Source organism: Pollutimonas subterranea (assembly GCF_002849655.1).
Lineage (GTDB): Bacteria > Pseudomonadota > Gammaproteobacteria > Burkholderiales > Burkholderiaceae_B > Pollutimonas > Pollutimonas subterranea.
Genome location: NZ_PDNW01000023.1, coordinates 1 through 54,912 on the forward strand (window position 1 = coordinate 1; position 54,912 = coordinate 54,912).

Here is a 54,912-nt window from a genome sequence, read left to right on the forward strand (position 1 = left end):
GTAGGGGAAATTGCGTCCGCAGCGCTGAAAATCTCCTCCAACGCCGCCCCCAAGCAGACCGGCGCAGCACTCGGTCAGATCAAGGCGCAAAAATCACTCCCGCAAGCCTCATGGTGAAAAGTCCGGGCTAGAGGCACTAAGTCAAAGCGCTGACGGCTACACGCTTAATGAGCTGTGCCAGGCACTGGGACGCAACGTGAATGAGTTGTTCCGCATGGTGGTCACATTGCAGCGGCGGGGATTCATCCAGGCCGATCAGAACGATCGCTATACGTTGACGTTGAAGATGTTTCAGCTGGCGCATCGCCAGCAGCCAATAAAGTCACTGGTGGGCGCATCGCTGCCGTTGCTGCACGAACTGGCCGAGCGTGCGCGGCAATCCTGCCACTTGTCCATCTTTCAGAACGGGCGTGTCGTTGTCATTGCCCAAGTCGATAGTCCGGAGCGCTGGTCCTTCGGCTTGAAAATCGGCGTGGTGATGGGACTGACCGATACGTCATCGGGCCATGTTTTGCTGGCCTACCAGGACGAGATAGAGCGCACCCGCATGCTCAGCAGCCATATCAGGGTGGAAGGTGAACTGAATATGGATCCGGGTCAGCTATTTGCCCTGCTCAAGGAGGTGCGCGTCAAGGGCTACGCCTCGATGCCCAGCATCCAGATAGACGGCATCACGAACATTGCATTTCCTGTACGCAGCATAGGAGGACGCGTGGTGGCTGCCATTAACGTCCCCCATATCGCCAGGATCGACGGCACACCCCGCCCCGATATCGAGCAGATCAAGGAAATCATGGGTAATGTCTGCACGCGGCTCTCCGCGCGCATCGGTTTCGATCCTTACTGGGTAGAGCCGGCTTAGTCGCGCCCATTGCTGTCATTGACCGCCTGATGCTTGCGCTGCACGTTATAGGGCGTCAGCACAGCATGGCACACTAGATCCAGGGTCGGCCGCACGTCACCGGCCTTGTCCTGATACACCTTGGGCGTGAGGCTGCCCGACATTGCTACCGAATCGCCATCATCCAGAGCCAGAAGCGCGGCCTGCACCTTCTCGTCGAAAGCGATTACGTTGCATAACAGGGTATCGCCATTGCCCGCCATCACCTTGACCTTCGCGGTCGTGTAGCTGTCGCCTGTTTTTCCTGTGCCTTGCTTGGGCGCGCCGTAAAGCCTGCCTGCCGTGAGTGCGTCGATCATTTATGTTGCTTCCATCATCAATAGCTGGCCAAATTCGGCTGGGTCGGTCGTCAGACTGCTATTAGAATGCATTTGCGGCTCGCTTGCATGCCGACATGGACCGTTCAGCACTCCAACACCCGCCAACGAGAGGTATGCCGGAATGAAGCCAGGCTTGACCATATGGGCCTTATCAGGAGGAGCCGCCGTATCCGTGGGCTTCGCACGTTTCGGTTATGCCCTTATCCTGCCTGCGATGCAGGCCGACCTGGAACTGAATTACGCACAGGCTGGCTGGCTGAATACCGCCAATTCCCTGGGCTATTTGCTGGGCGCCTTGCTGACCATTCTGTTTGTCGCCAGACTGGGCAACCGCATCCTTTTTGCGGGCGGTTTGGTTCTGACCACCGTTACCCTACTGGGTACCGGCATGACGCAAGATTTTCAATGGCTAACGCTGTTTCGATTTCTCGCGGGATTCGGTGCAGCGGGCGCTTTCATCTGCGGCGGCGTGCTGTCGGGCGTGCTCGGGACGCGTGCCATTGTCATATTCTTCAGTGGCGGAGGCTTGGGAATGCTGCTTACCGGCGCAGTGCTTCCCTGGCTATTCTACGAAACAGGGGCCAGCGCCTGGCCTTGGGCATGGCTGGTCATCGGCGCCGTGTGTGTTCCTTTATCGATTGCAGCCGTTACGGCTTGCGCCACAATTCAGGAGCCATCCTCACCGACCACATCGACACGCTGGCCATGGCGGCATTGCGCCGCTGAATTTATCGCTTATTTCTTTTTTGGGCTGGGCTACATTGCCTACATGACGTTCATTGTTGCCTGGGTCAAACATCACACGGCGGACCCGTCACGCCTGGCCGGCACCACGTCAATAATGTGGATACTCCTGGGTGCGATGACCCTGGTAGCCCCTATTGTCTGGCGCAGTGTATTCAACGGACGTCGCGACGGCATACCCATGGCCTTGGCCCTGCTCGTACTGGCGTCAGGTGCAGCGCTGCCTTTGCTCTTGTCCAATCTGATCGGAACGTGGCTTTCTGCATTGCTGGTAGGCGCCAGCGTGTTCATGGTGCCCTCGGCGGTCACGGGATTCGTGAAGACAAATTTGCCACCACGCGCCTGGGGCAATGCGCTGGCGGTCGCCACAAGCCTTTTCGCCCTCGGGCAGACTATCGGACCGGTTGCCTGCGGCTGGATCAGCGACCTGACCGGCTCGCTATCGAGCGGCCTCGCCGCTTCGGCCGGAATGCTGTTTTTGGCGGCGCTGCTGGCCCTATGCCAGAAACCCTTGCCGCCATTGAGCTGACATTTCCGACTACACCTGCTCCACAAGTTGAAATTCAACATCGCTTCCAGAGTTGCAACGCCCGTTCAGGGACCATCGGTGCCATTCTGTTGCGACGGCACGCTGATCGAAGACGAGCACATACCCCAGACAATTGACTTCCTCCGACTCAACCGCGGTGGTAATCTCGGTGATAAAAGCGAGCCTGCCACCATTGGTTCGGTATATGCCGATTCCGTTAACGATCTGCGGAGCATTCAAGGAAACACCCTCCTTTTCTAGGGGGCCAGTGTGAACAAAAGGGATCTGCGTCTGCCTGGGAACATGGTAGAGATGCTGAATAAAACGCCGAATACCGTCAATGGGCCGAATAGCTTCCCCACTTATTTCAATCCTCTTGAAATCCCCGGGTTTGCACTTATATCGCAAACAGGCGGGTAGCAAGCTCTCCCGTTTCCACAGTCTGTCATTAGCCGAGCGCCGAGCAGATTCCGAGGCGTGCGGCCCGTTACAAGGAGGCTACGTCCATGAGAAGTTCTTATTTGCAAACCGACCTCTTGAGCGAGTTCGACCGCCTACAGCAACAGGTGGCTTCGCTTTTTGGCGGCTTTCCTTCAAGCATACGTTCGGACCGCTATGGGTCATTCCCCAAGCTCAACGTAGGCACGACTGACGACGCCATCGAGATCGTCGCTTTCGTACCCGGCGTAAAGTCTGATCAGATCGATGTCTCGATTGATAAAGGTCTATTGACCATCAGTGGCGAGCGCCAGGCCTTGTTCGCCAACGAAGAGAGCGATGACGCCCGGCGCTATGCGCAGGAACGCTATGCCGGTTCGTTTCGCCGCACCATCGAGCTGCCCGCGAACGCCAATCCCGAGCAGGTCACGGCGCGCTGCTCGAATGGGTGCCTGATGGTGACCGTCGCCAAACATGAGGCGTCCAAACCGCGCGCTATTACTGTTCAATAAACACGGAGGAAAGATCATGAACGACATCAGCAGCAATGCTTTGCAGCGCAGTCAAGCTCAGGTTGCCCCTCGCCAGGGCGGCCAAGCGGCTCGGCCCCTGACACTCACACCGGCCGTCGATGTAGAGGAAAACAGCCACGGTATTACGCTGTGGCTGGACATGCCGGCTGTACCAAAAGAAAAGCTGGAGATCGAGGTCCACGACGACAATTTGCGCATCCAGGGTGAAGCTGTCGTTCCGACACCTGAGAACCTGCAGCTCAAGTACGCGGAAGTCAGGGAGTCGCGCTTTGCCCGCAGCTTTACTCTGGCCCCCGACCTGGATACGTCGCGGATCGACGCCAATCTACAGGATGGCGTGCTGAGAGTGACGATACCGCGGCGTGAAGAAGCGCGGCCCCGGCGTATCGAAGTACAGGCCGGCTAAGCGTCAAGCGCCGGCGGAAGCCTTGGGGCTCCCAGGCGGACTGCACCCCAAAAGTTGGACACCCATCCAGCCTTTGGGGTGTTTTTTATGAGCCACCTGGATGGCGTTGGGCATGCCATATGCATGCGCCGGTTGAATGCATGCCAGGGCCAATTGCTGATACAGGGAAATAAAATGACTCGATCCGACCGTAAAACCGACCAAGACAACAGCCAACAAGACGCCAAGGGCGAAAAAGCGACTCAGTTTGATGGAAACCCGAATCCGCAGGGCGCTCCATCGTCGCCCTTGAAACCCAAGGACGACACTCCTTTTTTTCTTGAAAAAACCAGCGGACCGGAAAAAGAGAAAAAGTAAAGCGCCATCCGACGCCTTTACCTCACAGTAGCAAGTGGGGCGCGCCGCGCCCCACTTGCTACCGCCCATGAGTATCCGCCATCTGACGTTATTTTTGTGCGTCTCTTGCCGCAGCTTGAATCTTGTCGCCCGCCTTCTCGATCTGGGCGCCGGCATTACTAATGGACTGGTCGACCGCTTTCCCGGCTTTCTCGGCCGGACCTTCTTCGGGTTGGCAGCCTGCCAACCCGAATGACAACATGCCTGCCAAAATTACCGCGCTACTCTTGCGTTTGATCATTCGTATCTCTTTTAACTCGTTTATGAATTCGTTATGGCTAACTTTCGTGGCATCGCCGCAAAGGTGGACGAGCCCTCGAACAGCTACATTCCAATCGACTTTTTAATCTGAACGTTCTGGGCGGCGATAAGCTGTTCGAACTCCTCAGTTGAATCTGAGCCCAGTTCCAGCAGCATGATGAAACTGTCTTTCCCCATTGCCTTGGTCACACCGGCGATCGCCCGATATTTGGCAATCTCGCGCAGTTCACTGACGCTTTTCCCGGCGGCCTGTGCGTCCTGCTCAGTAATGGCATCCACCTCACGCATCAAATCAGGATTGCGTTCAAAAAACCGCTGCTTGCCACGAGCCACTGCTGTTTTGATCTTGTTGGATTCATCGTTCATTGTTCTAGTCCTGTCTATGGTGCCACGACGCTTGATGCTATTCGGCGACGTTGCGATCGCGCCTCATCGTACACGCTACGGAGCGACAGATAGATCTGCCGTGTCTTAGCAGTTGCCCTTCTTGGCCTGCCCCGGCGGACAGAAGCCACCCCGGTCGCCTCCATGCGGGTCAACAACAACTGATCCAGACGGCGTATAGACAGCGCACGCGGACAGAATGGAAACCGTAAAGGCAAGCAAGGCAATCAACTTCATAGGTATCTCAAAAAGTGGGTTCGACTGGGATTCTAGTCACTTCTGCAAAGCCGGACCTTACAAAACGTAACTTGGTGACGGACCCATTGCCCACGTCAGGCACACCAGTTGCTAGACACAGATTGTCAGAAGCTTGGCCGCTCGACGCTGAGCATTTTGAAACGCAACCTTTAAAAGTGAGAGCAACACCTATGACCATCGCAAATACAATATCAAAGCACCTTCTTATTTCCGCTTTTGTATTGGGGGCAGGCATGAGTTCATCTGCATGGGCCCAATCGACATCCGCAGCCGATGCCAAAGCCCAATATAAGGCGGACATGCAAAAGTGCGAAACCATGAAAGGCAATGACCAGGATGTCTGCGAGAAAGCGGCCGAAGCCCGCCGGGACTCCGCTAAAGCCGATCAAAAGGCCAATAAAGAATCCGCAGAAGCACAACATGATGCGGCAAAGACGAAGCGAGACTCGGCTTATGACGTTGCGAAAGAAAAATGCGACGCCATGTCCGGCGATGCAAAGGACCAATGTATTGCACAAGCCAAAACCCAGCATGGCAAGTAACCTTACAGAGCGTTGAACCACTAGCCATCATGCCCTCTTCGGAGGGCATTTCTGTGCCCGGTGCCGCAGGCACATTGCTTGCCCTACAAAAGCGTGGAGGCCGTTCAGCCGAACTGGCCAGGTGATGCTTATGAAGGAACAACATGACACAGGAACAGAAACCAGTTACCCCTTTGCAAAGAGATCAGAAACAAGCAACGGACAGCACCCAGGATGAACTAAATCCGAGTTCGGAATTGGGATTAAAGTCGCCGGTGAAGGAATCGGAACGCTCCGGCGAAAGCAAGACAAATCCGGCTGGAGTACCTACCTCACCTAATAGGGATGACACTCCAAGGCCGCTAGGAAAAGAATCTCGCAACGACCAATAACGTATCCGCAAAGCCATGCCGAGCGTCCAGGCTGCGGGACTACATCGGGGACATGGATCAAATGATCCTTGTCCCCGTAGAACTATCGCAACCTATAAAGACGAGCTTGTCACGTTTCTCAACGCGCAAATTCTGAACGATTTCCAATATATCAACCGCTAGCACGAGTGCTTTCTTTTGATTAGCCATGCCGGTGCTTTTGCCTTGGCTCCGCCGCTGGCAAGTCGCTAACTGAAGGCTGGACAGGCGCAGTGTTTAATTCTTGGCCTCCTCCGCTCAACCAAAGCGCACGGCGCACGGCTTGGGATTTTAATGATGGAGCGATGTCAAGTGCTGGTGGTGCCATAACGTTCTCCTTCGAAGCCCATTATTGAGACTCCACCGTACCAACGGCAGGCTGGCACTGCAATCGCGTTTGCTCGTAATTACAATTGATATACTTTTTCACTTCAACGGGCGTAAGCCATCATCGGGGCGCTCGCCTCTCAAGCCCACCTATTCCGGGGGACACTATTCCATGGATGGTACAGTCTCGGGTGGACGACGCGTTTCGGCATCCTGCGTAACCGACGGTCCAGCGGGCTATGTAAAAGTGACCAGGCTTCTATTCTGTTTGATTCTTGCCTCGACCTCCGGCAGCGCGGCCGGACAGATCTGTACGATCTCTTCGGTACTTGATGGAGACAGCCTACGCGTGCACTGCTCTCAGCAGGAAGAGATGACCCAAGTCAGGCTTGCGCAGATCGATGCGCCCGAACTTCGCCAGGAACATGGCAAAGCGTCTCGCAGTTTTTTGAGGTTCATTTGCCCAGTGGGCATGAAGGTCCGAATCGAAAGTCGCGGACAGGGTCAGCATAAGCACACATTAGGTACCGTAATTTGCAATGAGATCAACGCGAATATCGCAATGGTAATGGCCGGCCATGCCTGGGCTTATAGCCGCTACTCACCCGCAACGAAAATGCACAAGTTACAAGACAAGGCGCGAGCAAACCATACGGGGCTGTGGCGCCGCCCAGATCCCGTCGCGCCGTGGGAGTTCAGGAAGATGGGTCGATAAGGCGCAGACGCAACTGGCGGATGGGCGCACTCCTACGGACAAGGGCGGCGCGTGCCGCCTCAAGGCAACGAGTCGATGTATTCCTTCGTCCAACGGACCCCCTCTTCAATTGCTGCATCAACAGATTTAGAGCGGTCGAAACCGCCTCGATTGATGGTATCGCCGTCGATCTTCAAGCCAAAGCCATGGCCCCCACCCGCCAGATCCGTCGAAATGATTTCTACGGTGTGCCCCTTGTATTCAAACGTGTTCTTGCTCATTGCTGCTCCGTTTCTGTCTCGACTACGACAACACTCAATAAGCCGCTACATCTAGGCCTGCACCTTGTCCTGTGCGGCCTCGAGCTCCGTCAAATCATTGATGCCAGTCATAGTCACTTCTGCGAAACATAAGGTGAGCATCTGACGTGCCCAAATGAAGTCCATCTCGAAAAACCGGGTCGGCCATGGACTTTATGGCTCGGGCACATGGCTTGCTTCATGTCTTTGAGCACCGGAAATCCGGTTCGATGAACGCGAGTAAGGAGTACTGATATGGATAGCGATCGTATTAAAGGCGCGGGAAAAGAAATTAAGGGTAATGTGAAGGAAGCCTTCGGTGAGGTTACCGGCGACCGAAGCACGGAACTCGAGGGCAAAGCCGATCAGGCTGCCGGAAAGATTCAACGTAAGTACGGTGAAGCCAAAGACGATGTGCGGGACGCGCTTGACGAGGCGGACGACGCCAATAACCTCAACGATCCAGCAGCCCGACCACGGCCGTAGCAGTCAGGACAAGCCCTCTTCGGAGGGCTTTATCTCGACCTTCCCAAGGAGGATGGCATGGACACGCCAACGCCCGGTTTAGCGAGAGAAGACATTCGCAAGTATTTACACAGAATCTGCGAAGAGGCTAAGGACTTGATGCAGGCCTATGACCCGCAGTTGGTGCTAGATTGGACAGATGCCAACTTGGCCGACGGCGCCGCCTTCCAGGCAGATATCCGCATTCAGAAAGACGGCGCCCATACGGGCAGCGTAGCTATGACGCTCGAGAAGAACGACATACTGCAACTAGGCGGACTCTTTGGCACACTCGCGAGCAAGAATAGTATTGCCGACTATTCGCTCGATGTAAAAATCAAGGACGTCGTCTCGCATGGCACTGATGCCGCAACCGTGAAAGCCACATGGCATGAGCACATCGTGTTCCAACCTCCCTCTGAGGCAGGCCAGGATAAGAAAATCCGGGTTATTGTCGACATGGAAGCCGACTGCTGTCATTTGCTCTTACGCGAGGACGGCCGCCTTAGCATTGGCTTGACGCTTTGCTCTGGTGAAGCCCGCGTGTTGAATTCCGATTAACGCAAGATCCACACGCCCTTGCAGATCTGCGCCTCCATGCAATATCTGCGTTCTAAGACCTGGTCAATTCCGTGCAACTCGCCGTAATCGCGCCGCGGATGTAGATGGGGATGCGGACTCGGCGAATCCGACTGCGTGTGGAAACGTAAAAAGTCTGGCGTCGCGGCTGCATCTCCATGGTATGTTGTGGAGTCCCAAGACAACACCTTACCGATGGACGCGGCATGGAAGACGACTACGCATTTGCTCTACAAATACTCGATCAACTAAACGGTGTCGAGGAATTCGACGCCGCGTACTACCAACAGCGCTCAGATAGAATCGGCGATATTGCGGATCGGCAAGGGTTGGAACCTGAAAAGGTCTTCGCTGTTTTGGTAGACGCTATCCGCATAGACATCAAAGAGCATCCCAACCAGGAACGTTTGCACTATCTCCTCAGTAAGGACACGTAGCTCGCTCCGGCGCATAAACGCAAAAACCCGCAATGGCGGGTTTCGGTTCCAAAAGGCAGTGGCCATGTCAGGGATCCCCCACCAACAAAAAGGCCAACTCCGAAGAATTGGCCTAAGTGCTTGATATTACTGGTGGGCTGTGGGCGGCTCGAACGCCCGACCTACGGATTAAGAGTCCGCTGCTCTACCAACTGAGCTAACAGCCCGTGTCCTGCAAAGAAAAAGATTCTACCGCGAAAATTGGCGGCGTGCCAGCATAGGACTAGATTTTTTTCGCCAAATCGGCAGCCAGGCCAATATAAGACCGCGGCGTGAGGGCAAGCAGGCGCTGCTTGGGTTCTTCGGGCAAATCAAGTCCATTGATGAACTCGGTAAGGCCAACCTGGTTGATGCCTTTGCCGCGCGTAAGCGCTTTCAGCTGCTCATAGGGTTGCGGCAAACCGTAGCGGCGCATGACCGTTTGAACGGGCTCGGCCAGCACTTCCCAGCAGGAATCAATATCGTCATCGATCGCTACGGCATTGAGTTCTAGCTTATGCAAACCACGCAGGCAGGAGTCATAGGCAATGGCGCAATAGCCGAAGGCCACGCCAAGGTTGCGTAGTACCGTGGAATCGGTAAGGTCGCGCTGGAACCGTGAAAGCGGCAATTTTTCGGACAAGTGACGCAATACCGCATTGGCCAGGCCCAGGTTGCCTTCCGAGTTTTCAAAGTCGATGGGGTTGACCTTGTGCGGCATGGTCGAGGAACCGACCTCTCCTTCTTTAAGCCGCTGCTTGAAGTAGCCAAGGGATACATAGCCCCATATGTCGCGGTCAAGATCCAGGATGATGGTGTTGGCGCGCGCCACGGCATCAAACAGGGCGGCCATCCAGTCGTGCGGCTCGATCTGTATTGAATAAGGGTTTTGCACGAGGCCCAGGTTGCCCAGGACGCCGGCGCTGAAGGCCGGCCAGTCGATTTCAGGATACGCGGACACGTGCGCGTTGTAATTGCCGGTTGCTCCGTTCAGCTTGGCCAAGGGCTCAACGGCCTCGATCGCCGTGATGGCACGCTCCAGCCGCGCCGCCACATTGGCGAATTCCTTGCCGAGCGTGGTTGGACTGGCAGGCTGGCCGTGCGTGCGCGAGAGCATGGGCTGGTCGGCAAACTGGCGCGCCATCGCCTTCAAATGCTGGCACAGCTCGGTGAGCTTGGGCACTATGAACTCAGAGCGGGCGCGAGACAGCATCAGCGCGTGCGAGGTGTTGTTGATGTCTTCGGACGTGCAGGCGAAGTGAATGAATTCGGCTGCCGCAGCAAGCTCGTCATTACCGGCCACACGTTCTTTCAACCAATATTCGACCGCCTTGACGTCGTGATTGGTGGTCTTCTCGATTTCCTTGATACGCGCCGCGTCGGATTCCGAGAACTCGTCGACCAATAGCTTCAGCTCGGCCTTGGCAGACGCGGAAAAAGGACGTAGTTCGGGCAGGCCGGCTTCAGACAAGCCCTGGAGCCAGGCCACCTCGACCTCGACCCGATGTGCCATGAACGCCGCTTCCGACAGTGTGGCGCGTAACGGTTGCCCTTTTGCGGCATAGCGTCCGTCAAGAGGGGACAAGGCGTTCAAGTGGCTTAGTTGCGAGGCAATTAACATGGCAGTTCACGTAAAGGAAAATTAGGTCGAATTCTAGCATTCGCGTTCAGCCGCAGGCTGAACGGATGTGGACAGTGGTAAACGCGCATAGAGAGTTACCCGTGTTCCGTCAATGCTATTGAGCCGAATGCGCATATAAACGACACATTCCCGGCGGGATCGTAACAGCGCCCGTTTTGTCCCTGTTTAGCGGGGAATAAGCAATCGTATCCTGCTATACTTTTTTTGCCCGCAACTCTCGAACTTTGACATGAAATTAATTGGTTCGTTAACTAGTCCTTACGTGCGCAAAGTGCGTGTCGTCATGGCAGAAAAAAAACTTGATTACGACTTTGTTCTTGAAAATGTGTGGGCCGACGACACACAAATACAGGCACATAATCCTTTAGGTAAGGTGCCCTGTCTAATCATGGAAGACTCGGGCAGTCTTTTCGACTCGCGCGTTATCGTAGAATACCTCGACACACTCTCGCCGGTAGGTCGCCTGATTCCGCAGCAAAGTCGCGACCGTGCCGCCACAAAGTGCTGGGAAGCCATTGGTGACGGCGTGCTCGATGCCGCTATTGCCATCCATATAGAAACGCATCGCCGGCCAGCCGAGCTGCGCAGCGAAGATTGGGTTTCGCGGCAGTACCAAAAAATATCGGTAGCCCTGGAATCCATGGATAAAAGCCTGGACGATCAGCCATTCTGCATGGGCGTCAATTTCAGCCTGGCCGATGTCGCGGTAGGCTGCGCCCTCGGTTATCTCGACCTGCGTTTCCCGCAACTGGACTGGCGTGCGGACCACAGCAATTTGCAGCGCCTCGATGAAAAGCTGCAAAGCCGCCCTTCGTTCGTCAGCACATTGCCGCCGCAGGGCTGATAAAGCCCCTGCAACAGCCGCTGCCAGGCGGCCTCAAGCGACACGATGAGACGACAGGACGCGGGCTACGCGTCCTGTCGATCAAGCCGAAAATCCTTTATATGCCTCGAACAACATGTATGCCGCTAGCACGAACAGCAGGCAGGCAAACACGCGCTTCAAGGTGGTCACCGGCAGGCGATGCGCGCAGCGAGCGCCATACGGAGCCGTCAGCACGCTCATGGCCGACAAAACGATAAGTGCAGGCCAGAAAATATAGCCCAGCATTCCATCATGCCCTTGCGCTTCGGAAAAGCCCGAATAGATATAGCCGGCGCTATTGGCCACCGCAATGAAGAAACCCAAGGCCGCCGACGTCGCTACCGCGTTATGCACCAGCACATTGCTGCGCGTCATGAACGGCACCGATAAAAAGCCACCGCCCGCTCCCAGCAGGCCCGAGGCGAAACCGATTCCCACGCCCACACTGGCAGTCGCAGCCTTGCCCGGCATGGTCCTTCCGACGACAGGCGGCTTGCCACTGAGCATTTTCACGCCGGAATAGGCGACAAAAATCCCGAATATCACAGCCAGCCAGGTTGCGCTAATGTAGGAGAACACCGCTCCGCCCGACAAAAGGCCACCGACTATCATGCCCGGCGCCATGATCCAGACAATATCCCAGCGTATGGCGCCCTTGGCATGGTGTGCGCGCATGCTGGAAATCGACGTAAAGATAATGGTGGTCATGGACGTGGCAATTGCCGCGTGCACAATCAAGTCGTCAGGTACGCCGTAAAAGGGAAAGAGCATCGTGAGAAATGGTACGAGTATCATTCCGCCCCCTATTCCCAACAATCCGGCAGCAAAGCCCACCGCAGCGCCTAGACAAGCCAGGCTGACAATAAAGACCGGATCCATATAAACCTTGAAAAGAAAAGCAGATGAAACAAAGAAAATGAAGGTAACTGCGGCCGATTTACGGTGCATCTGGGCTAAACGATGATGCCGCCTCCAAGGCAGACATCACCGGAATACAGCACAGCCGATTGACCGGGTGTGACCGCCCACTGGTCCTGTTCGAACGATAGCGTAAAGTCACCGTCCCGGGCCTCGGCCAGGACACACGACGCATCGGTTTGCCGATAGCGGGTCTTGGCGGCATAGGAGCCGGGCTCCGGTGCGCAGCCGGCGACCCAGCTGGCGTCCTGCGCCTGAAGCGACTGGCCCAGCAGCCACGGATGATCATGCCCCTGCACGACATAAAGCGTGTTGTGCGGAATGTCTTTGCGAGCAGTAAACCAGGCGTCGGCAGTGCCATCGTCACGCTGGCGCCCCTTGATACCGCCTATGCCCAGGCCTTTGCGCTGACCCAGGGTGTAGAACGCCAGTCCCTGGTGCTCACCCACCACGGTACCCTCAGGGGTCTTGATGGGACCGGGCTTGGTGGGAAGGTAGCGGTTCAGGAATTCGCGAAAAGGACGCTCGCCGATAAAGCAAATGCCAGTGGAGTCTTTTTTGGCCGCGTTCGGCAACTCAAGGGCTTGAGCCATGCGCCGCACTTCGGTCTTGGGAATTTCACCCAATGGGAAAAGCGTCTTGGCAAGCTGGGCCTGGTTCAGGCGGTGCAGGAAATAGCTTTGATCTTTGGTATGGTCCAGCGCCTTGAGCAATTGATGCTGCGGGCCGGCTTCGGTCTGGACGGTGCGCACACGCGCGTAATGGCCGGTGGCAATATGCTCGGCGCCCAACGACATCGCGTGGTCGAGAAAGGCTTTGAACTTGATTTCGGCATTGCACAGGACGTCGGGATTAGGCGTGCGGCCCGCCGAATATTCGCGCAGGAAATCCGCGAACACGCGGTCTTTATATTCCGCGGCAAAATTCACCGCCTCGATGTCGACACCGATCAGGTCGGCGACGCTGGCCGCATCCAGCCAGTCCTGGCGGGTTGAACAGTACTCGGAGTCGTCATCGTCCTCCCAGTTTTTCATGAACAGCCCGACTACGTCATAGCCTTGTTCTTTCAACAGCCATGCGGTCACCGAGGAATCGACGCCCCCGGACATACCCACCACGACGCGCCCTTTTGATGCAGATAGTTTAGCCATGCAGGTATTTTAGACGGTTCTGCCGCTTACGAGAGCGAGTCGGCGGGACCGGTTTCCAGGGCATCATCGACGATTTCAATCCAGTGCCGCACGGGTGTAGCCGTACCGCTTTGCAGGTGAGTAATGCAACCGATGTTGGACGAAATGATGCACGAGGGCTCTGCTGCCTGTATGGCGCTTAGCTTGCGGTTACGCAGCGATTGCGCCAGCTCCGGCTGGGTAACGGAATACGTGCCCGCCGATCCACAGCACAGGTGTGATTCCGCGAAAGGCTGCAGCGTGAATCCCAGGTCGATCAGCATGCGCTCACTGACACCACGCAAGCCTTGCCAATGCTGAAGCGTGCATGGCGGGTGGAAGGCGACCGGCGCGGGCGCCGCTTTCATGAGCTGGCGCAGCGCACTGGCATGGGGCGCGACGAGCTCGGCGACATCGCGGACCTTATCCACTAATCGTAGGGCCTTGACCACGTAGTCGCGATCGTGGCGCAGATGGTGCGCATATTCCCTGACCATGGCACCGCAACCCGACGCGTTCATGACAATGGCCTCTGCCTCGCCGCTGTCGATCAGGGGCAGCCAGGCGTCGATGTTCGCCCGCATCTGGTCGAGTGCCGCTTCCTGGGCATCGAGATGAAAGTTGATGGCGCCGCAGCAGCCCGCGCCCGGCACGACCCGGGTGCCTATTCCCAGCGCGTCGAGCACTCGTATGGTGGCCGCGTCTATGGTCGGCATCATGGCGGGTTGAACACATCCGGACAGCATCAGCACCTGCCTCGGATGCCGGCCGCCGTTGACGGGGAGCGTGCCAACCGGCCGGGTACGGGGTATTTTGTTCTTGAGTATCTCGGGAAGTGCGGGACGCAGCAAGCGGCCCAGCTTCATTGCCGGACCGAACAAGGGCGAGTTCAAGGTATGCCGCAATACGGCGCGAGTGAACCGTTGGCCAAAAGGCCGTTGCACTTGCTGGTCGACCATATTCCGGCCGATATCGACCAGCGCGCCGTACTCCACACCCGAAGGACAGGTGGTTTCGCAGTTGCGACAGGTCAGGCAGCGGTCAAGGTGCTCCTGGGTTGCCTGGGTCGGCTCCACGCCTTCGAGCACCTGCTTCATCAGGTAAATGCGCCCGCGCGGGCTGTCGCGCTCATCGCCCAGTATCTGATAAGTCGGACAGGTGGCCAGGCAGAAACCGCAGTGTACGCAACGGCGCAGGATTTCGTCGGCCTCTTGGCCTTGATCGGTATCACGCACCCAGGATGCCAGATTAGTTTGCATGATTGAATCTCAGAAGTCGGAGAACAGGCGTTTTGGATTGAAAATACCCACCGGATCGATTTCCTGCTTGAGGCGCAGGCTGATGTTCTTGACGGCCGGTGCCACAGGATGAAATACGCTCAGATCGGCTGGCTTGGAGTCGTAGCGATACAGCGTCGCATGGCCGCCCAGGCGGGCTACCGTGCTGCGCAATTCGTGTCCGGCCTCTATGCCCGACAACCACCGCAGGCCGCCGTTCCATTCGATCAGGGTATTGCCCAGATTAAGGGCCGGCGTATGGGGCGGCAATGCCACCCGCCACAAGGGGCGACCCTGGAAAAAGGAATGCGTCTGGTCCCGTAGACTGTTCCAGAACGCCGGAGCGCTGGTGGCGTCCATCAGCTGACCACCCAGCCTCGTCGCGGCGTTTTGGACAGCCGGCTCGCTTCCCGACAAACGGACATGCAGCAGTCCCGCCCCGCCGCCTTGACTGGCGCACCAGCTTGTTGCCGATATCGGTAGAGGCTGGCTACGCCATTGCGTGAACAGGCCCAGCGCCCCGGCCTCGTCGATGTCGAAGACCAGTGTTCTTTCCTGAAACGGCTTGGGGGCCACCTTGATCGAGACCTCGATCAGTGCGCCAAAAATACCCATTGAACCGGCCAGCAAGCGCGAGACGTCATAGCCGGCAACATTCTTCATGACTTCGCCGCCGAACGACAATACGCTGCCTGAAGAGTCAAGCAACTTGGCCCCAAGGACAAAATCGCGGACGCTGCCGGCGGCCATGCGGCGCGGTCCCGAGAGCCCGCTGGCGATACAGCCCCCAATGGTCGAGGCGGCGCCGAAACGCGGCGGCTCGAAGGCCAACATTTGATTCTGCTCGTCCAGGGTGCTTTCGATATCGCTGAGCAGCGTACCGGTGCGAGCTGTGATGACCAGCTCGGACGGCTGATAATTGACCACGCCATGGTAGGCCGAAAGCTCAAGCACTGCCGTGTCGCTGATGGTGTCGCGATCGCCGGGCTCGCCGTAGAAACTTTTGGTCCCGCCACCCTGTATGCAGACGGGGCGCTCTCCCGCACGGGCGGTCATGACTTGCTGACAAAGTTCGGATAAAACGAAATTCATGATCAATTCTTAAAAACGGGGCAAGTCGGAAAAGCGGATCTGGCCGCTATGCACGTGCATCTTGCCGTACTCGGCGCAGCGCGCAAGCACGGGGATGACCTTGTCCGGGTTCAGCAGGCCGTAGGGGTCGAACCCCCTTTTCAAGGCGGAAAAGAAATCCAGTTCTTCGCGCGTGAACTGTATGCACATCTGATCGATTTTCTCTATGCCGACACCGTGCTCTCCGGTCACCGTCCCGCCCACCTCGACGCACAACTCGAGAATGGCCGCCCCGAATTTTTCGGCGCGCTCCACGTCGCCGGGCTGGTTGGAATCGAACATGATCAATGGATGAAGATTACCGTCTCCAGCATGGAACACATTGGCGCAGCGCAAGCTGTACTCATCTTCCATTTGCTCGATCGCACCGAGCACGCGCCCTAGGTGGCGACGCGGAATCGTTCCATCCATGCAATAGTAATCCGGCGAAACGCGACCGGCCGCGGGAAATGCGTTCTTGCGTCCGGCCCAGAACAACAAACGCTCGTCTTCCGATCCCGACACCTGCAAGCGGGTCGCGCCGGCGAGGCGAAAAACCTGTTCCATGCGGGCCACTTCGTCGCTGACTTCCTCGGCGGTGCCGTCCGACTCACAAAGAAGGATTGCCGCCGCATCAAGGTCGTAGCCCGCCTTGACGAAGGGCTCAACCATATGCACGGCACGCTTGTCCATCATTTCAAGTCCGGCTGGAATGATGCCGCCGGCAATGATATTGGTCACCGCCAGGCTGGCTGCGTCGACACTGGCGAAGCTGGCCATGATGACCTGCGCACAAGACGGCTTGGGAATCAAGCGTACCGTGACCTCGGTCACGATGCCCAGCATGCCTTCGGAACCAATGAAGGCGGCCAGCAGGTCGAGCCCGGGGCTATCGGGCGCGCCCGAACCCAATTCGACCACCTCGCCATCGATGGTGATCATGCGAACCTGCAATACGTTGTGTATGGTCAGTCCATACTTCAGGCAGTGGACGCCGCCGGAATTTTCAGCGATGTTTCCGCCTATGGAACAGGCAATCTGGCTGGACGGATCGGGGGCGTAATACAGGCCATACGGAGCGGCCGCTTCGGAAATGGCCAGGTTGCGCACGCCCGGCTCGACAATGGCAGTGGCCGACTCCAGGTCAATTTTCTTGATCCGGTTCAGCTTGGCCAAGCCCAGCAGTATGCCTTGCGCATGCGGCATGGCGCCACCCGACAGGCCGGTTCCGGCTCCGCGCGCCACAATGGGAATATTGAACGCCTTGCAGGCCTGCAATACGGCAATGACCTGCGCTTCGGTTTCGGGCAGCACGACCACCGGCGGCAGGCAACGATACAGCGACAAGCCATCACACTCGTAAGGGCGGGTGTCCTCGACCTTGGACAGAATGCAATGATCGGGAACATCAGCCTTCAGCCGCGCAAGCAGACCTGCAAAATCCGGCGCCGGATTCGGCCCCGAACTCATCGTCGTATCGTTCATTGTCTCGCTTCTTTATATTTTTAGACGGTATACCGTAGTTGACGCTAGGATTGTGGAATAATCTTCCCGGGATTCAGGATATCGTTCGGATCGAACGCTCTTTTCAGGCTGGCCATGAGGTCAAGCGCATCACGCCCATGCTCGGCAGCCATGAATTCCATTTTATGCAAACCAACGCCGTGCTCTCCGGTGCACGTGCCGTCCATGTCGATCGCCCGCTGGACCAGTCTGTGATTCAACTGTTCGGATTCTTCCCATTCCTGGGGATTTTCGGAGTCCAGCAGCATAAGGACGTGGAAATTCCCGTCGCCCACATGTCCGACGATGGTATAGGGAAAGCTGGCCTGATCCAGTTCGGCCGCCGTTTGGGACACGCACTCGGCCAGGCGGGAAATGGGAACACACACGTCGGTGGTACTGGCGCGACAGCCGGGACGCAATTGCAAGCCCGCAAAATAGGCGTTATGGCGCGCTGTCCATAAGCGACTTCGATCCTCGGGCTGTTCGGCCCACTGAAAATCCATTCCGCCGTTATCGCGCGTAATGTCCTGCACGATTTCCGCCTGCTCTTTGACTCCCGCAGGGCTTCCGTGGAATTCGAACAACAGCAGCGGCGATTCCTTGAGGTCGAGCTTGCTGTAGGCATTGGTGGCCTTGACCGCCGCCGTATCCATGAATTCGACCCGTGCCACCGGCACACCCATCTGTATGATTTCGATGACGCTTTGCACCGCCGCACCGAGCGTGCTGAAATTGCATATCGCGGCCGAAATGGCTTCCGGCTGGGGGTACAAACGAATAGTGACTTCCGTGATTATGCCCAGCGTGCCTTCGCTTCCTACAAAAATGCGCGTCAGGTCGTAACCCGCGGACGATTTGCGCGCCCGGTTGGCCGTTTCAATGATGCGCCCATCGGCGGTGACGACCTTCAGCGACATGACGTTTTCACGCATGGTGCCGTAACGCACTGCATTCGTTCCCGAGGCGCGCGTGGCCGCCATGCCGCCCAAGCTTGCATCCGCGCCTGGATCAATGGGGAAAAACAGGCCAGTGTCGCGAATTTCGTCGTTGAGCTGCTTGCGGGTCACGCCCGCCTGGACCGTCGCGGTGAAGTCTTCCGCGTGGACCGCCACCACTTTATTCATACCGGAGAGGTCAAGGCTGATGCCGCCCTGAATGGCCAGCAAATGACCCTCCAGCGATGAACCGACGCCATAAGGAATAAGAGGAACCTTATGCTGATTGCAATGGCGTGCCACCCAAGCGACCTCTTCCGTGGTTAGCGCAAACACCACACCATCCGGCAACATCGGCGGATAAGGAGACTCGTCGCGCCCATGGTGCTCGCATACCGCGTGCGCGGTGGAAAACCGGGAACCGAAACGTTCCGCGAGCGTATCGAGAAACCCAGTTGGAATCGCGCGACGCAGACTCTGCGCTAAAGCGGGGGCGTTCATGCATAACTCCTTATACTTCGCCGGTGTGTTGACAAATCAATACTACGACTTTTAAGCATGGCTGCCGATCAGGGCATTTGCCGATTGCGCCAGTACGTCTCGCCGTCCCGCCAGAACCTGCCGCCTTGCCTTCACGGCCTGCGACAAGCGTTCGAGAACCTTCACGGAAGCGTCCCAGTCAATGCAGCCGTCGGTAATGCTCTGACCGTAGACCAGCGGCTGTCCGTCCACCAGGTCCTGACGCCCGCCCACTAGGTGGCTCTCTACCATGACACCGAAAATGCGCTCGTCGCCCGCTTCGAGTTGAACGGAAACATCATCGATCACCAAAGGCTGGTTCAAGTAGTTTTTATTGCTATTGGCATGGCTTGCGTCGACCATGATGCGCGCGCGTAAACCGGCTTTGCCCAGCGTTTGGCACGCGGCCTCGACGTTGGCCGCATCATAGTTGGGGTTTTTCCCGCCGCGCAGGATGACATGGCAGTCATCGTTGCCTACCGTGGACACAATCGCCGAATGGCCGCCCTTGGTCACCGAAAGGAAATGGTGCGGCTGGGAAGCCGCCTTGATGGCGTCGATGGCGATCTTGATATTGCCATCAGTGCCGTTCTTGAAACCCACCGGGCATGAAAGCCCCGACGCCAGCTCCCTGTGGACCTGGCTTTCTGTGGTGCGCGCACCGATCGCACCCCAGGAAACCAGGTCGGCAATGTATTGCGGCGTGATCATGTCGAGAAATTCGCAACCGGCGGGGATGCCCATCTGGTTGACATCTATCAGCAACTCGCGCGCGGTACGCAGGCCCTGGTTGATGTTGAAGCTGCCATCCAGTCCGGGATCATTGATAAGGCCTTTCCAGCCCACGGTGGTGCGCGGCTTTTCAAAGTAGACGCGCATGATGATTTCGAGCTCGCCCTTGAAACGTTCCCGCTGTTCCACCAGGCGCTTGGCATAGTCCAGCGCGCCGGCCGTGTTGTGGATGGAGCACGGTCCAATTACAACGGCCAGTCTATCGTCCGACCCTTGCAGGATATTGTGCACGGCGTGGCGTGCGCCGTAGACGGTTGCCGAGATCTCGGTGGTGCAAGGGAACTCGCGCATAACATGTGCCGGAGGACTGAGCTCCTTGATTTCCCGAATGCGTAAATCGTCAGTATTGTGGGTCACTGCTTAACTCCAGAGTAATTGCCAACTTCGCAAGCGGTACAAAAAAAGCCGCCTAGCGTCGCTGGCGGCTTTTTGGGAATTTGCTTCTTTTTTACTGCGTACAACGCTTCCCTTCCTCCACCAGCGGCTTTGGAAAACTAAAAAAATAAAAGAAAAAGTAGGAGGAAGCGCGAGACATGTTCAGACTCTAGCACAGAGTCCTACCACCTGCCAATCAAAAATTCATATGGATTTCGCCGCTTTAGTCATGCCCTCATACAATAATTGATTTGAGATGAAATGATTTTGTAGTGTATGATTTTTGCAGCTATCGTTTCCAGACGAATAGATATAGCGGCGAGTCCTCGTCATACATCCGTCTAATAAACAGGACATGCACATGAAAAATAAAACCACCACCCTATGCACACTGGCCGCGGCGCTGCTCACGGCCGCGGCAACTCAAGCGTCGGCCGCCACCCTCGCCGAGGTCAAGGAACGCGGCTACATCCGTGTAGCAGTCGCCAATGAGATTCCCTACGGCTACATGGACATGAGCGGCGAAGCCAAGGGCGCGGGCCCGGATGTCGCCAAGCATGTCATGAAGCAACTGGGTATCGACGAGATCAAGTGGGTCACCACCAATTTCGGTTCGCTGATTCCCGGCTTACGTGCAAACCGCTTCGATATGGTGGCCGCTGAAATGGCTATTCTTCCGCAACGATGCAAAGAGGTTCTATTCTCGGAACCGAACAGTTCGTATGGCGAGGGACTGCTGGTGGCCAAGGGAAATCCTGACGACATCCACACCTTCGAGGCATTTTCCAAGAACGACAAGAAAATTGCCATCATGGCCGGCGCCGACCAGCTTGAAATGCTCCAGGCCCTGGGCGTACCTTCCAATCGCATGGTCACCATATCGAACAATGCGGACGCCATTTCCACCGTCGCCACGGGCCGTGCAAGCGCTTATGCCGCCACAAGCCTGACAGTCAGCGAGCTGGCCGGAAAAAGCGATAAAGTCGAACCGGCAAAGAACTTTACCGATCCCGTGATTGACGGTGAGCCCGCACGCAGCTGGGGCGCGTTCACCTTTACCCAGGATTCACAGGACCTGCGTGATGCGGTGAGTGCCGAACTGGCAAAGTTCAAGAAAACGGACGGCTGGCAAACAATCATGTCGAACTATGGTTTCAGCCCAACCGATGCGAAAGAATCTTCCAGCAAGACCACTGAGCAGCTGTGCGCCGGTTAAGCGGCACCCTTTCCTTTCTTGAAGAAATTGGATCGAAACCCTGATGGAATGGCTCAGTTACAGCAAGCCGCTGCTTGAAGGCGCCTGGGTGACCGTACAGCTGACGCTGTATTCCACCGTGCTAGGCGCCTTCTTTTCATTTGCGTTCGGCATTGGAAAACTATCCAGGAACTGGCTGGCCAAGGGGATTTCGATTTTCTTTATCGAAATCTTCCGCGGCACGTCGCTGCTTGTACAGCTCTTCTGGCTCTATTTCGCCCTGCCGATACTGGGCCAGGCCATCGGCATAGACCTGCGCCTGCCGCCTGTGGTGGCGGGCACATTGGCCCTTGCGCTCAACATCGGGGCCTATGGCGCTGAAGTCGTGCGAGGCGCCATCCAGGCGGTACCTCATTCGCAGCATGAAGCGGCGAAAGCCCTGGACTTCACTCCGCGCCAGACCTTGTGGCGCATTTTGCTGCCGCAAGCGGTTCCGGAGATGATGCCCAGCTTTGGTAATCTTGCCGTACAGAACCTGAAAGACACGGCCCTCGTTTCCCTGATCAGTTTGGGCGACCTGGCTTTTCGAGCCGAACAAATCCGGAATTTCACCCAGGACAGCACCACCATCTATACGCTGCTGCTGTTCATGTACTTCGGCATGGCATTGGTCTTGACCGCCATCATGAAATTGCTGGAGCGCTCGGTCGGGCGCTGGCGTTCGGGGAGGGCCTGACCATGCTTTTTGGCATAGAGTGGGACACCACCAATAACTGGCTGTTCGCCGGCTCCATACTGCCCATACTGCTCAAGGGCCTGGTCATTACCATCCAGGCGACCGTTTTGGGTTTTGCAGTGGCCGCCGTGCTTGGCCTGGTACTGGCCGCACTGAAATCGGCGCGGCTGCGCATCATATCGTGGCCGGCCCGCCTGATTACCGAGTTCATTCGCGACACGCCGCTATTGATCCAGCTGTTTTTCCTTTACTACGTGCTGCCGGAATACGGTATTGTGCTGCCGGCATTCCTGACGGGAGCACTTGCCCTGGGCGTTCAGTACAGCGCCTACATGTCGGAAGTGTACCGGGCCGGCATCGAGTCGGTGTCCCGAGGACAAACGGAAGCGGCCCGCGCGCTGGACCTATCCGCATTCCGGACTTTTTTCTTCATTATTGTGCCGCAAGCCATTCCCCGTATCGTACCGGCCCTGGGCAACTACCTGGTGTCCATCATGAAGGATGTGCCCGTATTGTCGGTCGTGTCGGTCCTTGAAATGCTGAACGTGGCCAAGATTATCGGCGACCGGACCTTCAACTACCTGATTCCCCTCTCGATGGTGGGCGGCTTGTATCTCGTGCTCACCTTGTTTGCCTCGGGTGCCATACGATACCTGGATACCCGCCTGCCCAAGCAAGGACTGCCCCTGCGATGAATGAACCGATTATAAAATTCGACAATGTCGTCAAACGCTTTGGCGACATCACCGTGCTGGACTCCCTGGATTTCCAGGTTCAGAAAGGTGAAAAAGTCACCATTATCGGCCCATCCGGGTCGGGTAAATCTACAGTGCTGCGCATCCTGATGACGCTGGAAGCCATCAATGAGGGCGTCATACACGTGGCCGGCAAGCCGCTCTGGCACGAGTACAAGGACGATAAGCTGGTACCCGCCAGCGAAGGCCACCTGCGCGAGATGCGCAAGGAAATGGGCATGGTGTTCCAGCAGTTCAACCTGTTTCCGCACATGACGGTACGCCGCAACGTGACCGAAGCGCCTGTGCAAGTGCTTGGCCTGTCCAAAGCCGAAGCCAACCAGCGCGCCGAAGAATACCTTGACCTGGTGGGCCTGTCCGATCAGGCGGACAAATTCCCCAGGCAGTTGTCGGGAGGACAGCAACAAAGGGTCGGCATCGCTCGCGCGCTGGCCATGCGTCCAAACATCATGCTGTTTGATGAGCCTACGTCTTCCCTGGACCCTGAGCTGGTCGGCGAAGTGCTGACAGTTATCCAGCGTCTGGCCGAAGAGCATGACTTGACGATGCTGCTTGTGACACACGAAATGCAGTTCGCCAAGCAAATTTCCGACCGTGTTTGTTTTTTTGACAAAGGCAAGATTGTGGAAGAAGGTCCACCGGAAGTCCTGTATACCAGCCCCAAAGAAGAACGGACCCGCGAATTCCTGAAAAATTTCATTAATCAGGAATAAGATGGGTCCGACGCTAAAGGCCGCCTTTTGGCGGCCTTTACGCTAGGCCAGTGCCAAGGGCGCTTCTTGTGGAACCAGGGCGGAGAAGTCGCGGCGCGCGGCAATATGCTCGGGCCGGGGCTTCAGCCCATGCATCGGGGCGCCCAATGCATTCTCGGTACTGTTGTACACCATGAAAACATTGGCACGAGGCCATGGCGAAATATTGCCATTGGATCCATGCATGGTATTGCAGTCAAAAAAGACGACCGATCCGGCCTTTGCCATCATGGGCTTGATGCCGCCTTGCTCGACCAGCAATTGCAGGCTCAACGGATCAGGCACACCATACTCCTGCTTCTTGAGCGATTTCTTGTAGTGGTCGTCAGGCGTCTGGCCCTGGCAGGACACGAACTGCTGATGTGAGCTCGGTACCAGCATAAGCGGACCGTTGCAGGCATTGTTGTCGCTCAGCAATACTGAACAACTCAGCGCCCGCATCCGTGGCATGCCGTCTTCGACGTGCCAGGTTTCGAAATCGGAATGCCAGTAGAACTCCTTGCCTTTGAAGCCGGGTTTCATGTTGGCACGCGATTGGTGCATATAGACTTCCGAACCCAGAATCTGGCGCGCCACATTGATCAAACGGGGATCACGGGCAAGATTCCCAAGCATATCGCTCAGTTCATGAACCCGGAAGATGGAACGCACTTCGTTGCTACCGGGTTCTGTAATGGATTCCTCCATCGACACGATGGAGGAATCGGCGCTCATGCGCTTGACTTCATCCAGCAGAACCTGCGTCTCGGCGTCGCTGAAAATATCTTCGAGCAACAGAAAGCCATCGCGCTCGTAAGCGGCTATCTGGCTTTCTTCCACGGCGTCGGCATAATTGCCACCTTCATAGACTACTGGATCCTGCCTGGCAATGATCGCCGAACCGCGATCGTTGCGCGAGGCATACCAGTCTGCAATGGGTTTTCTCATTTACTACTCCTTAACTTTTACGCGGCGCGCGCGTCTGCCGGGTATACCCCTTTCTCGTCATGCACCTCAAAGCCTGTCAAGGGCGGGTTGAATACACAAATCACTCGCAACGGCTCTTTGCCGCCCCGCAGCCAATGCTCATCATTTTCGTCGAGGGCATAGACGACTCCAGGACCCAGTGCGTATTTCTTGCCATCGGCTATGGTTTCGATTTCGCCATCCCCTTCTATGCACCATACGGCTTCGAGATGGTTCTGATAGTGGATATGCGTTTCAGTACCGGGAAATATCACGGTCTCGTGAAACGAGAAGCCCATGCCGTCCTTTTGCAACAGCACTCGCCTGCTGAGCCAGTTTTCCGTTATGACCTCGTGCTCGGTACCTATGACTTCGTTGACATTCCTTACGATCATCGCGCTCTACCTCCAAATTTCAATACATGGGCGCTTACGCCCTTTTCTGCCAACACTTCGGCAACGCTACGCTCAATGATTTCCAGTCCGCGCGAAAGCAGATCATCTTCTATCGTCAGTGCAGGCAGGACCTTGAGGACTTCATCATGCGCCCCTGAGGTTTCGATCACGAGGCCATATCCGAATGCCTTCTTTGCCACCTGCGCCGCGACATCGTCATCGGCGGAAGTGATCAGCCCCTGGATGAGGCCACGGCCGCGCACGCTCAGCCCCGCCATCGGGTAGCTGTGGACCAGGTTCTCCAGCCAGTCGCGCACCAGACCTTCCTTGCGCTGAATTTCTTCGGAAAAAGCCCCATCGCTCCAATACGTCTCGAGCGCCTGGGATGCGGTAACAAATGCCAGGTTATTGCCACGGAACGTGCCGCTGTGTGCGCCCGGTTTCCATATATCGAGTTCGGGTTTCATCAGCACGAGCGACATGGGAAGACCGAAGCCCGAGAGGGATTTGGACAATGTGATGATGTCAGGCTGAATGCCTGCCGACTCAAAGCTGAAAAAGTTGCCGGTCCGGCCGCAACCGACCTGGATATCGTCCACGATCAGCAACATGTCATGTTTTTTGCAAAGCCGCTCAAGCTCCTTCAACCAACGCCACGTAGCCACGTTGACACCGCCCTCGCCCTGGACCGTCTCCACGATCACCGCGGCGGGATGGTCCAGGCCGCTGCTGGGATCGTCCAGCATGCGTTCCAGATAGGCCATGGTGTTGATGTCGGGTCCCATGTAGCCATCGAAAGGCATGAACGTGGTGTTCGCCAGCGACACGCCCGCCGCATTCCGGAATTTCGAGTTGGCCGTCACTGCCAGCGATCCGCCACTCACGCCGTGGAAGCCATGCGTGAACGAAATGATGTTCTGCCTGCCCTTGATCTGCCGCGCAAGCTTCAAGGCGGCTTCGACCGCATTGGTGCCTGTCGGGCCGGTAAACTGCAAGGTGTACTTCCAGTCGCGCGGCTTGAGCAATACGCGATCGACGGTCTCAAGAAAGTGTTTCTTGGCCGTAGTCGCCATGTCCAGGCCATGAATCAGACCATCGGTATCAAGATATTCGATGACTTTTTTCTTGAATACCGGATTATTGTGCCCGTAGTTCAACGTCCCTGCACCGCTGAAGAAATCGATGTACTGTTTATCGTCTTCATCAATCAATATGGAGCCGCGTGCTTGCTTGAAGATGACAGGAAACGACCGGACGTAGCCCCGCACTTCCGACTCCATCCGGTCAAATATTTTTAAATCCATCATGTTTCTTCCTCTCTTTTGGCGAAGCGCCGGGACGAAGCGAAACAATGCTCCCGCCCTTGGCTGGCGCCTCTGTTTGAAGAATATTGGTGCGTCACGCACCATCGACTACGCAGGCCTGAAAGGGCCTATGCGTATAAGCGGTTCATCGTCATGCCCATGCATGCCGAATAAATGCCTCTCGAACAACGGCGTCTCGCATGATCGAGCGTCCAGCTGGCGCGCCACGGAGGCGAACAAACTGCGCGATGCACGGTTATCCGGACCTACCGTTGTTTCGATATATCTGATTTGATTCATGCCGGGTCGCCGCAACAGTCCGTTCAGCATGTACCGGGCCAAGCCTTTGCCGCGCGCACGTTCGTGTACGGCCACTTGCCAAACGAAAAGTACGTCGGCCCTTCCGGGCGGTACGTAGGCGGACACGAAGCCTTCAATGCCGTCGCTGTCTTGCGCCACGATGCAGGTATCGCGAAAATGCTCGCTGAGCAGCAGATAGGTATAAAGGGAGTTCAGGTCCAGCGGCGGGCACTGGGACACCAGGTCGTGGATGGCTGCCGCATCCCGCTTGCCGGGAGCACGCAAGGTCGAGACGGACTGCAGGGGGATGCCGCCCTTGGCGGCTGATTGAAATAGAGGTATCGAGGTATCTTGATCGTTCACACCACCAGTCCCGATTCTGGCGGAACACCGGCTGTCGGCACATCCAGGATGGGCGAGGCAATTTCACCCGGCTGTTCAGCAAGCGCGGTGCCGTCCGACTCCATGAGGTGGACAATTCGTTCAAGTGACAGCGTGATGGTGGCTTGCTCGAGCTCCGGCAGCGACCTGAGCGCGTCGGACAGTTTCTGCTGCAAAGGGGACGGCGTGTCAAGTGCCAGTGCACGACCTGCTTCAGTTGCCGACACGAACACGATACGGCGATCTTCGCGCCCGCGCTCGCGCCGAATAAGGCCTTTGTCTTCCAGGCGGTCAAGAATGCCGACGACGGTACTGGGGCTGACATGGACTTCGCGGCTGATGGCCGTGGCCGTCAGCGGACCGCGCTCGATCACGGCGCGCAGGCAAACCAGTTGTGGCGCCGTAATGTTGCTGCAGGCGGCCAACTGACGGGAATGCAGGGCAATCGAACGCGTGATGCGTCGCAATGCACGCAAGATACGCAGGTCGAACTGTTGGTCTTCCAATGATTTAGTCATCACACGAAATAGTTCTGTTAAATTGATTTCAACAGAAATGATATGCGCGCAAAGCACCTATGTCAACCGTGAATACCCGGGCAAAGTGTCAAAGCGGAGGGTCGGCGCGCCACAAAACAGCAAGACGAACGCCGGGCTGGAACCGACCCTTAAGGGGAAATTACAGCTAAGCCGTGCCGGTGCCGCCCACCGTGAGGCCGTCCATCCGGACGGTCGGCATGCCAACGCCCACCGGAACGCTTTGCCCTTCTTTTCCGCAAGTTCCCACCCCGGAATCAAGTTGCAAGTCGTTACCGATTAGGCTGACTTGGTTCATGGCGTCGGGGCCATTTCCTATGAGTGTGGCGCCCTTGACGGGATATGTCACCTTGCCATTCTCGATCATGTACGCTTCGGAAGTGGAGAATACGAACTTGCCACTGGTGATATCAACTTGGCCACCGCCAAAATTCACGGCATATAAGCCCTTCTTGACCGATGCGATGATCTCCGCCGGTGGTACTTGCCCAGGCAGCATGAAAGTATTGGTCATGCGCGGCATAGGCAGGTGCGCATACGATTCGCGTCGTCCATTGCCAGTGACCGGCATTTTCATGAGGCGCGCGTTCATTGAATCTTGCATATACCCTTTCAGGACGCCGTCCTCGATAAGCACGTTACGTTGCGTGGCATTGCCTTCGTCATCGATGTTCAACGACCCACGCCTGTCGGCCAGTGTTCCGTCGTCGATGACAGTAACGCCCTTGGAAGCCACGCGTTCCCCGATGCGCCCCGCAAAAATGCTGGAACCCTTGCGATTGAAGTCGCCCTCGAGTCCGTGGCCCACCGCTTCGTGCAGCAAGATGCCTGGCCAGCCCGAACCCAGCACGACGGTCATTTCACCCGCCGGCGCCGCCTTGGCATCAAGATTGACGAGCGCTTCGTGGGTGGCGCGTTGCACATAAGAGCGCAACACATCGTCGGTGAAATAGGCGAGCCCGCTGCGGCCTCCTCCGCCCCCGTGGCCCATTTCGCGGCGGCCATTGCGCTCGGCGATGACCGTCAGGGAAAGACGAACCAGCGGGCGGACATCAGCGGCCAGCCGCCCGTCGCTGCCCGCAACCAGTATGACATCGTACTCGGCGCCCAACCCCGCCATCACCTGGATGATATGGGGATCGGCGGCGCGTGCCATGGCTTCGAAACGCTCCAGCAACGCCACCTTGTCGGGTGCCGACAAGGTATTGACAGGGTCGATCGCCGGATAAAGATCGTGACCTGCAGGAGGATGCCCCGAAATGACTTTTTGGCGTCCCGCCCCTTGGCGGGCAATGGTGCGCACGACACGCGCCGACGACAGGAGCGCGTCGGGCGATAGTGTGTCGGAATAGGCGAACGCGGTCTTTTCACCGCTGATCGCGCGCACGCCCACGCCTTGCTCGATAGAGAAGCTGCCGGTTTTGACAATACCCTCTTCAAGGCTCCAGCCTTCACTGCGGGTATATTGAAAATACAGGTCGGCGTAATCGACCTTATGCGTAAATATTTCGCCCAGCGCGCGCGCCATATCGTCTTCGCTCAGACCCCAAGGATCGAGCAGAACCGATTTCGCGGTGGCCAGGGCACTGAAAGCAGGGTCAACAAGTTTCATAAAAAGTACCGTAACAACGACAAATTACATCGTTCGATGTTTGAGGGCGGGTAAGGATTCCCGAACGTCGCGCAGATGTTGAAGGTTCATGTCGCCAATGGCGATTCCCGGACCTTCAGCAATACTGTCGACAACGTCGCCCCATGGATCAATTAGAACAGAATGGCCCCAGGTGCGGCGACCGTTTTCATGCTTGCCGCCTTGTGCCGCAGCCAACACATAGCATTGATTCTCAATCGCGCGCGCTCGCAGCAGTACGTCCCAGTGGGCGGACCCTGTCGTATACGTGAAGGCGGCTGGCACCACCATGAGGTTTACCGGCCCCATGGCCCGGAAAAATTCCGGGAACCGTAAATCGTAACAAATGGAAAGACCCACTTGACCGCAAGGCGCCATGAACGTTTGCGGCGTGTTTTCACCAGGACGGATGGATACGGACTCGTCGTAGGACTCGGCGCCCTTCCTGTAGCCGAACAAATGGATCTTGTCGTATCGCGCAACACGCGCGCCGGACGGGTCATAAACCAATGTCGTATTGTAGATGCGGTCAGCCTGGCCGCAATCAAGAGGCAAGGTGCCTCCCACCAGCCAGATACCGTGCATCGAGGCTTGGCTGGACAGAAACTCCTGAATGGGACCACTACCCAGCGCTTCCTTGATGGCAAGCTTGTCCCGGTCTTTATTTCCCATCAGGCAGAAATACTCTGGCAGCACGATGAGTTCGGCGCCGTCTTGCACAGCCTGGCCAATCAGTGCCGCCGCCTCATCGAGATTTTGGCCCAGCTGCGTCGACGTAACGGTTTGAATAGCCGCCACGCGTGAAATATCTTTAGTGGGCACCATAATGATTATCCAGAATGAAATTAGCGAAGTAATACCAACGCTTTGGTTTATTATGCGCAATAATTAATGTTCACATTCGACACAGGAATATTCATGGTCCGCGATACCTATTTATCGGCAAAACAAAAAATAGAAAAAGAAATACAGAAACTGCAGAAACAAGCCCAGGCTTTACAGGTAAAACAGCGCGGTCCGGCAATCACTTCGATTATCCGTTCGATGCGCGAATATGAGATTACGCCGGAAGAAATTGCAGAGGCCTACAACAAGAAAACCGTAAAGACCTCCACGCCCAAGCCGACCCCTGCCGCCGCAAAAAACAAACGGCCCGTTCCAGCCAAATACCGGCACCCCGAAACGGGGGCCACGTGGACCGGCCGCGGCAAAGCGCCGCGCTGGGTAACTGCAGCCGAAGCCGAGGGCCAGGATAGAAGCAACTTTCTTATCTAGACAGGGCAAGCCTAACGACCACGCTCGTAGTTCACCTCGCGGACTTGGCCGTTGTTGCCGGGAAAGCCGTCAAACACCGCTTGGGCCAGATAAGGCATGGCCTGCGCAAGATTATCGGTCGTACTAACGTTGACGGCACTGGATCTATATACTTCAGCGCCGCTGTTTTGATTATCCTTGATAATCACAGTAAGCGTGTTTTTGTACACGTCGACCGGCACGGTATACGCGGGCGGCGACATATAGATGCCGCCGCCCCATCCTCGATATCCGCCATAATAGCCGCCGAACGCAGGACCAAAGCCCCAGCCGTCCATATAGGGGTCGTAAGAACGCTGGACCAGCGCGGTACTGACCGGATTGTTGTAGGCAATAGTGACATCGAATCGTGCAGCCTGCCCTGAGCGCGCCTCGACCAGTCCGGTCGGGCCTATCGATGCGCGAACCATGTCGGCAACCGACTGGAATTCCAGATTGTTGGCCTGGCTTTCAGCGGGCACAATGCGGTAGAACTGGCCTTCCACGTTGGAGGGCCATTGCTGATAGCTGGTTACCCGGGCCGACAGCGTTGATGCGCATCCTGTCACCAGAAACAGGCTTGCCATGACCGCCCAAAATCGCCATATGGATAATTTAGACCGGTGTGAACGATGCCCCATGATTTACCCCACATATTTTATTGATCATGACCAGCCCCGACCTTAATTACGGAGAATGGTAGCGTTACCTTTACTAAGACCACTATGCCAAAACAAAGGTTGCATCGTCGCCTTAAAAAACCGATGCTGTGCAAATACTACAATAGCTCCAACATCGAACAGTGAGTCTACAGCCATGCACACCGACACCGTCCCCACCATATCCCGCCACGACTACCAGCCTTATCCCTATCATCTTCCGCGTGTTTCACTCGAATTCGACCTCAACGCCGCACAAACACGGGTTCATTCACGGCTTGACGTCGAACGCGTTGGTGACGAGAACCAGCCTTTACGTCTCAACGGGCAAGATCTGGTCCTGGAGTCCGTGGCGCTCGACGGCCGGACGCTGTCGGCCGAGGAATATCAGCTGCAAGACGAAATTCTCACGATTTTTCCCACATCGGCAAGCTTTACGCTGCAAATCACGAGCCTGTGCAAGCCAGCGGAAAATTCATCCCTGATGGGCTTGTATGTGTCGGGCGACAAGCTCTTCACCCAGTGCGAGGCAGAAGGTTTTCGACGTATCACCTGGTTCCCCGATCGTCCTGACGTCATGTCGCGCTATCGTGTCACCCTGCGTGCCGATCCAAAGCAGTACCCGTTGCTGCTGTCTAATGGCAATCTCCTGGAAGAAGCCGACCTGCCAGACGGCCGCCACGAGGCGGTCTGGGAAGACCCGCACCCTAAACCCAGCTATTTATTTGCACTGGTGGCGGGCGATTTTGCCTGCCGCGAGCAAGCCATCACGACACAAGGCAAACGCGACGCGCTGCTACAGATATATAGTGACCGCGGCTCCGAGACCAAGACGGAATGGGCGCTGGACTGTCTGGTAAGGTCGGTTCAATGGGACGAGCAACGCTTCGGACTGGAGCTCGACCTGGATCGCTTCATGGTGGTGGCTGCAAGGGACTTCAACATGGGGGCGATGGAAAACAAAGGCCTCAATATCTTCAATTCGGCCTACGTACTCGCCGACAAGGACTCTGCAACCGACTCCGCGTATCGAGCCATCGAAGCCGTGATCGGACATGAGTATTTTCACAACTGGACCGGCAATCGCGTAACTTGCCGCGACTGGTTCCAGCTATCCTTGAAAGAAGGCCTGACCGTCTTCCGCGACCAGGAGTTCTCGGCCGATATGCTGGCGCAAGACTTGTCCGGCGCCGAGGCGGCCAGTGCCCGCGCCGTCAAGCGCATTGATGACGTCAGCACGCTGCGCATTGCGCAGTTTCCCGAAGATGCCGGCCCTATGGCCCACCCGATACGGCCTGAAAGCTATCAGGAAATCGGTAATTTCTACACCGCAACCGTGTATGAAAAAGGCGCTGAAGTCATACGCATGCAGCACACGATATTGGGAGAAGCCGGGTTCCGCGCCGGTATCGACGAGTATTTCCGCCGCCACGACGGTGCCGCGGTGACCTGCGATGATTTCGTCAGTGCCATGGAGTCGGTATACATACAGCAGAATCCAGGCAAGGACCTGGATGCCTTCCGCCGTTGGTATAGCCAAGCGGGTACGCCCCGGGTCAAGGTCGATCTGGATTACAACGCCGAAACCCGGACATGCTCGATTACCTTGGGCCAGCGCAACGAAGCCGTCGGCATCGAGCGGCTGCAATCGCCGCTATTGCCCAAGCCGCCTCTGCATATTCCCTTTGCCCTGGGCCTGCTGGATCAGCAAGGAAAGGCCATACCCCTCGAGCATGACGGGAAAACCGCCGAAACGGTACTCCTGGAGCTGACCGAAGAACAGCAAACCTGGGTATTCAGCAACATTCCGCAAAAACCCGTACCCTCGCTGTTGCGCAATTTTTCCGCACCCGTAATCGTCGACGTCGAACGACAGGAAGCGGACCTCATTCTGCTGGCGCAGCACGATACCGACCCGTTCGCCCGCTGGGAAGCGGTCCAGGAATTGGCAACCCGCCAACTGCTGGCCCTGACCAGGTCGGTCGGCGAGGAGCAGCAACCAGAGGTGGATCCGCGCATCATTGAAACGTGGAAACGGCTATTACTCGACGCCGACCTCAGCGCCGCGTACAAAACGCGGATCCTGAGCCAGCCTACCGAGAAAGAACTGCTGGAGAAAACCAGTCCCATGGACCCGGCTGCGGCGGTAAAGGCCAGCAGGCACTTGCGTCGGCAACTGGGCGAAGCCCTGGCATCCGACTGGTTATCCGTCTACCGCAACAGTGCCGGCAGCGACGAGCAGTACACGCCGGATCCGCTCTCTTCGGGACGCAGGTCCTTGCACAACCTCTGCCTGTATTACCTGATGGCCGCCGGCCACCCCGAGGCGAAGCCGCTGGCCGTCGCTCAGTACTACGGCGCGACCAACATGACGGACCGCATGGGCGGCCTCTCGGCACTGGTGCACTTTTCGAACTCGCCCGAGAGCCAGGAAGCGCTGAACCACTTTTATGAACAATGGCAACAAGATCCCTTGGTGATCGATAAGTGGTTTGCCTTGCAAGCCTCCGCCCCCGGCACGACAGTCGAGACCATAAAGTCCCTGATGCTGCACCCTGCGTTTTCACTGCGCAATCCGAACCGGGCGCGCTCCCTGATCTTCCAGTTCTGCATGAACAATCTGCAGGGCGTGCACACTTCCGAGGGCTATGAGTTCTGGGCCGATCAAGTCATCGCCCTGGACCAGCTCAATCCGGAAATCGCGGCACGGCTGGCACGGGCTTTCGACAGCTGGGCCCGCTTTACCGCCACGAACCGTGACGCCATGCAGGCCGGGCTACAACGCATCCAGCAACATCCGACACTGTCGCGCAACGTAAGCGAAATAGTTTCCAAAGCATTGAACATACAGCAGGAGTACAAATGAAACGCACAACACTGACGCAGTACTTGGTCGAGCAGCAAAGAGAAGAACAGGCAGTTTCAGCGGAAGTCCGCCTGCTTATAGAAACGGTCTCGCGGGCCTGCAAGGCCATCGGCCATGCAGTCAGCAAAGGCGCCCTGGGCGGCGTTCTGGGCAGCCTCGAAAGCGAAAACGTCCAAGGCGAAGTGCAAAAGAAACTGGACGTACTGTCCAATGAGATATTGCTGGAGGCCAACGAGTGGGGCGGGCATCTGGCCGCCATGGCGTCAGAGGAAATGGAAACGATACACAGGATTCCAAATCGATACCCCAAAGGCGAATACCTGCTCCTGTTCGATCCCCTGGACGGCTCGTCGAACATCGACGTGAACGTGTCCATCGGCACGATTTTCTCTGTGTTGCACGCCCCGCACCATGCTTCGGGCCGTGACGTGGATGAAGACGATTTCCTGCAACCCGGCGTGCGCCAGGTTGCCGCGGGCTATGCCGTGTATGGTCCCCAGACGATGCTGGTCCTGACAGTAGGCACAGGCGTCATGGGCTTCACCCTGGATCGCGAAATGGGTTCATGGGTCCTGACCGATCCGAACATCACCATTCCCGAGCAAACCGCCGAGTTCGCCATCAATATGTCGAACATGCGTCACTGGGAAGCACCCGTCAAGCGCTATATCGATGATTGCCTGGCCGGCAAGGGCGGGCCCTTGGGCAAAGACTACAACATGCGATGGATCGCATCCATGGTTGCCGACGTCCACCGCATTCTCACCCGTGGCGGCATCTTCATGTACCCCCGGGACGAACGCCCTTCGGGCAAGAACGGCAAGCTGCGCCTGATGTATGAAGCCAACCCCATGAGCTTCATTGTCGAACAGGCCGGCGGGGCTGCCCACGATGGCAGCCAGCGCATCCTGGATGTGCAGCCCACTACCCTGCATCAGCGCATAGGCGTGGTGCTGGGTTCCAAGGAAGAAGTGGAACGCGTAAGGCGCTATCACACCGAAGCGTCATGAGCGTGCGCGATGCTGGCCCGGTAAACCGGGCCAGCATCGCAATCGACATCGCACCGACTAGGCCGGACGGCGCAAAGCCGTCCGGTTGCCGTTCAATCCAGAGTCAGTATGGTCGCACCGGTGGTCTTGCGGCCCTGGAGTGCTTCCTGGGCCTGGCCGGCGTCTTCCAGCGCGAACCGCTGGCCAATGATGATGTCGATTTTCTTTTTGGCTACCAGCCCGAAAAGCTCATCGGACGCCGCCTGCATTTTCTCGAGGGTTGGCACGTGCGTGCCCAGGGTGGGACGCGTCACATACAGGGAACCCTTGCTGGCCAACAGGCCTAGGTTCACCCCTTCGACCGAACCGGATGCGTTGCCGAAGCTGACCATCAGGCCGCGCGGCTCCAGGCAATCGAGCGACGTAAGCCATGTATCTTTACCAACGCCATCGTAGACGACCGGCACTTTCTTGCCATTGGTCAGCTCGTTGACGCGGTCGACGACATTTTCCCGTGAATAGTCGATGACTTCCCATGCACCATGGGATTTCGCCAACGCCGCTTTTTCGGGACTGGATACCGTTCCGATAAGCTTGACGCCCAGGGCCTTGGCCCATTGGCATGCAATCAGCCCGACGCCACCGGCGGCGGCATGGAAGAGGATGGTTTCGCCGCCTTGCAGGCGATACGTCTGGCGAAACAGATACTGCACCGTGAGGCCCTTGAGCATCATGGCGGCCGCCTGTTCGAAATCCACGCCCTTGGGAAGCTTGACGACACGATCGGCGGGTACATTGCGTGCTTGCGCGTAGGCGCCCAACGGGCTCTGGCCATATGCAACGCGATCGCCAACTTTCAGGTGCTTGACGTCAGCGCCTACCGCCTCGACCACCCCCGATGCCTCGAAGCCCAAACCGCAGGGCAGCGGATGCTTGTACAGCCCCGTGCGATAGTAGACATCGATGAAATTCAAGCCCACGGCTTTCTGGCGTATAGTTACCTCATTTTTTTCGGGCGCCGGCACGTCGACCGAAACAAGTTTCAATACTTCCGGGCCACCGTTTTCTTCGATGCGTATAGCTTTGACCTGGTTTTCCAAGACGAACTCCTTAGGTAATAATTTAGGGCGCGATGAGCGCTTAGTTTAAATCCTTATTACAACCCTGTACCTGAAAAAAATGAATCGTCAGAGTGCTTTATTTGCGATTCATGTCGCCGCCGTTTTATTTGGCCTGACCGGCATATTCGGCGAACTTATCCAGGCCGATGCCATCGTCATTACCGCAGGCCGTGCAAGCTTTGCGGTCCTCGCGCTGTTCGCCTTCATACGCTACCAGGGCGGCTCCCTGATGCAGGGCTTCAAGCCCCGGAACATCGGGGTCCTGGTCGCCGCAGGCGCTATGCTGGCCCTGCACTGGGTCACATTCTTCGTAAGCGTAAAGATTGCCGGTGTCGCGGTCGCCACCCTGGGCTTCGCCAGTTTCCCCGCGTTCATCACGTTATGCGAATGCCTTTTCTTCAAGGAAAAGGTCAGTACGGCCGAATGGCTGATACTGGCCCTGGTCACACTGGGCCTGGTGCTGGTCACGCCGTCCTTCGACTTCCAGGATGAAGCGACCGTGGGACTGGCCTGGGCGATTCTGTCGGGTCTGGCCTTTGCCATTTTCACCCTGATCAACCGGCGTGCCGCCGCGCACATTCCCGCGCAACAGGTTGCGTGTTGGGAAAACCTGGTCGTGGCGCTGCTTACCCTGCCCTTTTCCTTCCCCGCGATGGCGCAACTGGATGCCATCAACTGGTTGTGGATAGCGCTGCTGGGCGTGTTTTGCACCGCCCTGTCGCATTATTTGCTGGTGTCCAGCCTGATGATACTCAAGGCACGCAGCGCGGGCATCGTGATTGCGCTCGAACCGCTGTACGCCATTTTCTTTGCGGCAATCCTGTTTGCCCAATATCCATCGATCCGGGCGCTGCTGGGGGGATCGCTCATGATAGGCGCCATCGTATGGTCGGGACTGCGCAAGACCGGCGTCCACGCCGGCAAGCCAATCCCGTCTGGCGAAGACCGGTTGCCAGCGCGCAGGTCCAATCGGGATTGACCTGCGCCTTTTGCTCGTCCGTGCAGCGGGGCGAAGTGCCAGCCGCCCCGCCCATACGAGATCAGGACCGCCCGATGGCGTCCGCGACGGCCTGACCGACTTCCCGGGTGCTGGCACTGCCCTGCATGTCCGGAGTACGTGGGCCGTTTTCCAGAACGGTCTCGATGGCATTGATGACTTCCTGTGCCGCCTCGGGATGACCCAGGAAGTCCAGCATCATTGCGCCGCTCCAGATCTGCCCTATAGGATTGGCAATGCCTTTTCCGTAGATATCCGGCGCCGAACCGTGCACCGGCTCGAATAAAGACGGGAACTTGCGCTCGGGGTTGAGGTTGGCCGATGGAGCTATTCCTATGGTGCCGGTGCAGGCTGGGCCCAGGTCCGAGAGAATGTCCCCGAACAGGTTCGAGGCAACCACCACATCAAAGCGATCCGGATGCTGCACGAAGTGGGCACAAAGGATATCGATGTGATATTTGTCCCAGCGCACGTCCGGATAGTGTTGCGACATTTCCGCCACGCGATCATCCCACCAGGGCATGGAGATAGAGATGCCATTGGATTTGGTTGCCGCCGTCAGGTGCTTGCCCCGCTTCTGCGCAAGTTCGAAGGCAAACTTCAATACGCGTTCGGCGCCGATGCGGGTGAATACGCTTTCCTGAATCACCACCTCGCGCTGGGTGCCTTCGAACAGACGCCCGCCGCTGTTGGAGTACTCGCCCTCGGTATTTTCGCGGACGATATAAAAATCGATATCTCCGGGCTTGCGATCGGCCAAGGGAGACTTGACGCCGGGCATCAACCGGACTGGCCTCAAGTTGATGTACTGGTCGAATTCGCGACGGAACTTGAACAAGGATTCCCACAGCGCGACGTGATCGGGCACCAGGTCGGGCCAGCCTATGGCGCCAAAGAAGATGGCTTCGTGCTTGCTCAGGCGCTCTTTCCAGTCTTCAGGCATCATGCGGCCATGCTTTGCGTAGTGATCGCAACTCCAATCGAGCTGCTCCCACTCGAAGCGGATACCGTGGCGGGCAGCCACAGCGTCCATGACACGTACTCCCTCCGGCATCACTTCTTTGCCGATTCCATCACCCGCGATGACTGCGATACTGTGAACGTTCTTGGACACCTTGATCTCTCTTATTCAGTTATAAAAAAATGATTATGGCGCCCGTCCTGAGACAGGGCAACCCGGTACAGCGGGACCTACTTGCGCCCGATGAGCGAACCCAGCACGCCGCGCACCAATTGATTGGCGGCACGCCGCGCAGCACTCTTGAGCGTTGACTGCACGATGCCGTCGCGGCGTCCGCCTCGCGGACCCGTGGAGCCGAAAAGAAAATCGTTGACAGTACCCATCAGGCCGCCGTCAGTGCTTGTGGCCTTGCCAGGCTCGCCGCCGTCTGCGGACACTTCAGCGTCGGCAGGTTTGGAACTGGCGCGCTGGTGCAAAATTTCGTAGGCCGATTCGCGATCAACGATTTGCTCGTATTTACCGCCAAGCATGGATGCCGCGCGTACTGCGTGGCGCTCGGGATCGGTAGCCGGGCCTATCCGGCTTCCCGGGGCTAGCATCCATACCCTTTCGGTCGGTACAGGCCGGCCTTTGGCATCCAACAGTGAAATCAGGGCCTCGCCTACGCCCAGCTCGGTAATCGCAGCCTCTATATCGAGGCCAGGATTGGGCCGCATGGTCTGCGCGGCGGTCTTGACGGCTTTCTGATCCCGCGGCGTGAAGGCCCGCAACGCGTGCTGTACGCGATTTCCGAGCTGGCCCAGGACTGCATCGGGAATGTCCAGTGGGTTCTGTGTCACGAAGTAGACGCCCACGCCTTTTGATCGCACCAGCCTTACGACCTGCTCGATTTTCTCCAGCAAAGCCTTGGGCGCATCGTTGAACAGCAAATGGGCCTCGTCAAAAAAGAATACGAACTTGGGTTTTTCGGGATCTCCGACCTCGGGCAAGCCCTCGTACAGGTCGCCGAGCATCCAGAGCAAAAATACTGCATACAGGCGTGGCGACTGCATGAGTTTGTCGGCCGCCAGGATATTGACGATGCCCTGTCCCTTTTCGTTGACGCGTATCCAGTCGAAAATATCGAGCATGGGTTCGCCGAAGAAGTTATCGGCCCCCTGCGATTCCAGTCGCAGCAGGCTGCGCTGAATGGCGCCAATGGATGCTGAAGATACGTTGCCATAGCGGGTGCGTAGTTCGGCCGAACGATCGGCAATATGCTGAAGCATGGCACGCAGGTCTTTCAGGTCGAGAATAAGCTGGCCTTCATCGTCGGCAACCTTGAATACCAAGCTAAGAACCCCTTCCTGGGTGTCATTCAGTTCCAGCATGCGGGCCAGGAGCAGCGGGCCCATGTCGGAGACCGTGGCGCGCACCGGATGGCCCTGCTCGCCGAAGATATCCCAGAACACCACAGGGCTGCCGCCCCATGCAGGTTCGGGCAAGCCCAGCTTTGCCAGCCGCTCTTGCAACTTGGGACTGGATACGCCTGTTTGCGAGATTCCGCTGAGATCACCCTTGACGTCCGCCACGAACACTGCTGTGCCCATGCGCGAGAACGCCTCGGCAAGCAACTGCAATGTCACTGTCTTTCCCGTACCGGTCGCGCCCGTGATGCAGCCATGGCGATTGGCCAATTGCGGAAGCAATACTGTATCGGCATTGGCATTTTTAGCAATAACAACAGGATCGGCCATTAGTTTTCCACCATTTCGGACAGCGCTAAAAAGAACGCCAAGTGTAATTCGATGCCACTTCCCGTGCACGCGTTAAAATCCCTTCTTTCTCTTGAATTAAATATCAATTTATGGCCGGTCACAGTAAATGGGCGAACATCCAGCACCGAAAGGGTCGCCAAGATGCCAAACGAGGCAAGCTCTGGACAAAAATCATTCGCGAAATCACGGTCGCTGCGCGCGCCGGTGGCGCCGACCCTGATTCCAACCCTCGCCTGCGGATGGCCTGGGACAAAGGCATGGCCGCCAATATGCCCAAAGAGAACATCCAGCGCGCCATCCAGCGCGGCGCCGGTGGAGCCGATGGTGCCAACTACGAGGAAATCCGCTATGAAGGCTATGGTGTGGGCGGGGCCGCGGTCATTATCGACTGCATGACCGATAATCGCATCCGCACGGTCGCCGATGTGCGCCATGCCCTTAGCAAACATGGCGGCAACCTCGGCCAGGAAGGCTCAGTGGCTTTTATGTTTCAGCACTGCGGTCAGTTTCTATTCGCTCCGGGAACACCCGAAGAGCAAGTCATGGAAGCCGCGCTTGAGGCGGGTGCCGAAGACATCCAGACCGATGATGAAGGCATGATCGAAGTCATTTGCGCACCCGCCGACTATGCCGCCGTCAAGACGGCATTCGAACAGGCATCGCTGGTGCCGGAGGTCCAGGGCGTCATCATGAAGGCCCTAAGCGAAACCGAACTGGCCGGCGAGGACGCCATCAAGATGCAAAAAATGCTGGACGTGCTTGAAGGCCTGGACGACGTGCAGGAAGTCTTTACCAACGCCGTTCTCGACGAAGCCGACTAAGGCGCCCGAACGATTCCACCATTCATTTTCAACACGTCTTACAGCACAACTCACACTATGAAACTACTTGTAATCGGTGGCGGAGGCCGCGAACACGCCCTGGCCTGGAAATTGGCAAAGTCCGCCCGTGTGGAAACGGTATACATCGCCCCGGGCAACGGTGGAACCGCCCGGTCTGAACGATTGCAAAACATACCACTGACCAATGTCGACGAACTCGTTGCATTTGCCCGGAAAGAACAGGTTGCGTTTGCGGTAGTCGGCCCGGAGGCGCCTTTGGCGGCCGGGGTGGTCGATGCCTTCCAGGCAGCCGGCTTGAAGATATTCGGACCCACTCAGGCGGCGGCACAACTTGAAAGCTCCAAAGACTACGCCAAGGCATTCATGGTGCGTCACCATATTCCTACCGCGGCCTACCAAACCTTCACCGATCCCGCCCTTGCAAAAGCCTATATTGCCGAACAGGGTGCGCCCATCGTGGTCAAGGCCGATGGGCTGGCGGCCGGGAAAGGCGTGGTGGTTGCCGCCACGGCGGACGAAGCATGCGATGCCGTGGACCAGATGCTGGGCGACGGGTCGCTAGGCGCGGCCGGTGCGCGCGTCGTAATCGAAGAGTGCCTACTCGGCGAGGAAGCCAGCTTCATCGTCCTGTGCGATGGGCGCAGCGTGCTGCCACTGGCCACCAGCCAGGATCACAAGCGCCTGAAAGACAACGACCTGGGACCCAATACAGGCGGCATGGGCGCTTATTCACCGGCCCCGGTCATCAGTGCGGCGCTTCACGATCGCATCATGCGTGAAGTCATCGATCCGACGATCGCCGGCATGGCCAAAGACGGCATACCCTATACTGGCTTTCTGTATGCGGGCCTCATGATAGGCAGCGGTCCGGACGCCACGCGTACATTGAAGGTGCTCGAGTTCAATTGCCGCATGGGCGATCCCGAAACCCAACCCATCGTGATGCGCATAAAAAGCGATCTGGCCGAGGTATTCGAGCTTGCCGTTGCACAGCGGCTGGACGAAGCCACCATAGACTGGGATCCGCGCACGGCATTGGGCGTTGTCATGGCGGCCCACAACTACCCGGCGACGCCGCGCAACGGCGATACGATCAGCCGTCTAGCCCCTGACACCCCCGAATGCATGGTGTTCCATGCGGGGACCGTACTCGATAATGGCATACTGAAAACATCGGGTGGACGGGTGCTGTGCGTAACAGTGCTCGCCGACTCGGTAAAGTCGGCCCAGGCGGCGGCCTATGCAGCCATTGACCAGACTCACTTCGCCGGACAGCAGTTCCGCAGGGACATCGGATGGCGCGCCATACCGGCCGGGGCCAGTTCAACATAAGGAGTCCGATTTGACCGTTCCGATTTCCGTCGCCTACGACTATTTCCTGGATCTTCAGGCGCGCATCGTTGCAGCCCTCGAGGCCGCCGACGGTTCCACCTTCGCGGCAGACCAATGGACGCGCGAGGAAGGCGGCGGCGGCTTGTCGCGCTACCTTGAGGGCGGTCCGCTCTTCGAACGCGCAGGGGTGCTGTTCAGCCATGTACAAGGCAAGACCTTGCCCCCCTCGGCCAGCGCACACCGCAGCGAACTTGCAGGCCGCGCCTGGGAAGCGATGGGTGTCTCACTGGTGCTGCACCCCCGCAATCCCTATGTGCCGACCGTGCATATGAATGTCCGCCTTTTCGTTGCGCGCGCCATGCATGATGGGCAAGAGGATGTCTTCTGGTTCGGCGGCGGACTCGATTTGACTCCGTACTATCCCTTTGATGAAGACGCCCGCCACTTTCATCAAGTCTGCAGCGATGCCCTGGCACCCTTCGGCGCCGACAAGTATCCCGCCTACAAAAAGTGGTGTGATCAGTATTTCTATTTGAAGCATCGCGACGAAACCCGCGGTGTCGGCGGACTCTTCTTCGATGACCTGAATGAAGGCGGCTTCGATCACTGCTTTGCGTTGACGACGTCGGTGGGCAATTGCTTTCTTAATGCCTACATGCCCATCGTAGAGAAACGACAACTCACTCCTTACACTGACAGACAACGCGAATTCCAGGCCTATCGGCGCGGCCGCTACGTCGAATTCAACCTGGTGTTCGACCGCGGCACACTGTTTGGACTTCAATCGGGCGGGCGCACGGAATCCATCCTGCTGTCCATGCCGCCCATGGCGGCATGGCGCTACAGTTGGTCGCCAAAAGAAGGAACGCCTGAAGCCGCCCTTTCCAACTACTTGCGGCCACGCGAATGGCTTTGAAAAAGACGGGCCTGCTCGGCGGCAGTTTCGATCCTGTGCACCTGGCGCATATCGCCCTGGCTGAAACAGCAAGAACGGCATTGGCCCTGGACGAGGTCCAGTTGATACCTGCTGCCGATCCGTGGCAGCGCGGCCCCCTGGCAGCCACCGCCGCGCATCGGCTCGCCATGCTGCACATCGCAACTGCCGGCCATGCACATCTGCATGTCAATCCACTTGAAATCCAACGAGGAGGCCCGACCTATACCATTGATACCTTGCGTGAGCTTCCCAAGAACGCCGACTATTTCTGGATATTGGGCGCCGATCAGCTTGAAAACTTCTGCTCATGGCAGTATTGGCAGGAAATTGCCAGCCTGGTCACACTCGCGGTCGCACAACGACCCGGTGCGCGTCTTACCGCGGCCCAGGACCTTATCGAGCATCTGGAAAAGCTGGATCGTCATCTGATCGAACTGCCCTTCGAGCCCACGGAAATTTCGGCAACGCTGGTGCGCCAACGACTGGCTCGCGGGGAGTCCACCGATGGACTGCTCGATGTTGCTGTGGCGCAATATATTAAACAAAATGGGCTCTATCAAGCGCCTGTTGCCTAACGTCTCACGGTATAGTTCATCCATGGAAATTCAAAAACTGCAACGCCTTGTCATTGACGCCCTTGAAGACGTCAAAGCACAAGACATCAAAATCTTCAACACCACCCACATAACCGGGTTGTTCGACCGCGTCATCATCACCACGGGCTCGTCCAACCGCCAAACGCGCGCAATCGCCTCAAGCGTTGCCGACAGCGCCCGTGGCCATAAGATTCCCATCGTCGCCTACGAGGGCGAAGACACAGGTGAATGGGTCCTGGTCGACCTGGGCGACATTGTCATTCACTGCATGACTCCGGCAATTCGTCAATACTACAATCTGGAAGAAATCTGGGGTGGCAGGCCGGTCAACGTAAAGCTGTTGCCGCAGTCGATGCAGCCCAGCATGCCGGAATCCTTCGACTACGACGACAACGACGAGCAATAACAGGCCTGTCGATGAAACTGATCATCGTCGCGGTGGGAATGCGCATGCCGGACTGGGTCGAAACCGCCTGGCGCGATTATTCGCGGCGCATGCCTCCCGATTGTGCCCTTGAACTGAAAGAAATCAAACCCGAACCCCGGACATCCGGGAAAACCCCCGCCCAGATGATGCAGGCGGAAGCGCGCCGTATTGAAGCCGCCATCCCCGCGCACGCCATGCGTATCGCCCTTGACGAACATGGCAAGGACCTGGATACCATGGGATTGTCCCGCGAGCTCGAGGGCTGGCGCGGCAGCGGCCAGGACATCGTCTTCCTTATCGGCGGTCCGGATGGGCTCGATGCCACGCTAAAGCGCAGTTGCACCAGCCGCTTGCGGCTGTCTTCGCTGACACTGCCCCACCCCATGGTTCGTGTCGTATTGGCAGAGCAACTCTATCGTGCGTGGGCTATCATGACAGGCCATCCCTATCATCGCGCCTGACCGGCGCAATAAAGGACTCGTTGCTGTCATGACTAGACGCCGCACTAAAATCGTAGCGACCTTGGGGCCAGCCAGCTCCAGCCCCGAAAAAATCGAACAACTCATACTCGCCGGCATGGATGTGGCCCGCCTGAACTTCTCACATGGCGAGCCTGACGATCACCGCAACCGGTCCAGGCTGGTACGCTCGCTGGCAGAGAAACACGGCCGCTATGTCGCCATCATGGGTGATCTGCAAGGGCCCAAGATACGGATTGCACGCTTTGCCAATTCAAGCGTCACGCTCAAGGCAGGACAGCCGTTCACCTTGTCGAATGCTCATCCAGCCGACGAAGGCGACGAGACCATAGTCGGTATTGACTACCCCAGCCTCGTCCAGGACTGCCATCCGGGCGACGAACTGCTGCTGGATGATGGACGGGTAGTCCTGATGGTAGAAAACGTCGACGAATATTCGGTGCACACCGTAGTGACCGTCGGTGGACCTCTCTCCAACAACAAAGGCATCAATCGACGGGGAGGCGGCATTTCGGCCCCCAGCCTTACCGACAAAGACCGTGAAGACATCAAGCTGGCGGCCGAACTCGAAATGGATTACGTCGCGGTGTCTTTTCCCCGTTACGGACACGACATCGAAGAAGCGCGCGCACTGGTGGAAGCAGCCGGCAGCCAGGCCTGGATCATCGCCAAAATCGAACGCGCCGAGGCCGTCGCCGATGATCGCGCGCTGGACGCCATCATCATGGTCAGCGATGGCGTCATGGTGGCGCGGGGCGACCTGGGGGTCGAGGTGGGCGATGCACGTTTGGTAGGCATTCAGAAACGCATCATCCAGCACGCCCGTACGCATAACAAATTGGTCATCACGGCCACACAGATGATGGAATCGATGATCAACAGCCCTCTGCCGACACGCGCGGAAGTGTCGGACGTGGCCAATGCGGTACTCGATTACACCGACGCCGTGATGCTCTCGGCGGAAAGCGCGTCGGGCCAATATCCGGTCGAAGCGGTGACCGCCATGGCGCGCGTCTGTCTGGGTGCGGAACAAGAACCCACCACCACGCGTTCACAACACCGGCTAGGGGAAACATTTACACGCTGCGATGAAACCATTGCGCTGGCCACCATGTATGCTGCCAACCATTTCCCCGGCGTCAAGGCCATCATCAGCCTTACAGAAAGCGGCCATACCCCTTTGATCATGTCGCGCATACGTTCGGGTGTGCCTATTTATTGCTACACGCGCCATGCCGGCACCCAACGCCGCGCCGCCCTGTTCCGCGGCGTTTATACCGTGGCCTTCGACGCCGCCCAGATGGACCCTGCGCAGGTCAGCGACGCCGCCATAGAAAAGCTCAAAGAGCAATCGCTGCTGCAGGAAGGCGACTGGATCATCCTTACCAAGGGCGATTTTTTCAGCAACAGCGGCGGCACCAACGGCATGAAAATACTCAAGGTGAATTAGGCGCCCGCCGATGAAACTCCCCACGATTTACCTGGCGTCGGCCAGTCCGCGCCGGCACGAAATCCTGCTGCAGATGGGTGTCAACCACGACATACTCACAGTGCCTGCCCCGCAAGGCGAAGACGAACCGCGCCTGGACAACGAAGCGCCGGATGTTTACGTTTGCCGCACTGCACGCGAAAAGGCCATCCGTGCCAGGCACTGGCTTTCCCGGGAACATGCATCGGGCGCGGCGGACGCCCTGGACGCCAGCCGCCCTGTGTTGTCGGCCGATACCACCGTGATACTGGATAACGATATCCTGGGCAAGCCGGCCAGCCGCGACGATGCCCGGCGTATGCTTGCGTGCCTGTCCGGGCGCACACATACCGTCCATACTGCCGTAGTGCTGGCCTATGGCGACCAGCTCCTGGAAGATGTATCCATTACACAAGTCCGCTTCAAGTCGCTTTCAGACGCAGAAATAGACGACTACTGTGCGACGGGCGAACCCATGGGCAAGGCAGGCGCTTACGGCATACAGGGAAAGGCCGCTGTATTTATCGAACACATTTCAGGCAGCTACACAGGTGTCATGGGATTGCCCATTTTCGAAACCTGGCGGTTGTTGAACCAGGGCTGGTCGTAGGCTCCGCCTTGCGGCGGCTACCTGCGCACGGTCCGCCACAACCACTGCACCAACGGCCAGAACAGCATGATCAAGGCCAGGGTGGTAATAGTGCCCACCAGCGTATTCGACCAGAAAACATGCAAGCCGGTATTGGGTCCCAACATGGACTGCCTGAACGCGTCTTCCATGCGATCGCCCAGCACCAGGGCGAGAATCATGGGAGCCAGGGGATAGGAAAGTTTCTTCAGTACATAACCCACCACGCCAAACAGCAGCATGAACCAGACATCCAGCATCGCGCTATGGACTGAATAGGCGCCGATCGCACACACCACAATAATGATGGGCGCGACGATCGCAAACGGGATGCGCAGAATGGCGGCGAACAAGGGCACTGTACTCAGCACGAGAATCAATCCCACGAAATTGCCCAAATACATACTCGCAATAAGCCCCCAGACGAATTCCTTTTGCTCGACGAACAATAGCGGGCCAGGCTGCAAACCCCAGATCATGAGTCCGCCCAGCAGCACCGCGGCCGTCGCCGAACCGGGAATACCCAGCGCAAGCATGGGCAGCAGCGCGGAAGTGCCTGAGGCATGGGCGGCAGTCTCGGGGGCAATGACACCCTCGACTTCTCCAGTACCGAACTTGTGTCCGTTGCGCGAAAAACGCTGCGCCAGCCCATAACCCATGAACGAGGCGGCCGTTGCGCCGCCGGGCGTGACGCCCATCCAGCAGCCGACGAGTGTGCTGCGTACCAGCGTCGCCCAATATTTCGGCATTGTCTTCCAGGTCTGCAGCACTACTTTGAGGTTGATCTTGCCGTTCTTGCCTTCAAACCGCAGCCCTTCCTCCATGCTGACCAGAATTTCGCCGATGCCGAATAAGCCAATGACGACGACGAGGAAATCGACTCCCCTTAATAATTCCGACCAGCCGAAAGTCATGCGCAAACCACCACTTATGGTGTCCATGCCGATCGCGGCCAGGCCAAACCCCAGCATCATGGAGATCACCGTCTTGAATGGTGTTTTCTTGTCCGTTCCCACAAAGCTGCAGAAGGTAAGCAGGAACACCGCGAAGAACTCGGGAGGGCCGAACCTGAGGGCGAACCGGGACACTAGCGGAGCCAGGAAGGTAATGAGCAACACGCCCGACAGCGCGCCAAAGAACGACCCGGTGAAGGAAGCAGTCAGCGCAGTACCGGCCTTGCCTTGCTGGGCCAGCGGGTAACCGTCGAAGGTCGTGGCCACCGAGGACGTCTCGCCCGGTATATTGAACAGGATCGAGGTAATGGCCCCTGCAAACAAAGAGCCCCAATAGATGCAGGACAGCATGATGATGGCGGAGGTCGGCGGCATGGTGAACGTAAGCGGCAGCAAAATCGCCACCCCGTTGGGTCCGCCCAAGCCCGGCAGGACGCCTATGATGACGCCCAGCACCAGCCCGATCACCATCATGCCTATGTTGTACCAGCTAAGGACAGTTGCAAATCCATGAAGTAAAGCGTTGAGTTCATCCACTGGTGAATTCTCCTGCCGTGGGTTTCAATAGCCGAGCAGAGCCTCGAGCGGGCCCTTGGGCAGAGGCACCATGAACTGGATCTCGAACATCCAGAACAGCAGCACATTCACTCCCACGCTGATCAGCACAGTTTTAATCCAGCTGATCTTGCCCAGCACGCGCATGAACGCCGCGATAAAGAGCGTGGACGCCAGATAAATGCCAAGAAATTGGATGGTCAGCACATAAAGCGCAGTGGGCGCCAGAACCATGAGCACCAGCCTGAACCGCAGCCAGCTTACAAATATTTCCCGATTGCGCTGCTTGCCGAATAGCGACTTGAGCAGCACAGCCACACTGGCAATACAGAGAATAAGACCAATATGAAAAGGGAAATACCCTGACTCGGGTCCATCTTCCGCCCAGTTGGACCCGATACGATGATTGTCTATCATCATGACCACACCGATGACGAAGATGACGACTGCAGTTGCCGCATCGATCGCGCTGTGCGACCACCCCCCGCCCGATGGGCCACTGCCTGCTTGCTCATGCTTCATTCAGGGCTTCCTTGGTTTATTTTTTACTGGCCAGGCCCGCTTCCTGCATCAGGGATTTGTGATTGGCTTCGTCCTTCTTCAGGAACTGCACAAAATCGTCGCCGTCGCGGTACTCGCCTTTCAGCGCCTGCTTGGCCAGATAGTCTTTCCATTCCTGCGTCTGGCTCACCTTCTTGAGCAAATCGGCGTAGTAGGCTACTTGCTCCGGCGTAGTGCCGCCTGGCAGGAAGAAACCGCGCAGCATCTGGTACTGGACATCGTAGCCTTGCTCTTTGCAGGTCGGGATATCGGCCCAGGATAGGTCCTTGGTGACCTTTTCCTTGTAGACCATGCGTTCGTTGGAAAAAACGCAAAGGGCAGTTAGTTGGCCGGCTCGCCACTGCGCGATGTTTTCGCTTGGATTATTGACGTTGGAATCGGTGTGCTTGCCGACCAACTGGGTGGCCGCTTCGCCACCGCTTTTATAGGGCACATAGGTAAACTTGACCCCCGCCGCCTTTTCAAGCGCTACCGTAATGATCTGGTCTTCGCGCTTGGCGCCGGTCCCACCCATCTTGAACGTTCCCGGCGGGGCCGCTTTCACGGCTTTCAGATAATCAGGCGCTGTCTTGTACCCGGCTTCAGCATTAGTCCATAATAAAAATTCGTCTTGTGCGATCATGGCGATCGGGTTCAGATCGGTCCAGTTAAACGGAAGGTCGACGGCAATGGGCAAGGTATAGATGGCGGAAAAAGCCACCATCAACTTATGCGGATTGCCCTGCGATGCCTTGGTATCCATAATGCCTTCCGCTCCGCTGGCGCCGCCCTTGTTCAATACCAGGGTGGACTGCTTCATCAGCTTGTGCTTGAGGATGATGCTCTGGATAGTCCGCGCCATTTGGTCGGAAGCGCCGCCCGCACCGGCGGGTACGATGATCTCGACCGATCGGGTCGGCTCCCAAGCCGCGGCATGGGCCGGGACGATCCCCGCGCCGGCCAGCAACGCCAGCGATGACAGCAGATACAGTTTATTCGGTAGCCTGCGAGTTGAATGCTTCATTTGTCTCTCCTCCGGTTGGTGCTACGGAAACGGCCTATGCTGCCCGCGCCAGTGCCGCCATGCTTGATTGGGTCAGGTAGTCCATGGCTGCCTGTACTCCACCTTTTTTATGAGGTACTCCAGCAACCTCCAAACCCATTTCGACCCCCGCCAGCGTGCCGCAAAGCGTCAGATCATTCATATCACCAAGATGGCCGATACGGAATACTTTGTCGGCCAACTTGCTTAGTCCTTGCCCCAGCGACATATTGAAATGCTGGAGGACGGCTTTACGGAATGCATCGGCGCTATGGCCGTCCGGCATGACCACCGCCGTGAGCGCCGAACTGTATTCACTGGGGTTTTGGCAAAGGATTTCCAGGCCCCATGCCCGTACGGCCCGCCGTGTTGCCTCGCCAAAGCGATCGTGCCGGGCAAAGACGTTGTCCAGGCCTTCGGCAAACAGCATTTCCAGCGCCTCGTGCAAACCGTAAAGCATGTTCGTGGCCGGCGTATACGGGAAATAGCCCGACGGATTAATGGCCAGCATTTCCTTCCAGTCCCAATATGAACGCGGCAAGGCGGCGGTTTCAGTGGCGGCCAGCGCCTTGGCGCTGATGGCATTGAAAGACAGGCCAGGCGGCAACATCAGTCCTTTTTGCGATCCGGCGACCGTCACGTCGACCCCCCACTCGTCGTGGCGGTAATCCATGGAGCCTAAAGAGGAAATGGTATCCACCATGAGCAAGGCCGGATGGCCGCTGCTGTCCATGGCTTTACGCAGGGCCGCAATATTGCTGGTTACGCCGGTGGCCGTTTCATTGTGCACGCCGCACACGGCCTTGATCTGATGCGCCTTATCGGCCGCCAGACGCGCTTCGATTTGCGCAGGGTCGATGCCATGGCGCCAGTCCCCCTCCAGGAACTCGACCTGCAATCCCAGTTTAAGCGCCAATTTTTTCCATAATGTCGCGAAATGGCCGGTTTCCACCATCAGCACGAGATCACCCGGCGAAAGCGTGTTCACCAGCGCGGCCTCCCAGGCCCCCGTTCCCGAGGAAGGATAGATGACCACGTCCGCTTGGGTCTTGAAGACCTTTTTCAATCCTCCCAGCACCGACTTGCCCAGCACACCGAATTCGGGTCCACGATGGTCTATCGTGACGTTATCGATGGCGCGCAAAATCCGATCCGGCACATTGGTCGGCCCAGGAATCTGCAAAAAATGACGGCCGGCGGGATGAGAATGCAACGGAATCATGAATGAGCCCCTACTTGATGTGGTATACAAAATACAAATATTGGTAAATAATAAGCATCACGTAATCAGGGTGCAAGCATAATTTTTGTTGCACCACACTATAAATCAGCCCGATCTATCAATGGCAAGGCCATATATTGATTGAGTTCTCCCGGGTCCAAGTTTGGGGCTCTCACCACCTTTCACTGTCAAAAAACCATGTATTTTTGTATACCAAATGAAAAATGACCTCCACAACTCTGCCGCCGCTTCAAACTCGCCTGTCGGCGTGTCGGAAGCCGTTGCAGCGTCTGCGGTGGACCGGCGCACCCTGCCCACCGCGGTCGCCGAGCGCCTGCGGAAAATGATTATCGAAGGCAAGCTCGCAGCCGGTGCGCGTCTGAACGAACGCGCCTTGTGCGACCAGTTGCAGGTTTCACGCACGCCGCTGCGGGAGGCCTTTCGCTTGCTTTCCGCTGATGGCCTTGTGCAAATCCAGCCTAACCGCGGCGCGCAGGTTATTGCGCTATCGGAAAAAGACGTCCGTGAGAGCTTCGAAGTAATGGGCGCGCTCGAGGCCTTGTCGGGCGATCTTGCCTGCCGCCGCATCAGCGACCAGGAAATCGCCGAAATCAAGGCGCTTACTTTTGAAATGCAGGCGTGCCACGCGCGCCGCGACCTTCCCGCCTACTACCACATGAACAGGGAAATTCATGACCGCATCAATGCGGCCGGGCACAACCTCCTGTTGTCGCAGGTGTATACGACCATCAACCTGCGCCTGCAAAACTTGCGGTTCCGTTCCAATCTCAATCACGACAAATGGGACGCCGCCATGCGCGAACACATCGACATGGTCGACGCCCTGGCAGCGCGTGATGGCGCCCGCCTGGCACTCATCATGCGCAATCACCTGCAACGCAAAGGCGAAACCGTACTTGAAGACTTGAAACTGGCCGCGTCCCGCAGCCACGACCCGGCTTGACCACGTTAAGCCAGCCATGAATCAGGAATCCGATGAACGCAGCTCTGCCAAAACAAGCCGGCCTTTATTCCAGCGTGCACCGTAACGATCTCGCGGCCCGCCTCCAACGTGAAGTCGAAGGCGAAGTGTTGTTCGACCAAGGCTCCCGGGGCCGCTATGCGACCGATGCCTCCATCTACCAGATAGATCCGGTTGGCGTGTTGATTCCCAAATCGATGACTGATGTGCGTACGGCATTAAGCCTTTGCCGCGAACTGGAAATCCCTCTGCTGGCCCGAGGCGGCGGCACCTCCCAATGCGGTCAGACGGTCGGCGCAGCACTGGTCGTCGACAATAGCAAGTACCTTAACCGTATCGTTGAACTGGACCTCGAGGCCATGACGGTCACGGTCGAACCAGGAATTGTGCTCGATCACTTGAATGCCCATCTCAAGCCACATGGGGTCTGGTTCCCGGTTGATGTCAGCACCGCGGCGCAGTGCACGCTGGGAGGCATGGCGGGCAATAATTCCTGTGGCTCGCGCTCGATTGCCTATGGCAATATGGTGCATAACGTGCATAGTATCGACGCCCTTTTATCCGACGGCACCGAAGGGCTGTTCGGCGATGAAAACACGATGCGCCATGCCGCCCCGCGCGTGGCCGACATTGTTTGCCGCGTGCAAGCCATAGCGCTGCGCGAGCGGGAACAGATCGAAAACAGAGTGCCCGCCGTCCTGCGTCGGGTCGGTGGCTATAACCTCGATATCTTCTACCCGCAGAATCCCAGGCCTTATACCGATAATGGCAGCGTAAACCTGGCGCACCTGCTGGTAGGAAGCGAAGGCACGCTTGCCTATACCAAGCAGATCACCCTGAAACTGGCGCCGCTGCCCACCAGCAAAACCCTGGGCGTGGTTAATTTCCCGACGTTCTACCAAGCCATGGCGTTGACGCAACACATCGTCAAGCTCGGCCCTTGCGCCGTGGAACTGGTGGACCGCACCATGATCGACCTGGCACGGAGCAACCCGGCCTTCAAGCCGGTTATCGAACAAGCGCTGAGGGGCACGCCGGAAGCCATACTATTGGTTGAATTCGCCGGCGAATCATCCGAAGAGCAGGTCCGCAAACTGCACCAGCTGGTAGAGCTGATGGGCGACCTGGGCTTGCCCGGCTCGGTGGTCGAAATGGAAGGCGCACCAGAACAAAAAGCCCTTTGGGAAGTGCGCAAAGCCGGCCTCAATATCATGATGAGCATGCGCGGCGACGGCAAGCCTGTCTCTTTCATCGAAGACTGTGCAGTGCCGCTTGAGCATCTGGCGGAATATACCAGCAGGCTGACGGAAGTTTTTCGCAAGCACGGTACGCGCGGCACCTGGTATGCGCATGCCTCGGTGGGCACGCTGCATGTCAGGCCCATTCTCGACATGCGGGCCGGCGGCGCCGAAAAAATGCGGGCTATCGCCGTGGAAGCGGCTGCCATGGTGCGCGAATACAAGGGCGCGTTTTCGGGTGAACACGGAGACGGATTGGTGCGCAGCGAATGGGTATCGTGGCAGTTCGGCCCACGCCTGACCAGGGCGTTCGAGGAAATCAAGGACCTCTTCGATCCCGATGGGCTCATGAATCCGGGCAAGATCGTGCGATGCAGCAAAATGGACGATACATCGCTGTTCCGTTTCAAACCGGGCTATCAGCCGGTGGCCTTCACACCAGCCCTCGACTGGTCGGCATGGAACGTCAGCAGCGATCCCGACACCGATACCATAACCGCGCCGGGAACGGGCGGCGATCCTGCGGGAGGTTTTGCCAAAGCCATTGAAATGTGCAATAACAATGGCCACTGCCGCAAATTCGATGCAGGCACCATGTGCCCGAGCTACCGCATTACCCGGGACGAACAGCATTTGACACGTGGACGGGCCAATACACTGCGCCTGGCCCTGTCCGGGCAACTAGGGCCTGATGCGTTCACGTCCGACGAGATGCGTGCCACGCTGGATTTATGTGTCAGTTGCAAAGGCTGTAAACGCGATTGCCCTACCGGCGTCGATATGGCCAAGATGAAGATCGAATTCCTGCATCAGTGGCAACACAAGCATGGACTTACGCTTAAGGAAAAACTGGTTGCCACACTGCCGCGCTGGGCCCCGTGGGCAGCCCGCTTTCCTTTCCTGTTCAACTTGCGCGATACCCTGCCCGGAGCCGCAGCGCTTACGGAACGATACCTGGGACTCTCCGCGAAGCGGACTCTTCCCAGATGGCGTCGCGATACGTTTCTGCGCCACGCGCCGACGACAGAAGCCGACGTGGCGGATGTGGTGCTGTTCGCCGACACCTTCAACAACTACTTCGAGTCTGAAAATGCCCGCGCGGCACACAAAGTACTGCTGGCCGCCGGCTATCGGGTGCATATCGCCCGCCCGACCCCAGGCGATAACAGTGGAAGCAAGCCTCTCTGTTGCGGCCGCACTTACCTGGCTGCCGGCATGGTCGACCAGGCCAAAGCCGAGGCACGCCGTGTCATGGAAGCGCTGCAGCCCTTCGTGCGCCGAGGCATACCCATTGTCGGCCTGGAGCCATCCTGCCTGCTTACCTTGCGTGACGAATTCCTCGTGATGGGTTTGGGGGACGACGCACAGTTATTGGCGAAGCATGCATTTCTATTCGAAGAATTCCTGGTCCAGGAACATAAGGCCGGACGGTTGAAGCTTCGGTTGTTGCCCCTGCCCGAGAAACGGGCCCTGTTGCATGGACATTGCCATCAAAAAGCGTTCGACGCCGTCAAGCCCATACAACAGGTGCTGGCGCTTATACCGGACCTGCACGTCGACTTGATCGAATCCAGCTGTTGCGGAATGGCAGGCAGTTTCGGCTATGAAGCCAGTCATTACGAGGCGTCCATGCAAATGGCCGAACTGTCACTGTTGCCGGCCATCCGCAAGGCAGGCCACGATACATTGGTAATTGCCGACGGCACCAGTTGTCGCCACCAGATTGCCGATGGCACGCGAGCCCAAGGGCCGCGCCGGGCTGAGCATGTCGCTCTGGTGCTGGCGCGCGCACTGGGCGAGCCTAAGCAATAATGCGAAACTCTCATGTCCCGATGGTCGGCGTACGCGGCGCCTGTCCTTAATGATGCGATTGGCGCGCCCAATACAAAAACCCCCGCACGTTTGCACGGGCGGGGGTTTTCTTACTGCATAAGAGCTTGACGATGACCTACTTTCACAGACGTACGTCCACTATCATCGGCGCAAAGGCGTTTCACGTTCCTGTTCGGGATGGGAAGGAGTGGGACCACCT

56 protein-coding genes, 1 tRNA gene, 1 rRNA gene and 1 pseudogene are annotated in these 54,912 nt (G+C 57.5%); 30 read left to right on the forward strand and 29 right to left on the reverse strand.

Annotated elements, in window-relative coordinates:
* Nucleotides 1-139: 139 nt before the first annotated feature.
* Both CR159_RS22365 and CR159_RS22370 read left to right on the forward strand, forming a co-directional pair.
* A pseudogene (locus CR159_RS22365) lies at nucleotides 140-679 on the forward strand (IclR family transcriptional regulator); the annotation flags it as partial.
* Nucleotides 680-715: 36 nt separating this feature from the next.
* Complete coding sequence (locus tag CR159_RS22370; protein ID WP_500796521.1) at nucleotides 716-862, forward strand: hypothetical protein; 147 nt, start codon at nucleotides 716-718, stop codon at nucleotides 860-862.
* On the opposite strand, the gene CR159_RS18930 is transcribed toward CR159_RS22370, so the two are convergent.
* Complete coding sequence (locus CR159_RS18930) at nucleotides 859-1,200, reverse strand: single-stranded DNA-binding protein (protein ID WP_102075512.1); 342 nt, start codon at nucleotides 1,198-1,200, stop codon at nucleotides 859-861. The genes CR159_RS22370 and CR159_RS18930 overlap by 4 nt on opposite strands.
* Nucleotides 1,201-1,342: 142 nt before the next feature.
* On the opposite strand from CR159_RS18930, the gene CR159_RS18935 reads away from it, so the two are divergent.
* From CR159_RS18935 to CR159_RS18955, 4 genes are all read left to right on the forward strand, one after another.
* Nucleotides 1,343-2,494: a YbfB/YjiJ family MFS transporter gene (locus tag CR159_RS18935; RefSeq protein WP_102075513.1), complete on the forward strand. Its 1,152-nt coding sequence runs from the start codon at nucleotides 1,343-1,345 to the stop codon at nucleotides 2,492-2,494.
* Between the two features lie 506 nt (nucleotides 2,495-3,000).
* Nucleotides 3,001-3,444 carry an Hsp20/alpha crystallin family protein gene (locus CR159_RS18945; RefSeq protein WP_102075515.1) on the forward strand — a complete coding sequence of 148 codons (444 nt, stop codon included), beginning with the start codon at nucleotides 3,001-3,003 and terminating at the stop codon, nucleotides 3,442-3,444.
* A gap of 16 nt (nucleotides 3,445-3,460) precedes the next feature.
* Complete coding sequence (locus tag CR159_RS18950) at nucleotides 3,461-3,871, forward strand: Hsp20/alpha crystallin family protein (RefSeq protein WP_102075516.1); 411 nt, start codon at nucleotides 3,461-3,463, stop codon at nucleotides 3,869-3,871.
* A gap of 174 nt (nucleotides 3,872-4,045) precedes the next feature.
* Nucleotides 4,046-4,228, forward strand: coding sequence for a hypothetical protein (locus tag CR159_RS18955; RefSeq protein ID WP_143705484.1), 183 nt, complete (start codon nucleotides 4,046-4,048; stop codon nucleotides 4,226-4,228).
* Between the two features lie 88 nt (nucleotides 4,229-4,316).
* Here CR159_RS18955 and CR159_RS18960 read toward each other — a convergent pair whose 3' ends face one another.
* The gene (locus CR159_RS18960) at nucleotides 4,317-4,508 is read right to left on the reverse strand and encodes a hypothetical protein (protein WP_102075518.1); all 192 of its coding nucleotides are present in this window, start codon (nucleotides 4,506-4,508) and stop codon (nucleotides 4,317-4,319) included.
* A gap of 83 nt (nucleotides 4,509-4,591) precedes the next feature.
* A complete protein-coding gene (locus tag CR159_RS18965; protein WP_102075519.1) occupies nucleotides 4,592-4,894 on the reverse strand; it encodes a DUF6388 family protein in 303 nt (100 codons plus the stop codon).
* A 377-nt stretch (nucleotides 4,895-5,271) separates the two neighbouring features.
* On the opposite strand from CR159_RS18965, the gene CR159_RS18970 reads away from it, so the two are divergent.
* Nucleotides 5,272-5,712 (forward strand): hypothetical protein, encoded by a 441-nt coding sequence (locus CR159_RS18970; protein WP_369406268.1) that lies wholly within the window; start codon nucleotides 5,272-5,274, stop codon nucleotides 5,710-5,712.
* Nucleotides 5,713-6,801: 1,089 nt separating this feature from the next.
* Nucleotides 6,802-7,143, forward strand: coding sequence for a thermonuclease family protein (locus CR159_RS22285; RefSeq protein ID WP_369406269.1), 342 nt, complete (start codon nucleotides 6,802-6,804; stop codon nucleotides 7,141-7,143).
* Between the two features lie 59 nt (nucleotides 7,144-7,202).
* Here CR159_RS22285 and CR159_RS18980 read toward each other — a convergent pair whose 3' ends face one another.
* The gene (locus tag CR159_RS18980; RefSeq protein WP_102075522.1) at nucleotides 7,203-7,403 is read right to left on the reverse strand and encodes a hypothetical protein; all 201 of its coding nucleotides are present in this window, start codon (nucleotides 7,401-7,403) and stop codon (nucleotides 7,203-7,205) included.
* Nucleotides 7,404-7,676: 273 nt separating this feature from the next.
* On the opposite strand from CR159_RS18980, the gene CR159_RS18985 reads away from it, so the two are divergent.
* The 3 genes from CR159_RS18985 to CR159_RS18995 all read left to right on the forward strand — a co-directional run bounded on the left by CR159_RS18985 (nucleotide 7,677) and on the right by CR159_RS18995 (nucleotide 8,941).
* A complete protein-coding gene (locus CR159_RS18985; RefSeq protein WP_102075523.1) occupies nucleotides 7,677-7,907 on the forward strand; it encodes a CsbD family protein in 231 nt (76 codons plus the stop codon).
* Nucleotides 7,908-7,964: 57 nt separating this feature from the next.
* Nucleotides 7,965-8,486 carry a hypothetical protein gene (locus CR159_RS18990; protein WP_102075524.1) on the forward strand — a complete coding sequence of 174 codons (522 nt, stop codon included), beginning with the start codon at nucleotides 7,965-7,967 and terminating at the stop codon, nucleotides 8,484-8,486.
* Between the two features lie 224 nt (nucleotides 8,487-8,710).
* Nucleotides 8,711-8,941 (forward strand): hypothetical protein, encoded by a 231-nt coding sequence (locus tag CR159_RS18995; protein WP_102075525.1) that lies wholly within the window; start codon nucleotides 8,711-8,713, stop codon nucleotides 8,939-8,941.
* A gap of 130 nt (nucleotides 8,942-9,071) precedes the next feature.
* On the opposite strand, the gene CR159_RS19000 is transcribed toward CR159_RS18995, so the two are convergent.
* Both CR159_RS19000 and purB read right to left on the reverse strand, forming a co-directional pair.
* Nucleotides 9,072-9,147, reverse strand: a tRNA-Lys gene (locus tag CR159_RS19000).
* Between the two features lie 56 nt (nucleotides 9,148-9,203).
* A complete protein-coding gene (purB, locus tag CR159_RS19005) occupies nucleotides 9,204-10,580 on the reverse strand; it encodes an adenylosuccinate lyase (protein WP_102075526.1) in 1,377 nt (458 codons plus the stop codon).
* 250 nt (nucleotides 10,581-10,830) lie between these two features.
* On the opposite strand from purB, the gene CR159_RS19010 reads away from it, so the two are divergent.
* The gene (locus CR159_RS19010) at nucleotides 10,831-11,445 is read left to right on the forward strand and encodes a glutathione S-transferase N-terminal domain-containing protein (RefSeq protein WP_102075527.1); all 615 of its coding nucleotides are present in this window, start codon (nucleotides 10,831-10,833) and stop codon (nucleotides 11,443-11,445) included.
* Between the two features lie 81 nt (nucleotides 11,446-11,526).
* Here the strand turns inward: CR159_RS19010 and CR159_RS19015 are convergent, their stop codons facing one another.
* From CR159_RS19015 to aroG, 7 genes are all read right to left on the reverse strand, one after another.
* On the reverse strand, nucleotides 11,527-12,345 hold the full coding sequence (locus tag CR159_RS19015) for a sulfite exporter TauE/SafE family protein (protein WP_102075565.1): 819 nt from the start codon (nucleotides 12,343-12,345) through the stop codon (nucleotides 11,527-11,529).
* A 74-nt stretch (nucleotides 12,346-12,419) separates the two neighbouring features.
* The gene (gene mnmA, locus CR159_RS19020) at nucleotides 12,420-13,535 is read right to left on the reverse strand and encodes a tRNA 2-thiouridine(34) synthase MnmA (RefSeq protein WP_102075528.1); all 1,116 of its coding nucleotides are present in this window, start codon (nucleotides 13,533-13,535) and stop codon (nucleotides 12,420-12,422) included.
* Between the two features lie 26 nt (nucleotides 13,536-13,561).
* Complete coding sequence (gene glcF, locus CR159_RS19025; protein ID WP_102075529.1) at nucleotides 13,562-14,812, reverse strand: glycolate oxidase subunit GlcF; 1,251 nt, start codon at nucleotides 14,810-14,812, stop codon at nucleotides 13,562-13,564.
* Nucleotides 14,813-14,821: 9 nt separating this feature from the next.
* Nucleotides 14,822-15,922: a glycolate oxidase subunit GlcE gene (glcE, locus tag CR159_RS19030; RefSeq protein WP_102075530.1), complete on the reverse strand. Its 1,101-nt coding sequence runs from the start codon at nucleotides 15,920-15,922 to the stop codon at nucleotides 14,822-14,824.
* 9 nt (nucleotides 15,923-15,931) lie between these two features.
* Nucleotides 15,932-17,410 carry an FAD-linked oxidase C-terminal domain-containing protein gene (locus CR159_RS19035; protein WP_439650581.1) on the reverse strand — a complete coding sequence of 493 codons (1,479 nt, stop codon included), beginning with the start codon at nucleotides 17,408-17,410 and terminating at the stop codon, nucleotides 15,932-15,934.
* 59 nt (nucleotides 17,411-17,469) lie between these two features.
* Entirely contained in the window at nucleotides 17,470-18,882 is a 1,413-nt protein-coding gene (locus CR159_RS19040) for an FAD-binding oxidoreductase (protein WP_102075532.1), read from the reverse strand.
* Between the two features lie 51 nt (nucleotides 18,883-18,933).
* On the reverse strand, nucleotides 18,934-20,049 hold the full coding sequence (aroG, locus tag CR159_RS19045; protein WP_102075533.1) for a 3-deoxy-7-phosphoheptulonate synthase AroG: 1,116 nt from the start codon (nucleotides 20,047-20,049) through the stop codon (nucleotides 18,934-18,936).
* 379 nt (nucleotides 20,050-20,428) lie between these two features.
* Here aroG and ehuB point away from each other — a divergent pair, with 379 nt between their 5' ends.
* From ehuB to ehuA, 4 genes are read left to right on the forward strand one after another with little or no spacing between them, the layout of a single operon-like run.
* Nucleotides 20,429-21,283, forward strand: coding sequence for an ectoine/hydroxyectoine ABC transporter substrate-binding protein EhuB (gene ehuB / locus CR159_RS19050; protein WP_233208404.1), 855 nt, complete (start codon nucleotides 20,429-20,431; stop codon nucleotides 21,281-21,283).
* 43 nt (nucleotides 21,284-21,326) lie between these two features.
* Entirely contained in the window at nucleotides 21,327-21,998 is a 672-nt protein-coding gene (gene ehuC, locus CR159_RS19055; protein ID WP_102075535.1) for an ectoine/hydroxyectoine ABC transporter permease subunit EhuC, read from the forward strand.
* 2 nt (nucleotides 21,999-22,000) lie between these two features.
* Entirely contained in the window at nucleotides 22,001-22,693 is a 693-nt protein-coding gene (ehuD, locus tag CR159_RS19060) for an ectoine/hydroxyectoine ABC transporter permease subunit EhuD (RefSeq protein ID WP_102075536.1), read from the forward strand.
* Nucleotides 22,690-23,466 (forward strand): ectoine/hydroxyectoine ABC transporter ATP-binding protein EhuA, encoded by a 777-nt coding sequence (ehuA, locus tag CR159_RS19065; protein ID WP_102075537.1) that lies wholly within the window; start codon nucleotides 22,690-22,692, stop codon nucleotides 23,464-23,466. Before ehuD ends, ehuA begins: the two co-directional genes overlap by 4 nt.
* A 42-nt stretch (nucleotides 23,467-23,508) precedes the next feature.
* Here ehuA and thpD read toward each other — a convergent pair whose 3' ends face one another.
* From thpD to CR159_RS19100, 7 genes are all read right to left on the reverse strand, one after another.
* On the reverse strand, nucleotides 23,509-24,432 hold the full coding sequence (gene thpD / locus CR159_RS19070) for an ectoine hydroxylase (protein ID WP_102075538.1): 924 nt from the start codon (nucleotides 24,430-24,432) through the stop codon (nucleotides 23,509-23,511).
* 17 nt (nucleotides 24,433-24,449) lie between these two features.
* Nucleotides 24,450-24,845 carry an ectoine synthase gene (locus CR159_RS19075; protein ID WP_102075539.1) on the reverse strand — a complete coding sequence of 132 codons (396 nt, stop codon included), beginning with the start codon at nucleotides 24,843-24,845 and terminating at the stop codon, nucleotides 24,450-24,452.
* Nucleotides 24,842-26,149: a diaminobutyrate--2-oxoglutarate transaminase gene (gene ectB / locus CR159_RS19080; protein WP_102075566.1), complete on the reverse strand. Its 1,308-nt coding sequence runs from the start codon at nucleotides 26,147-26,149 to the stop codon at nucleotides 24,842-24,844. The genes CR159_RS19075 and ectB overlap by 4 nt, the downstream gene beginning before the upstream one ends.
* Nucleotides 26,150-26,257: 108 nt before the next feature.
* Entirely contained in the window at nucleotides 26,258-26,812 is a 555-nt protein-coding gene (gene ectA, locus CR159_RS19085) for a diaminobutyrate acetyltransferase (protein WP_102075540.1), read from the reverse strand.
* Nucleotides 26,809-27,348: a MarR family winged helix-turn-helix transcriptional regulator gene (locus CR159_RS19090; protein WP_102075541.1), complete on the reverse strand. Its 540-nt coding sequence runs from the start codon at nucleotides 27,346-27,348 to the stop codon at nucleotides 26,809-26,811. Before CR159_RS19090 ends, ectA begins: the two co-directional genes overlap by 4 nt.
* A gap of 166 nt (nucleotides 27,349-27,514) precedes the next feature.
* Nucleotides 27,515-28,978: a metalloprotease TldD gene (tldD, locus tag CR159_RS19095; protein WP_102075542.1), complete on the reverse strand. Its 1,464-nt coding sequence runs from the start codon at nucleotides 28,976-28,978 to the stop codon at nucleotides 27,515-27,517.
* 24 nt (nucleotides 28,979-29,002) lie between these two features.
* The gene (locus CR159_RS19100; protein WP_102075543.1) at nucleotides 29,003-29,821 is read right to left on the reverse strand and encodes a carbon-nitrogen hydrolase family protein; all 819 of its coding nucleotides are present in this window, start codon (nucleotides 29,819-29,821) and stop codon (nucleotides 29,003-29,005) included.
* Nucleotides 29,822-29,914: 93 nt separating this feature from the next.
* Between CR159_RS19100 and CR159_RS19105 the strand changes: the two genes are divergently transcribed.
* Nucleotides 29,915-30,271: an H-NS histone family protein gene (locus tag CR159_RS19105; protein WP_102075567.1), complete on the forward strand. Its 357-nt coding sequence runs from the start codon at nucleotides 29,915-29,917 to the stop codon at nucleotides 30,269-30,271.
* An 11-nt stretch (nucleotides 30,272-30,282) separates the two neighbouring features.
* Here CR159_RS19105 and CR159_RS19110 read toward each other — a convergent pair whose 3' ends face one another.
* Nucleotides 30,283-30,876, reverse strand: a complete 594-nt coding sequence (locus tag CR159_RS19110) for a DUF4136 domain-containing protein (protein ID WP_233208405.1) — start codon at nucleotides 30,874-30,876, stop codon at nucleotides 30,283-30,285.
* Nucleotides 30,877-31,105: 229 nt separating this feature from the next.
* Between CR159_RS19110 and pepN the strand changes: the two genes are divergently transcribed.
* Both pepN and CR159_RS19120 read left to right on the forward strand, forming a co-directional pair.
* Nucleotides 31,106-33,814: an aminopeptidase N gene (pepN, locus tag CR159_RS19115; protein ID WP_102075545.1), complete on the forward strand. Its 2,709-nt coding sequence runs from the start codon at nucleotides 31,106-31,108 to the stop codon at nucleotides 33,812-33,814.
* Nucleotides 33,811-34,824: a class 1 fructose-bisphosphatase gene (locus tag CR159_RS19120; protein WP_102075546.1), complete on the forward strand. Its 1,014-nt coding sequence runs from the start codon at nucleotides 33,811-33,813 to the stop codon at nucleotides 34,822-34,824. Before pepN ends, CR159_RS19120 begins: the two co-directional genes overlap by 4 nt.
* Nucleotides 34,825-34,916: 92 nt before the next feature.
* Here CR159_RS19120 and CR159_RS19125 read toward each other — a convergent pair whose 3' ends face one another.
* Nucleotides 34,917-35,903: a quinone oxidoreductase family protein gene (locus CR159_RS19125; RefSeq protein ID WP_102075547.1), complete on the reverse strand. Its 987-nt coding sequence runs from the start codon at nucleotides 35,901-35,903 to the stop codon at nucleotides 34,917-34,919.
* A gap of 79 nt (nucleotides 35,904-35,982) precedes the next feature.
* On the opposite strand from CR159_RS19125, the gene CR159_RS19130 reads away from it, so the two are divergent.
* A complete protein-coding gene (locus CR159_RS19130; protein WP_102075548.1) occupies nucleotides 35,983-36,903 on the forward strand; it encodes a DMT family transporter in 921 nt (306 codons plus the stop codon).
* A 61-nt stretch (nucleotides 36,904-36,964) separates the two neighbouring features.
* On the opposite strand, the gene CR159_RS19135 is transcribed toward CR159_RS19130, so the two are convergent.
* Nucleotides 36,965-38,035, reverse strand: coding sequence for a tartrate dehydrogenase (locus CR159_RS19135; protein ID WP_102075549.1), 1,071 nt, complete (start codon nucleotides 38,033-38,035; stop codon nucleotides 36,965-36,967).
* A 77-nt stretch (nucleotides 38,036-38,112) separates the two neighbouring features.
* On the reverse strand, nucleotides 38,113-39,618 hold the full coding sequence (locus CR159_RS19140) for a helicase HerA-like C-terminal domain-containing protein (RefSeq protein ID WP_102075550.1): 1,506 nt from the start codon (nucleotides 39,616-39,618) through the stop codon (nucleotides 38,113-38,115).
* Between the two features lie 110 nt (nucleotides 39,619-39,728).
* Here CR159_RS19140 and CR159_RS19145 point away from each other — a divergent pair, with 110 nt between their 5' ends.
* The 8 genes from CR159_RS19145 to CR159_RS19180 are packed head-to-tail and all read left to right on the forward strand — an operon-like array spanning nucleotide 39,729 to nucleotide 46,330.
* Nucleotides 39,729-40,460, forward strand: coding sequence for a YebC/PmpR family DNA-binding transcriptional regulator (locus CR159_RS19145; RefSeq protein ID WP_102075551.1), 732 nt, complete (start codon nucleotides 39,729-39,731; stop codon nucleotides 40,458-40,460).
* 57 nt (nucleotides 40,461-40,517) lie between these two features.
* Nucleotides 40,518-41,813, forward strand: coding sequence for a phosphoribosylamine--glycine ligase (gene purD / locus CR159_RS19150; RefSeq protein WP_102075552.1), 1,296 nt, complete (start codon nucleotides 40,518-40,520; stop codon nucleotides 41,811-41,813).
* Between the two features lie 10 nt (nucleotides 41,814-41,823).
* Nucleotides 41,824-42,729 carry an oxygen-dependent coproporphyrinogen oxidase gene (gene hemF, locus CR159_RS19155; RefSeq protein WP_233208406.1) on the forward strand — a complete coding sequence of 302 codons (906 nt, stop codon included), beginning with the start codon at nucleotides 41,824-41,826 and terminating at the stop codon, nucleotides 42,727-42,729.
* Nucleotides 42,720-43,325: a nicotinate (nicotinamide) nucleotide adenylyltransferase gene (nadD, locus tag CR159_RS19160; protein ID WP_102075554.1), complete on the forward strand. Its 606-nt coding sequence runs from the start codon at nucleotides 42,720-42,722 to the stop codon at nucleotides 43,323-43,325. Before hemF ends, nadD begins: the two co-directional genes overlap by 10 nt.
* 22 nt (nucleotides 43,326-43,347) lie before the next feature.
* Nucleotides 43,348-43,752 (forward strand): ribosome silencing factor, encoded by a 405-nt coding sequence (rsfS, locus tag CR159_RS19165; RefSeq protein ID WP_102075555.1) that lies wholly within the window; start codon nucleotides 43,348-43,350, stop codon nucleotides 43,750-43,752.
* An 11-nt stretch (nucleotides 43,753-43,763) separates the two neighbouring features.
* The gene (rlmH, locus tag CR159_RS19170) at nucleotides 43,764-44,234 is read left to right on the forward strand and encodes a 23S rRNA (pseudouridine(1915)-N(3))-methyltransferase RlmH (protein ID WP_102075556.1); all 471 of its coding nucleotides are present in this window, start codon (nucleotides 43,764-43,766) and stop codon (nucleotides 44,232-44,234) included.
* Nucleotides 44,235-44,262: 28 nt separating this feature from the next.
* Nucleotides 44,263-45,702 carry a pyruvate kinase gene (gene pyk / locus CR159_RS19175; protein ID WP_102075557.1) on the forward strand — a complete coding sequence of 480 codons (1,440 nt, stop codon included), beginning with the start codon at nucleotides 44,263-44,265 and terminating at the stop codon, nucleotides 45,700-45,702.
* 10 nt (nucleotides 45,703-45,712) lie between these two features.
* Nucleotides 45,713-46,330 carry a Maf family protein gene (locus CR159_RS19180; protein WP_102075558.1) on the forward strand — a complete coding sequence of 206 codons (618 nt, stop codon included), beginning with the start codon at nucleotides 45,713-45,715 and terminating at the stop codon, nucleotides 46,328-46,330.
* Nucleotides 46,331-46,347: 17 nt separating this feature from the next.
* Here the strand turns inward: CR159_RS19180 and CR159_RS19185 are convergent, their stop codons facing one another.
* From CR159_RS19185 to CR159_RS19200, 4 genes are read right to left on the reverse strand one after another with little or no spacing between them, the layout of a single operon-like run.
* Nucleotides 46,348-47,838 (reverse strand): tripartite tricarboxylate transporter permease, encoded by a 1,491-nt coding sequence (locus CR159_RS19185; RefSeq protein ID WP_102075559.1) that lies wholly within the window; start codon nucleotides 47,836-47,838, stop codon nucleotides 46,348-46,350.
* A gap of 24 nt (nucleotides 47,839-47,862) precedes the next feature.
* Complete coding sequence (locus CR159_RS19190) at nucleotides 47,863-48,378, reverse strand: tripartite tricarboxylate transporter TctB family protein (RefSeq protein ID WP_102075560.1); 516 nt, start codon at nucleotides 48,376-48,378, stop codon at nucleotides 47,863-47,865.
* 16 nt (nucleotides 48,379-48,394) lie between these two features.
* Complete coding sequence (locus CR159_RS19195) at nucleotides 48,395-49,420, reverse strand: Bug family tripartite tricarboxylate transporter substrate binding protein (protein ID WP_102075561.1); 1,026 nt, start codon at nucleotides 49,418-49,420, stop codon at nucleotides 48,395-48,397.
* A gap of 34 nt (nucleotides 49,421-49,454) precedes the next feature.
* Nucleotides 49,455-50,660 (reverse strand): pyridoxal-phosphate-dependent aminotransferase family protein, encoded by a 1,206-nt coding sequence (locus tag CR159_RS19200; protein WP_102075562.1) that lies wholly within the window; start codon nucleotides 50,658-50,660, stop codon nucleotides 49,455-49,457.
* A 217-nt stretch (nucleotides 50,661-50,877) separates the two neighbouring features.
* Here CR159_RS19200 and CR159_RS19205 point away from each other — a divergent pair, with 217 nt between their 5' ends.
* Together CR159_RS19205 and CR159_RS19210 are read left to right on the forward strand one after the other, a co-directional pair.
* Complete coding sequence (locus CR159_RS19205; RefSeq protein WP_102075563.1) at nucleotides 50,878-51,624, forward strand: GntR family transcriptional regulator; 747 nt, start codon at nucleotides 50,878-50,880, stop codon at nucleotides 51,622-51,624.
* Between the two features lie 32 nt (nucleotides 51,625-51,656).
* The gene (locus tag CR159_RS19210) at nucleotides 51,657-54,692 is read left to right on the forward strand and encodes an FAD-binding and (Fe-S)-binding domain-containing protein (RefSeq protein WP_102075564.1); all 3,036 of its coding nucleotides are present in this window, start codon (nucleotides 51,657-51,659) and stop codon (nucleotides 54,690-54,692) included.
* A gap of 123 nt (nucleotides 54,693-54,815) precedes the next feature.
* Here the strand turns inward: CR159_RS19210 and rrf are convergent.
* Nucleotides 54,816-54,912, reverse strand: a 5S ribosomal RNA gene (rrf, locus tag CR159_RS19215); the annotation flags it as partial.

What these genes read in the sequence shown, in the direction of transcription:
- CR159_RS22285 (WP_369406269.1), top strand. Translation starts at nt 6,802, where the DNA reads ATGACCCAAGTCAGGCTTGCGCAGATCGATGCGCCCGAACTTCGCCAG.
- CR159_RS18990 (WP_102075524.1), top strand. Translation starts at nt 7,965, where the DNA reads ATGGACACGCCAACGCCCGGTTTAGCGAGAGAAGACATTCGCAAGTAT.
- CR159_RS19190 (WP_102075560.1), bottom strand. Translation starts at nt 48,378, where the DNA reads ATGAAGCATGAGCAAGCAGGCAGTGGCCCATCGGGCGGGGGGTGGTCG.
- purD (WP_102075552.1), top strand. Translation starts at nt 40,518, where the DNA reads ATGAAACTACTTGTAATCGGTGGCGGAGGCCGCGAACACGCCCTGGCC.
- CR159_RS18930 (WP_102075512.1), bottom strand. Translation starts at nt 1,200, where the DNA reads ATGATCGACGCACTCACGGCAGGCAGGCTTTACGGCGCGCCCAAGCAA.
- CR159_RS19090 (WP_102075541.1), bottom strand. Translation starts at nt 27,348, where the DNA reads ATGACTAAATCATTGGAAGACCAACAGTTCGACCTGCGTATCTTGCGT.
- CR159_RS19105 (WP_102075567.1), top strand. Translation starts at nt 29,915, where the DNA reads ATGGTCCGCGATACCTATTTATCGGCAAAACAAAAAATAGAAAAAGAA.
- CR159_RS19145 (WP_102075551.1), top strand. Translation starts at nt 39,729, where the DNA reads ATGGCCGGTCACAGTAAATGGGCGAACATCCAGCACCGAAAGGGTCGC.
- CR159_RS19140 (WP_102075550.1), bottom strand. Translation starts at nt 39,618, where the DNA reads ATGGCCGATCCTGTTGTTATTGCTAAAAATGCCAATGCCGATACAGTA.
- glcF (WP_102075529.1), bottom strand. Translation starts at nt 14,812, where the DNA reads ATGCAAACTAATCTGGCATCCTGGGTGCGTGATACCGATCAAGGCCAA.
- CR159_RS19010 (WP_102075527.1), top strand. Translation starts at nt 10,831, where the DNA reads ATGAAATTAATTGGTTCGTTAACTAGTCCTTACGTGCGCAAAGTGCGT.
- rsfS (WP_102075555.1), top strand. Translation starts at nt 43,348, where the DNA reads ATGGAAATTCAAAAACTGCAACGCCTTGTCATTGACGCCCTTGAAGAC.
- purB (WP_102075526.1), bottom strand. Translation starts at nt 10,580, where the DNA reads ATGTTAATTGCCTCGCAACTAAGCCACTTGAACGCCTTGTCCCCTCTT.
- CR159_RS19035 (WP_439650581.1), bottom strand. Translation starts at nt 17,410, where the DNA reads ATGAGTTCGGGGCCGAATCCGGCGCCGGATTTTGCAGGTCTGCTTGCG.
- pepN (WP_102075545.1), top strand. Translation starts at nt 31,106, where the DNA reads ATGCACACCGACACCGTCCCCACCATATCCCGCCACGACTACCAGCCT.
- CR159_RS18935 (WP_102075513.1), top strand. Translation starts at nt 1,343, where the DNA reads ATGAAGCCAGGCTTGACCATATGGGCCTTATCAGGAGGAGCCGCCGTA.
- CR159_RS19110 (WP_233208405.1), bottom strand. Translation starts at nt 30,876, where the DNA reads ATGGCAAGCCTGTTTCTGGTGACAGGATGCGCATCAACGCTGTCGGCC.
- ehuC (WP_102075535.1), top strand. Translation starts at nt 21,327, where the DNA reads ATGGAATGGCTCAGTTACAGCAAGCCGCTGCTTGAAGGCGCCTGGGTG.
- CR159_RS19200 (WP_102075562.1), bottom strand. Translation starts at nt 50,660, where the DNA reads ATGATTCCGTTGCATTCTCATCCCGCCGGCCGTCATTTTTTGCAGATT.
- pyk (WP_102075557.1), top strand. Translation starts at nt 44,263, where the DNA reads ATGACTAGACGCCGCACTAAAATCGTAGCGACCTTGGGGCCAGCCAGC.
- CR159_RS19195 (WP_102075561.1), bottom strand. Translation starts at nt 49,420, where the DNA reads ATGAAGCATTCAACTCGCAGGCTACCGAATAAACTGTATCTGCTGTCA.
- CR159_RS18995 (WP_102075525.1), top strand. Translation starts at nt 8,711, where the DNA reads ATGGAAGACGACTACGCATTTGCTCTACAAATACTCGATCAACTAAAC.
- CR159_RS19205 (WP_102075563.1), top strand. Translation starts at nt 50,878, where the DNA reads ATGAAAAATGACCTCCACAACTCTGCCGCCGCTTCAAACTCGCCTGTC.
- CR159_RS18945 (WP_102075515.1), top strand. Translation starts at nt 3,001, where the DNA reads ATGAGAAGTTCTTATTTGCAAACCGACCTCTTGAGCGAGTTCGACCGC.
- CR159_RS19100 (WP_102075543.1), bottom strand. Translation starts at nt 29,821, where the DNA reads ATGGTGCCCACTAAAGATATTTCACGCGTGGCGGCTATTCAAACCGTT.
- CR159_RS18965 (WP_102075519.1), bottom strand. Translation starts at nt 4,894, where the DNA reads ATGAACGATGAATCCAACAAGATCAAAACAGCAGTGGCTCGTGGCAAG.
- CR159_RS18955 (WP_143705484.1), top strand. Translation starts at nt 4,046, where the DNA reads ATGACTCGATCCGACCGTAAAACCGACCAAGACAACAGCCAACAAGAC.
- CR159_RS18950 (WP_102075516.1), top strand. Translation starts at nt 3,461, where the DNA reads ATGAACGACATCAGCAGCAATGCTTTGCAGCGCAGTCAAGCTCAGGTT.
- ehuD (WP_102075536.1), top strand. Translation starts at nt 22,001, where the DNA reads ATGCTTTTTGGCATAGAGTGGGACACCACCAATAACTGGCTGTTCGCC.
- CR159_RS19075 (WP_102075539.1), bottom strand. Translation starts at nt 24,845, where the DNA reads ATGATCGTAAGGAATGTCAACGAAGTCATAGGTACCGAGCACGAGGTC.
- CR159_RS18980 (WP_102075522.1), bottom strand. Translation starts at nt 7,403, where the DNA reads ATGAGCAAGAACACGTTTGAATACAAGGGGCACACCGTAGAAATCATT.
- CR159_RS19120 (WP_102075546.1), top strand. Translation starts at nt 33,811, where the DNA reads ATGAAACGCACAACACTGACGCAGTACTTGGTCGAGCAGCAAAGAGAA.
- nadD (WP_102075554.1), top strand. Translation starts at nt 42,720, where the DNA reads ATGGCTTTGAAAAAGACGGGCCTGCTCGGCGGCAGTTTCGATCCTGTG.
- CR159_RS19130 (WP_102075548.1), top strand. Translation starts at nt 35,983, where the DNA reads ATGAATCGTCAGAGTGCTTTATTTGCGATTCATGTCGCCGCCGTTTTA.
- CR159_RS19180 (WP_102075558.1), top strand. Translation starts at nt 45,713, where the DNA reads ATGAAACTCCCCACGATTTACCTGGCGTCGGCCAGTCCGCGCCGGCAC.
- rlmH (WP_102075556.1), top strand. Translation starts at nt 43,764, where the DNA reads ATGAAACTGATCATCGTCGCGGTGGGAATGCGCATGCCGGACTGGGTC.
- CR159_RS18960 (WP_102075518.1), bottom strand. Translation starts at nt 4,508, where the DNA reads ATGATCAAACGCAAGAGTAGCGCGGTAATTTTGGCAGGCATGTTGTCA.
- mnmA (WP_102075528.1), bottom strand. Translation starts at nt 13,535, where the DNA reads ATGGCTAAACTATCTGCATCAAAAGGGCGCGTCGTGGTGGGTATGTCC.
- glcE (WP_102075530.1), bottom strand. Translation starts at nt 15,922, where the DNA reads ATGAATTTCGTTTTATCCGAACTTTGTCAGCAAGTCATGACCGCCCGT.
- thpD (WP_102075538.1), bottom strand. Translation starts at nt 24,432, where the DNA reads ATGAGAAAACCCATTGCAGACTGGTATGCCTCGCGCAACGATCGCGGT.
- CR159_RS19040 (WP_102075532.1), bottom strand. Translation starts at nt 18,882, where the DNA reads ATGAACGCCCCCGCTTTAGCGCAGAGTCTGCGTCGCGCGATTCCAACT.
- CR159_RS19015 (WP_102075565.1), bottom strand. Translation starts at nt 12,345, where the DNA reads ATGGATCCGGTCTTTATTGTCAGCCTGGCTTGTCTAGGCGCTGCGGTG.
- CR159_RS19210 (WP_102075564.1), top strand. Translation starts at nt 51,657, where the DNA reads ATGAACGCAGCTCTGCCAAAACAAGCCGGCCTTTATTCCAGCGTGCAC.
- CR159_RS18985 (WP_102075523.1), top strand. Translation starts at nt 7,677, where the DNA reads ATGGATAGCGATCGTATTAAAGGCGCGGGAAAAGAAATTAAGGGTAAT.
- ehuB (WP_233208404.1), top strand. Translation starts at nt 20,429, where the DNA reads ATGAAAAATAAAACCACCACCCTATGCACACTGGCCGCGGCGCTGCTC.
- ectB (WP_102075566.1), bottom strand. Translation starts at nt 26,149, where the DNA reads ATGGATTTAAAAATATTTGACCGGATGGAGTCGGAAGTGCGGGGCTAC.
- tldD (WP_102075542.1), bottom strand. Translation starts at nt 28,978, where the DNA reads ATGAAACTTGTTGACCCTGCTTTCAGTGCCCTGGCCACCGCGAAATCG.
- ehuA (WP_102075537.1), top strand. Translation starts at nt 22,690, where the DNA reads ATGAATGAACCGATTATAAAATTCGACAATGTCGTCAAACGCTTTGGC.